Genomic DNA, 42,884 nt, shown 5'->3' on the forward strand with positions numbered 1-42,884 from the left:
CCGTCGAGCGCATGATGCGCGACGCCAAGATCACCCAGATCTACGAAGGCACCAACCAGGTCCAGCGCATCGTCATGGCCCGCAACCTCCCGTAACTCCCCCCACGGGAAGGCAACGGCCCCCGGCACGACGGTGCCGGGGGCCGTTCGCACGGGCCGAGGGGGCGAGGCTTCGAGCGTCCCTCACTTCGCCTTGTAGCAGGCCGATTCGACGGTGACCTCGATGAGGTCCGGAGCCTTTTCGCCCTGGCTCGCCTTCTGCAGGCGCACATCGATCGCGAATTCGCGCCCGTTCGATTCCGCGAGGATCTGCGGGCTCTTGGCGACGCTGGCGTCCACGCCGTCCTTGACGATCCGCCAGCCGTTCTTGGGGAGCTCGTCCCGCAGGTGGTCGAAGGCCTTCTGCATGTCGGCGAAGGGAACCCCGTAGACACTCCAGGGGTGCCGGGCCCGGTAGACGTTCTCCTCGGCCTCGTAGTCGGAGCACCGCGCGGTCATCGCTCCCGCTTCGGTGATCTTGCCCTTGATCGCCAGCATTTCGAGGACGCGGCTGGACGTCTTCTCCACGTCCTTCCGCACCGTGGCGCTGTCGCGCACCTCCACCGGCTCCTCGCCTCCACTCGAGCACGCCACCGCCAGCGTGCAGATCGCCACTACGGACACGAAAACCGAAAGTCGCCTACTCAAGTTCAACCCTGTCGTAACGGCCGGCTATGACGGCTCCCTGGTTGCGAATGCTGAGAGACCCTTCGTCCCAGAATCCGGAATGCCCGTCCGAGTCATTCTTCATGATGTTGCCGCCGAACGATTCGTCGGTCGGGATGGTCCAGTTGTCACCGAGGCCCATCAGGCGACCGCCCTGCCGGACGACCTGATCGTCCCAGGGGCCGCCCATCGCCCACACGTGGTCGGCCCCGACCCCCAGGTCCGCGGCGTGATCCGCCTGGACGCCCGGACTGCCCGCGAAGAGGAAGTCGTCGACCGCCGTCGGGTCCTTCCAGCTGCCGGACTGGGCCGAGACGCCGACCACCGTGCTGCCGTAGCTGTGGCCGATGACCGTCGTGTGGGCCCGTGAGCCGTCGGCGTTCTCCTGGGCCGCCCTGTTGCCCTGGAGGAAGTCGTACAGGCGGGGACCGCCCTCCTCCGCGTACTGGCCTCGCGTGGCCTCGGGCAGGATGCTGTCCGGGGCGTTGTAGTCGAGCCAGGTGATCGTGGAGACCTTCTGCCCCGGCGCGAACCTGCTGCCTTCGGCCCAGAGCCGCTCCCCACGGCCGAGGTCCCCGTGGTCGTCCCCGTCGCCGATGGACTCGATGCCCGCGTAGGTACCCGGGACGTACACGCTGACGTGGTCGGCCGTGTCCGGGTTCCCGTTGGCCATGATGATCTTCCCGTCCCCGATCCCCTTGAGGTCGAAGCCGAGCAGATACGCCTCCGGCAGCCCGCCGGTGCCGGTCCGGTCGAAGCGGGACTGGATCGCGTTGATGCCCTTCATGGACGTCTCGAGCTCGCGGTACCGGTCGCCGTACTTCCGGTCCCACTCCATCCACTCGTCGGTGTGCACCTTCGCCGGGTACATGCCGGCGGTGATCCACGTCCACTCGTTGGCCGGCGGCTTCGGAATGGAGTCCAGCTCCATCTGGGTCGCGGCCTGCTTCTCCGCGAACACCACCCGGTTCGCCTCGTCCCGGATGTCCGACGGGAGTCCGTTCAGCCCCCCGAGCCTGTCCGGCTGCATGGCGAGGTAGTCGGCGCGCTGCTCCGGGGTCAGGCTCTTCCACCACTCGGCGTTCTGGTCCGGCGTGCCGTCCTTGGGCGGCTTCGGCAGGGAGTCGAGGTAGCTCTTGCCCGCGTCCTTCACCCCGCTCATGTCCGACTGCGCGTCGGTCCAGTCCCGGTTGCTGACCTTCAGGTCGTCGTCGGCCTTCAGCGCCCGCAGCTTCGGGGCCCACTTGGCGTCCGCCTCGGTCGCTTCCTTCAGCACGTCGGCGATCCGGTTCGCGAACTCGATCGCCTTGCCGTAGTTCGGGTTCGGGTGGATGTTGATGGCCTGGCGCTCGATGGCGTTGGCCGTGGGGTCGGTCATCCCGGCGCTGCCGGTCACCGTTCCGCCCTCGGCGGTCTTGTCCGCGCCGGGCTTCGCGCCCGGCGGGAAGCTGACCGAACCGTTGGGGTTCACGGTGCAGCCGGCCGCCTGCGCGTCGGCGATCGCCGCGTCCAGCTTCCGCTTGGCGGCGCCGAGGTCGAAGGCGAAACCATTCAGCGCGGTGCTGACCAGACCGCACTCGGTCTGCGCGTAGTGGAAGTTCTTCGACAGCTCCTTGAGCTCGCCCAGGGCGGCATCCGCGGCCTTGCCCTCCAGCTCGCCGCGGATGCCCGCGGTGATCTTCGTGTCGATCGTGTCCTTGGCCGTCATGGCCGCGTCGCCGACGGCCCGGTAGGCGTCCGCGGCCTCCTCGTACTCGGCCTGCTTGAAGGCCCGCAAGGTCTCCAGATCCATCGCCGCGGTCACTTCTCCTTCGCCTGGCCGCCGACGGCCTCGGTGTCCGCGTACTTCTTCGCGTGCGCGTTGAGCTCTCCGAGCAGCGTCTCGTCGGGCTTCGCCAGGTCGTGGCCCGACGTCTTCAGGAGCCCGCCCAGTGCCTCACAGCGGCCGCTCACGTCGCCGACGTACTTCTTCCAGGAGTCGTACAACTCCTTCTGCGCCGCCGCGCTCTGGATGCCCTGACCGTCACCCAGTCCCGCCTGCCCGGAGTCGAGCTTCGTCAGCGCCGTGGTGACGCCCTCCTTCAGCCCCGAGACGCCCTCGCCGGCCTTCACCCAGGCCCGCTTGTCCGTCTTCAGGTCCTCCGAGTACCCGCCGCCTCCCGGGTCCGCCGGCAGCTGGTTCAGGCGCATCGACGACGACTGGCGCGCCGCCGTCTCCGCCTTCAGCTGCTCCCACTCGTCCCACGGCATTCGCGAACCTCCCCGTTCCCGCGTTCTCCCCGTGCCGTCGCCCGTGGCGACCGGCGCCATGATTCCCGGATTTGCTGGACGAAATCAAACGGTCGACGCCCGAACAGGGCGCCGACCGCGTGCCGTCGACGTCAGCGGTCCGAGGTGACCGTGACCTTCTCGTCGTTCCTGATCTGCTCGACCAGCTGCTTCACCTTCGGCATGTCCCACTTGAGGGAGCCCTGCGGCGCGCTGCCCGCGATCGGCATGTTCATCGACTTCCCGTCGCCGCCGCTGATGCCCTTCATCGCGAAGAACATCTTGCCGAGGTCGTAGAGCGACATGTCCTTGTCCACGATCAGCGTGTCCAGGCCCGCGCCGAGCGTCGGGTACAGCCGGAACGGGTTGAGGATCGTGCCCGGCGTCGCCGCCTGGTTGGCCAGCGCCGACAGGAACTTCTGCTGGTTCTTCGTACGGGCCAGGTCGGACTCGGCGAAGGCGTAGCGGGTACGGACGAAGGCGAGGGCCTGCTCGCCGTTGAGGGTCTGCGTGCCGGCCTGGAAGTCGGCGCCGGACTTCTTGTCCTTGAAGCCCTTCTCGATGTTCAGCTCGACACCGCCGAGCGCGTCCACGATGTTCGCGAAGCCGGCGAAGCCGATCTCCGCGTAGTGGTCGATGCGCAGGCCGGTGTTGAACTCGACGGTGCGGACGAGCAGTTCCGGGCCGTCCATCGCGTAGGCGGCGTTCAGCTTGGAGCCGCCGCGCGCCGCGTACTTCTTGCCGGACTCCGAGCCCACGAAGGACGGGATCGTCACCCAGGAGTCACGCGGCAGCGAGATCATCGTGTTCCCGCTGGAGCAGGCCGCGAGGATCATCATCGAGTCGGTCCGCTTGCCCTCGGCGGAGCCGGTGTGCAGCTTCTTCTTCTCCTCGGCCGTCATGCCCTCACGGCTGTCCGAGCCGACGATCAGATACGTGGTGCAGTCGCCCTCGGAGGGGCGCTCGATCACCTTGGCGAGGTCGACCTCGTTGCGCATCTTCGAGCTGGCCCAGGCGTACGTGCCGACGCTCCAGCCGACCACGGCCACGGCGAGCACGATCGAACCGATCTTGATCCGGCGCCGCCAGTCGGGCGCGCCGGCACCGCCGCCGGGCCGCGGCGGCGCGTACTGCGGCGGCACGGTGCCGTGGCCGCCGGGCCCGCCCGGGCCACGGCCGGGGCCCTGCGGGCCGCCGTAGACCCGGCCCGAGCTGTAACCGGAGTCGTACCCGGAGGCCTGCGCCTGCGTGAAGCTCGGGTTGTAGCCCTGGTCGTACTGCGGCTGCCGCTGCTGCTGCGGCTGCTGCGGGGGGACCTGCGGGCGCTGCACGTGGCGCATCCGGCGAGGCCCCTCGGGCTGGGCGTCGGGCCAGTCATTCATGCGGAACAGTCTGCCGGTCCGCCCCGCCGGCCCGACAGGGCGGGTGGGGAATCGGGTCGGCGCTGTTGCCAAGCTGATGCAAACCGGACGGCGCCGCGACCCGGTCCAAGGGCGGGCATAAGGTAGAGGGCATGACAGATCAGGGCGACATCCCGGGGAAGCCCACCTCCGCCTCCCGCACCACCCTCAGCCACATCATGACCAGCCACGACACCAACCTCCTCGGTACGGTGCACGGCGGCGTGATCATGAAGCTGGTGGACGACGCCGCGGGCGCGGTCGCGGGCCGGCACTCGGGCGGCCCGGCCGTCACCGCCTCCATGGACGAGATGGCCTTCCTGGAGCCGGTCAGGGTCGGCGACCTCGTCCATGTGAAGGCCCAGGTCAACTGGACCGGCCGGTCCTCCATGGAGGTCGGCGTCCGGGTCATGGCGGAGCGCTGGAACGAGTCCGCGCCCGCGACCCAGGTCGGCTCCGCGTACCTCGTCTTCGCGGCCGTCGACGCCGACGGCAAGCCCCGGCCCGTCCCGCCGGTCCTCCCGGAGACCGAGCGCGACAAGCGCCGCTACCAGGAGGCCCAGATCCGCCGCACCCACCGCCTGGCCCGCCGCCGCGCGATCAAGGAACTCCGCGAGCGCCGCGCGGCCGAGGGATACGAGGACTGAGCCCGCCGGGCCCGTGACGACGGACACACCCCACCTGGCCGCCCGGTCCCGCGACGACGGGCAGACCACCTGGCCATCCCGTTCCGGGACTGGGCACAACATCACCTGGTCGCCCTGGTCCGCGCCGACGGGCAGACCATCTGGCCGTCCCGGTCCGTGACTACGGGCAGACCATCTGGCCGTCCCGGTCCGTGACTACGGGCAGACCATCTGGTCGCCCCGGTCCATGACTACGGGCACACCACCTGGTCGCCCCTAACCGCCTCGAACTGGCCCGTCTGCCGTTCCCGCTCGCGGACCGGCGTCACGCCCTTGTAGTCCGCGCCGACCGTGACCCGCAGGGTCGCGCCCTGGCCCTTCACCGGGCGGAGCTCCGCGCCCGGCAGGGCGGCCGCCAGGGACCTGGCCGAGCGGTCCCAGCCCGGGTCGTACTCGACGAGGGTGCGCGGCTGCTCCCGGCCACCGTCGGCGGTCCTCGGCGCGCGCGTCGTGTCGAAGCCGGTGCCGCGCAGTGCCGCGTCGACCCGGCCGCCGAGCCCGTCCGTGCGGGTCCCGTTGTAGACCTGGACCCGGATCGTCCCGGGCGCGACGTCCACGTCGACCGGCAGCGGCCCCTTGGCCGCGGCCTGCCGGGCGGGCGCCAGCGGCCGGTCCTCGCGCAGCGACTGGAACAGCTTCTGCGCCTTCGCCGCGTCCCACTTCACCGTGGAGCCGATCCCCTTCACCGGGAAGCTCATGTCGCCGATCGGCACCGACACGAACTCCGACGACGCCGGCGAGAAGCCCTGCATCGCCTTGGCGAGGGCGAGCATCTGCTCCGTACCGAAGCCCTGGTCCGTCCGGACCGAGCTCAGCATCGTCGAGGCGACCTCGCGGAAGCGCACCGGGTTGAGCAGCACCCCGCCACTGGTGACCTGGTCGATCAGCGCCGCCAGGAACTTCTGCTGGCGCTGCATGCGCCCGATGTCGGCGGCCCCGTCGACATGGCGGGAGCGCACGTACTGCAGCGCCTGTCCGCCGTCCAGCTCGTGCGGCCCGGCGGGCAGGTCGAGCCCGGTGTAGGAGTCCTTCAGCGGCTTCGTGGTGCAGATCTGCACGCCGCCGACCGCGTCCACGGTCTTCATGAAGCTGGTGAAGTCGACCTCCAGGTAGTGGTCGATCTTCACCCCGGTCATCGACTCGACGGTCCGCACGGTGAGCCCCGGCCCGCCCTCCGCGTACGCCGCGTTCAGCTTCACCGGGTGCGCGTGGTGGTGCTTGCCGGTGGTGAGGTCGGTGTGCTCGGGCATCTCGGCGTACGAGTCGCGGGGCAGCGACACCACGCTCGCCCGCTCGCGGTCCTCGGAGATGTGCACGAGCATCACGGTGTCCGTGCAGTGGCAGGGAGCGCCGCCGAGCCGGTACTGCCTGCGCTCCTCCTCGTCGATCCGGTCGCGGCCGTCGGTGCCGACGACGAGGACGTTCATGCCGTGCCCTGCCTGCGGCCGGTTCTTCATGTCCTTGAAGGGGTCGATCCGGTTGATGCCGGTGTCCAGGCTCGTCACCACCGCGTGCCCGATGCCCCCTGCGGCGAGGACCACGACCGAGAGCGTGGTCGCCGCCCGCATGCCCCACCGCGGCCGTCTCGGCCGGCGCCGCCTGCGGGCCGGTGCCGGAGCGGGTACGCGGCGGGCGGCGGGCCGGGGCGGACGGGGCGTGCGGGAGGGTGCGGTCACCGGTGGACACCTCCGCTGGTACGACAGGGGGACCGTGAGCACCGTAGGCCCATACGATCAGCGCCACCCGGCATCGCCCCCGGCGGCGCGCGATCGTGTCCCCCGTTCGCGGTAACGTGGCACGCGATACTGCTGCCTCCCGGGGGACGACCCCCGGACCCCCGAGGAATCCATGCTGCCCCCCGTCTCCGTGATCATGCCGGTCCTCAACGAGGAGCGGCATCTGCGCAACTCGGTCCGTCACATCCTGGAGCAGGAGTACGACGGTGAGATGGAGGTGGTGATCGCGCTCGGCCCGTCCACGGACCGCACCGACGAGATCGCCGCCGAACTCGTCCGGGAGAACGCCGACAAGCGTGCCCGGGTTCACACCGTGCCGAATCCCACAGGCCGCACGCCGGCCGCCCTCAACGCGGCGATCAAGGCATCCCGTCACCCGATCGTGGTGCGCGTCGACGGCCACGGCATGCTCTCGCCGAACTACATCTCGACCGCCGTGCGTCTCCTGGAGGAGACCGGCGCGATGAACGTCGGCGGCATCATGCACGCCGAGGGCGAGAACGCCTGGGAGGACGCGGTCGCGGCCGCGATGACCTCGAAGATCGGCGTCGGCAACGCGTCCTTCCACACCGGTGGCGCGGCCGGCCCTGCCGAGACGGTGTACCTGGGCGTGTTCCGCCGCGAGGCGCTCGAGCAGCAGGGCGGCTACAACGAGGAGTTCATCCGCGCCCAGGACTGGGAGCTGAACTTCCGCATCCGCGAGGCCGGCGGTCTGATCTGGTTCTCGCCCGAGCTGCGCGTCCAGTACCGCCCGCGCCCCTCGGTGCGCGCGCTCGCCAAGCAGTACAAGGACTACGGCCGCTGGCGGCACGTGGTGGCCCGCTACCACGAGGGCTCCATCAACCTCCGCTACCTGGCCCCGCCGACCGCGGTCTGCGCGATCGCCGCCGGCATCGTGGTGGGCGCCGTGCTCACCCCGCTCGGCTTCCTGATCCCGGCCGGCTACCTGGCGGCCATCACCGCGGGCTCGGTCGTGGCCGGCAAGGGCCTGTCGCTGAAGGCGCGGCTGCAGATCCCGGTGGCCCTGGCGACCATGCACATGTCGTGGGGCTTCGGGTTCCTGACCAGCCCGCGCTCGCTGGCGAAGAAGGTCATCGCGAGCAGGCGTCCGGTGGTGAAGGCCGGCGACACGGCGGAGACGGCCGAGGCGGCCTAGGGCCTGTCCGGCGGACCTGGCTCGTGGCCTGGCCGGCCTGGCTTGAGGCCTGTCGGCCTGGCTTGTGGCCTAGCCCGGCCTGACTTGCGGCCTGTCGGCCTGGCTTGTGGCCTAGCCCGGCCTCGCTTGAGGCCTGTCGGCCTGGCCTGTCGGCCTGGCCTGTCGGCCTGGCCTGTCGGCCTGGCCTGTCGGCCTGGCCTGTCGGCCTGGCCTGTCGGCCTGGCCTGTCGGCCTAGCCCGGCCTGGCTTGAGGCCTGTCGGCCTGGCTTGTGGCCTAGCCCGGCATCGCTTGAGGCCTGTCGGCCTGGCCTGTCGGCCTGGCCGGCCTGGGACTGGCTGATCCGGCGCCGGATGTGGCGCCCGACACGGCGGTGGCCGGGTCCCTCTCGGAGGGCCCGGCCACCGCCGTGTCGTTTCGTCGGGTCGACGGAGGGTCAGCTCTTGCCGTCCCACTGGTAGATCGAGTAGACGTCCATGCAGTCCGCCTTGTCGGACGCGCCCTCCGGCAGGTCACCGGCCGCCACCTGCGGCTTCTTGTACGTGGTGCCCTCGCGCCAGTCGGCGCCGACGACCAGGGTGACGTCCGTGACCTTGGCGTCGGCGCGGACCGCCGAGGCCGGCAGGCCGAGGGCGGTGGCCACGGACTGCGCGTTGGCCTTGCCCTGGTCGCCGTCGCTCTTCGGGTAGAACACCACGGTGTCCTTGCGCGGCTGGGCGTCCCGGGAGGCGTCGGCCTGGTCGAAGCCCTTGTCGCGCAGCTGCTTGGAGACCGTGGTGGCCCGGCCCTCGGCGGGCGCCTGGCCGTCACCGGCGGTGCCGTTGATCACCGTGACGGCGAAGGAGTCCGGAGCCTCGGCGGCGACCGAGGGCTTCGCCGAGGACGACGCCTTCGGCTTGCCCTTCGCGTCGGCCGGGTCGCCGTTCTTGTCCATGGCCACGTCGTCGCGGAGCATCGCCCACATCTTGTCGGCGGACGAGGGGACCAGCTCCAGCCACGCCTTCGGGTTGCCCGGGTACTCCCTCGTCGGGACGGTGGCCGTGGTCAGACGGTCCAGCTTCACGTTCTTCAGCTGCATCGACAGGTCGAAGAGCTTCTTCACCGACTTGATCTCGTCTGAGACCACGAGGGCCGTCGTGGCGGTCTCCGCGAGCCCGGTGAGACGGGTGGTGTCGGTCCAGGCGTTCTGCTCCTGGAGCTTCTTCATCATGCCGTTCATGTACATGTGCTGGGCCTTGGCACGGTTCTGGTCGCTGCCGAACGCGTGCCGGGTGCGCAGCCACTGCAGCGCCTGCTCGCCCTTGACCTCGTGGGTCCCCTTGGGGAGCTTCAGGCCGGAGCCGCCCTTCTGCTGCGGCGTCGACTTGTCGTACACGCCGGTCTTCACGCAGACCGGGACGCCGCCGACCTCGTCGGCCATCGCCACCACGCCGGCGAAGTCGACCATCATCCAGTGGTCGATGTAGACCCCCGTGAGGGTCTCCCAGGTGGTGAGGGTGCAGCCGGGGCCGCCGCGGCTGAGGGTCTCGTTGATGGGCCGGGTGTTCGTCGCGGCGTACGTCTTGCCCTGGTCGTCCGTGCACTTGGGGATGGGGACGACGGTGTCGCGCGGGATCGAGACGATCGAGGCGTTCTTCCGGTCAGCGGAGACGTGCAGCAGCATCTGCACGTCGGCGAGCGGCGGACGGTTCCGGTCGTTCTTGCCGCCGCCCAGCGCCACGTTCTTGGCGTCCTTACGGTCGTCCGAGCCGATCAGGAGGATGTTCAGCGGGGTGTCGCCCAGCGCGTTCGGCGCGGCCTTCTTCACACCGCTGTCGCCGCCCGCGCGCGCACCGCCGCGGAGGTTGTCGTTGAGGTGCTGGTAGTACAGGTATCCGGCGCCCGCCGTGCCGAGTATCAGCAGCGACAGCGTCACGGCCACCCAGCGGAGTATCCGGCGTTTGCCGGACTTCTTCGCCCGGCGGCGCGGGCCGCCGCGCCGGTGTCCGGTGCCGCCCGAACCGCCCGTACCGTCGTCTCCGTCGCCGCCGGAGCCGCCGCCGGCCCGGCGGGAGCGCGGCACGCTGCCGCCCGGGCCCCTACCCGGGCCGCCGTCCGCGGACCCGGACGCGTGTCCGGGCCCGTCGTCGTAGAGACTCTCGTCCCAGCCCAACTCGCGGGCGCGCGAGGCGCGTTCTCGCGCCCCCTCCCCACGCACGCTGCTCTGTCCCACCCCAGGTCTCCTCAATCACTCAGGCGCGGCCCAGGGCCGGACGGGTCCGGCTCACTTGGCGCACACCTGCTTGTCTGCCGTCTGCGCACCCTCCGGCGCCTTTGCCGGACCGGTGAGGGGCACCCCCGCGCCCTTGAAGTCGGCGCCGAGCACGAGCGTCATGGGCTCACGCTCCCCGGCGTCCTGCGTGCCCGGCTTGAGAGCCGAGGCGGGCAGGCCCATCAGGTCCGCGAGCTTGCGGGCCTGGTCGGCCTGGTTCGGTGCGTACGTGAGCGTGGTCTTCGCCGCCTTCTCGGGGGCGTTGCTCTTGTTGGTCGACCGCGTCACGCCGTGCTCGTTCTGGAGCCAGACGATCGTATTCTGCGCCGCGCCCGTCTTGCCGCTGCCGTTGTAGACGTCGACGCGGACCTCGCGCGCGGTGGAGCGGGTGCCCTGGAGGAGCTTCGCCTGGGCCTGGGCCTGGGCGTTCTTGGCGTCCTGCTCCTTCTTCTTCACCTCGGTGAGCGAGATGTCGTTCAGCATCATGTCGAAGAGCTGCGGGGCCTTCTCCGGGTCGGGGACGACCGTGATCGGCCGCGGCTCGTCCGGGTTGTCGATGACCGGCAGCGTCAGGAACGTGATGTTCTTGGTGTCGATCTTGGACAGTTCCATGGCCAGGGACTTGAGCTTGGAGATGCTCCCTATGCCCGTGTCGACGGTGAGCGCGTTCGTCGCGGCGTCGGCGAGGTCGTACAGCTTGCTCGGCGACGTGAGCGTGTCGTCCGACTTCATCTGGCGGATCATCGAGCTGAGGAACTGCTGCTGGACCTTCATGCGGTCGAGGTCGCTCTTGTTGCCGAAGCTGGAGCGGGTGCGGACGAAGGCGAGCGCCTGCTCGCCCATGATCGTCGACTCGCCCTTGGGCAGCTTCAGATGCGACTTGGGGTCGTCGATCGGCTTCTCCACGCAGACCTTCACGCCGCCGACGGCCGTCGTCATCTCCTTGACGGCGTTGAAGTCGGCCATCATGAAGTGGTCGACGGTCAGGCCGGTGATCTCCTTGACCGTGCGCATGGTGCAGCCGGGGTCGCGGTCGGACTGGCCGAGGCTGATGTTGAAGCGCTCGTCCGTCTGGCCGGGGATCTTCTTGATGCTGCCGTCCGGGAGCTTGGTCTCGCACTCGGGGATGTCGATGACCAGGTCACGGGGGATGGACATCGCCGTGGCGTTCGTCCGGTCCTTCGAGACGTGGAAGAGGATCGTGGTGTCGGCATGGCCGGGACTGTTCTTGTCACCGTAGCCGGAGTTGCCCTCACCGGTCCGCTTGTCGGTGCCGATGAGCAGGATGTTGAAGGCCTCGTCCTTCTTGAAGCCTCCGGAGCCGCCGGCCACCTCGATGGTGTTGATGTTGTTGTCGAAGTGGTTGTACAGCGCGTACGCGCCGGCGGCGCCGCCCACGAGCACGACGGCCATGGTGCCGCCGGTCCACATCAGGACCTTCTTCTTGCGCGACTTCTCCGGGCGGCGCTTGCGGCGGCCGGCCGCGGAGGGCCGGTCACCGGGCTCGGCGGCACGGCGCCGGCGCTGCCCCGGGACCGGCGGAGCGGTCTCGGTCAGCCGGTCGTGCGTTCTCTGGCCGGGGGGTGTGGCGCCGCGGGTGGTACGGGGGCGCGGGTGGGACGGGGCGGCAGGCTGCGACTGCCCAGCGGAGCGGTCCAGTCGCAGTTCGTAGTTGCCCGTCTGCGGGTTGAGTACCCACTGGTCGGCGGGGTCGATCTCGTCCGCCCGTCCACGGCTGTGCGCGTCCACGGTTACTTGAGTCCTCCGTCGGTGCCACGCGAGGCGCCTCCCCCTCGGGCGCTCGGTCGTTCGATCCATCGAGTGCGCGACCACGCGGTCGGGTGCACCGGATCGCGTCACACTATCCGCCCAGTTCAGCGTGGGGCGACGTCCGTGACAAATTCCACGCCCCTTACACCCGGGCAATTTGCCCAAACCTCATCCAGCACCGCCCTTCCCTTGGTCCCGCCTTTACGAACTCGCCACACGCGCCGCACGTGCGCCCACGCGGCCGGGCCGGCCTCGGGGCGGCGCCGGCCGGCCGCCGACAGGAACTCTCCGCCGCGTCCGCCGGCCGCCGACAGGAACTCTCCGCCGCGTCCGCCGGTCAGCGGCAGGTGCCCTCGGCCGCGTTCCGCCCGGCGAAGGACGGTGCCGCCGACGCTCCCGGTCCGTCCGCCGTCTGCTCCGTGTTCCCGCTGTCGCCGGGGTGGACGGTGACCGGCTGGTCGGCGCGCAGCCGCGCGAAGAGCTGATCTGCGGCTGGTTGCACCAGTTCGTCCCGGTTCGCGTTGTACGAGTACGGCCGCCGCGGCACCGTCAGGAACTGCACCTTCTCGGTCGGGACCGCCCGCATCGACCGGGCCAGGTCGTACAGGTCCCGGAGGGACGCGAGGCCCGGATCGGTCGTGATCGACTTCGTCGCCGCGTCGAGCACCGGGTACAGCCGGGTCGGATTGAGCAGCACGCCGTCGCTCTGCACCTTGTTGACCAGGGCCCCGAGGAACTGCTGCTGCCGGTCCATCCGCTCGGTGTCGCTGCCGTTCCCGAGCGACTTCCGGGCCCGGACGAAACCGAGCGCCTGCTCGCCGTGCAGGATCTGCCGGCCGGCGGGCAGCTTCAGATGGGCGTCCTTGTCGTCGATCGGCTCCTTGAGGCAGATCTCCACGCCGTCGACGGCGTCGACCATCTTCTTGAAGCCGCGGAAGTCGATCACCATGTGGTGGTCGATGCGGATCTTGGTCAGCTTCTCCAGGGTGCGGATGGTGCAGGCGGTCCCGCCCAGCTCGAAGGCCCAGTTGAACTGGGCGAACTGCGGCGAGGTGCGCCCGCCGTCGCCCTCGCCGGCCTTGCCCGCCTTCCCGGCCTTGCCGGCCTTGCCGGCTTTTCCGGCCTTCCCTGCCTGTCCCGTCCTGGCGCAACTGGGAATCTGCACCATCAGATCGCGGGGGATGGACACCGCGGTGGCCCCCGCCCCGCCCGCGGAGATGTGCAGCAGGATCGTGGTGTCCGAACGCTGGGTGCCGCCGTCCTGCCCGTACTTGGCGTTCCCCGCGCCCGCGCGCGTGTCCGAGCCGATCAGCAGGATGTTCCGGGCCGCGTTCACGGCCGGCGAGGGCCGCTCCTTCTCGTACTTGAGGAGCTCGGCCGCGGCGGTCGTGTCCGTGGTGATGTTCCCGTCCAGCTTCCGGTACAGCCACCAGCCCACCCCCGCCGCCACCAGCACCACGACCGCCGCTCCCAACGCCGCCCAGCGCAGCCATTGCCGCCGCTTGCGAGCGCCCTTGGCGGGCGAGTCTGCGCTGTCCGTCACGTCTGATCCGTCCTCATGGCGTCGGCGGCACGCGGCACGCCGGCCACTGAGGTAGACGGCGGATCGCGGCCCACGGTTCTGCGGAAGGCATCGATACCCCCCGGCCGATCATGTACCGGACTCCCCGCCCACACCCGGGTACGCGGCGCGTCGATGGGCCGTACGGGTGGCGAGCCCGACGTTCGCGCACCTCCGTGTGCTCAGCCGGCCGCCGGCACCGTCACCGTCACCCGCTCGCTCTCCACCCGCTTCGTCAGCCCTTCCTCGCCGAGCTGCTCCAGGTGCCGGCACAGCACCACCGACCCGCCCGCCGCGAGCGGGGCGTACAGGCCCGCCGAGACGCCGGCCCAGGTGTCGTACGAGCGCCCGGACAGCACCCGCGACCCCGCCTCGAGACCCAGCTCCGCCGCGTCCGTGCGGGCGCGCTCGACGAGCTGGATGCCCGTCAGTTCCGTACCGTCGACGACGAGCGCGAGCGCACCGGGATCAACCGGGACGAACGGAGCGAACCGGTCACCCTGGCTCGGCACCTCCACCGCGTAGTCCGCGTAACCGGCCGGCGGCGCCGGGAAGCGGCGCCCCAACGGCGCGAGGGAGAGCGCGATCCGGTCTCCCGAGCAGGCGAGGCCCGCTTCGAGTCCCTCGGGCCCCGCCACCACGTAGTCCGCGTCGGCCGGATCGCCGCCGAGCTCCGCCGTCACACCGACGGAGGCACAGGCGAGCAGCCACACCGCGGTCTGCCAGTGCGCGGGCAGCAGCAGCGCGACCCGGTCGCCCGGGGACGCGGACAGCTCGCCCTGGAGCAGATTGGCGGTCTTGGCCACCCAATTGGCGAAAGTGGCCACCGACAATTCCACGCGTTCACCGGTGGCGTCGTCGTAGAAAGTGACCAAGGGGCGGGCGGGATCCGCGGCGAGCGCGGATCGCAGCAGGTCGGCAGGGGTGCGGTCGCTGGCGTTCACGCGGGCAAGCGTACGCGCGCCGCCCGGCCCGGTCCCCCGTACCGGTGACGGCGTCCACCGGTCGGCCCGACGGAGTGTCAGTTTCCGTGCCGGTTCCCGCCGCGCGGAACTGCGGCCCGCTACGGACGATCACTCCATGCGTGCCTACCTCGCCTCCTCGATCGCCGTCACGTGCGCGGCGGCACTCGCCCTGCCGCTCGCCCTCACGACCCCTGCCGGCGCGGCCGCAGCCCCGGCCGCCCCGGCCCTGAGCGCGGACCCAGCCCTCTCGGCCGACGCGTTCGCCGGGGCCGCCGGGGCCGCCGAGGCCGCCGCGCCGCAGGTCGACCTCGCGGGATCGACCCAGTCGCTCCCTCTCGAACCCCTCGAACCCCTTGAACCCGTCGAACCCCATGAGCCCCTCGACCACCTTGAGCCCCTCGAACCGCAGGCGCACGGCAGGACGGTCGGGCGCCCCGCCGAGGCGGCGGCGGGGCAGGGGCTCGCCCGACGGGACGTCAGACCGTTCTCGCTCGTCGGCGTGGTCTGGGACGACGCGCGCGCCCCGCTGCACGGCACCGTCCAGGTCCGCACCCGGGCCGCGGCGGACGGTGCGTGGTCCGCGTGGCAGGACGTGGAGACCCACAACGACGAGCACGGCGCCGACCCGGCCACGGCGGAAGCCCGTTCGGCCGCCCGGCGCGGGGCCACCGCGCCGCTGTGGGTCGGCGCCTCGGACGGCGTGGAGGTCCGCGTACGCCCGGAGGCGAAGGCGCGGAACGCGGCCCTCCCGGCGGGCCTGCGCCTGGAACTGGTCGACCCGGGCCCGGACCCGGCGGAGGACTCACCCGCGAACCCGGCCGCGGATCCGGCCTCCGCACCCGCCCCGCACACGAAGTCCGTCGTACGGACCCCGGCGTCCGCGTCCACGCCCGCGGACGCGCCGGCGCCCGCCTCCGCCCCCGCGTGGGCCGAGGCGCCGACCGCCGTCGCACCGTCCTCCGCCGAACAGGCCGCCGCCGCGAGCGTCGACGCCCGGCTCGCCCCGGTCGGTGCCGCCGAGATCCCCGCGCTGACCCGCGCCCAGACCAGGGCGGCGCTCCCGGCCGCGAAGCCGTACATCGGACCCCGCCCCAAGATCATCACCCGTAAGGGCTGGGGCGCCGACGAGAAGATGCGCGAGCGGGGCTTCGTCTACACGAAGACGGTCAAGGCGGCGTTCGTCCACCACAGCGCCACCGGCAACAAGTACACCTGCAAGCAGGCCCCGTCGGTGCTGCGCAGCATCTACCGCTACCACGTGAAGAGCCTGGGCTGGCGTGACTTCGGCTACAACTTCGCCGTCGACAAGTGCGGAAACATCTACGAGGGCCGCGCCGGCGGCGTCTCCAAGCCGGTGCTCGGCGCCCACACCCTCGGCTTCAACAGCAACAGCATGGGCATCGCCGTGCTCGGCACGTACGGCAGTTCGACGCCGCCGGCCGCCGTCGTGACGGCCGTCGCACGGCTGACCGCGTGGAAGCTGGGGCTGTACGGGGTGAATCCGAAGGGGAAGGTGACTCTCACCTCAGGAGGCGGAAACCTCTACAAAAAGGGCAGAAAGGTGAAGTTCAACGCCATCGCCGGCCATCGCGACGGCTTCGCCACCGAGTGCCCGGGCGGGCGCCTCTACGGAAAGCTCGGCACCGCCCGCTCGGCCTCGGCGAAGTACCAGGGAAGGCGCTGACGGGGGCACGGATGGGGTCGGGGACTCAACCATCTGCATAAACTGACCGGTCATATCGTACGGACGGCCGAACGAATGCCGCCCCCGGCGACGAGACCGGACCCGAACAGGAAGCAGAGACGACAGGTGACCGAAGCGATTCTCCTGGTCGGTGGCAAAGGCACCCGGCTGCGTCCCCTGACGGTCAACACGCCCAAGCCGATGGTCCCGGCGGCCGGCGTTCCCTTCCTGACGCACCAGCTGGCCCGGGCCCGGGCGGCGGGCGTGGACCACATCGTCCTCGCCACCTCGTACCTGGCGGAGGTCTTCGAACCGTACTTCGGTGACGGCTCGGCGCTCGGCCTGAGCATCGAGTACGTCACCGAGGAGGAGCCGCTCGGCACCGGCGGCGCCATCCGCAACGTCGCCTCCCGGCTCCACTCGGCGCCCGAGGACCCGGTCCTGATCTTCAACGGCGACATCCTCACCGGCCTCGACATCCGCGCCCTCGTCGCCACGCACCAGTCCTCCGGCGCGGACGTCTCCCTCCACCTCACCCGGGTGGAGGACCCGCGCGCCTTCGGCCTGGTCCCGACGGACCCCACCGGCCGGGTCACGGCCTTCCTGGAGAAGCCCCAGACTCCTGAGGAGATCGTCACCGACCAGATCAACGCGGGCGCGTACGTGTTCCGGCGCTCGGTCATCGACACCATCCCGGCGGGCCGGCCGGTCTCCGTCGAACGCGAGACCTTCCCCGAACTGCTCGCCTCCGGCGCGCACCTCCAGGGCATGGTCGACTCCACGTACTGGCTCGACCTCGGCACTCCGCAGGCCTTCGTACGAGGCTCCGCCGACCTCGTCCTCGGCCGCGCGCCGTCCCCGGCGGTCCCCGGCCGCTGCGGCGACCGGCTGATCCTCGACACGGCCACGGTGGCCCCGGACGCGAAGCTGACCGGCGGCACCGTGATCGGCCCCGGCGCGGTGATCGGCGCCGGCGCCCGCGTCACGGGCTCCACGGTCCTGGCGAACGCGGTCGTCGAACCCGGCGCCGTCATCACCGACTCCCTCATCGGCACGGGCGCCCGCATCGGCGCGCGCACGGTCCTGACGGGCGCGGTCATCGGCGACGGCGCGGAGGTGGGCCCCGACAACGAACTCCGCGACGGCGTCCGCGTCTGGTGCGACGCCAGACTCCCCGCAGCCGCCCTCCGCTTCTCGTCGGACCAGTAACCACGCGCAGGCGGCTGCCCCGCAACGCGGGCGGGCGAAGCTCCGGGCGACGCGCGCCCCGCGAGGCAGCCGGCCGAAGACCCGGGCGTCGCGGACCCGGGACGGTGGGCTTCGGGGGCTCCCGGCCGCTCCGGCACGGATAGGCTCATGCCATGGCCGGCCGCTTCGCCCCCCGCACCCCCACCACGCGCACCACGTACCGCGGCGGCCACGTACCCGTACCCGCGGCCAGGGCCCAGAGCCGTGACCTGCACCTGAAACAGGCCCAGGACCAGACCCCCGCCAAGGCCGAGGCCCCGGCCCAGGACCTCGATCTGGGCCTCACCCTCGGCCCCCTGCGCCGCGGCCCCGGCGATCCCACCTTCCGCACCACCGCCGACGGCTCCGTCTGGCGCGCCAGCCGGACGCCCGAAGGACCCGGGACGCTCCGCGTGCGGATCCACGGCGGCGCCGTCGCGGCCGAGGCGTGGGGTCCCGGCGCGACCTGGCTGCTCGACGGACTGCCGGCACTGCTCGGCGCGGACGACGACCCCGACGCCTTCGTCCCCCGCCACAAGCTCCTCGCCCTCGCCCACCGCGCCCGCCGCGGCCTGCGGCTCACCCGCACCGGCCTCGTCATGGAGTCGCTGATCCCCTCCGTCCTGGAACAGAAGGTCACCACCGACGAGGCCTACGGCTCCTGGCGACTGCTCGTCCGCAAGTACGGCGAGCCCGCCCCCGGCCCCGCCCCGGACGGCATGTACGTGATGCCCGATGCCCGTACGTGGGCGATGATCCCGTCCTGGGAGTGGCACCGCGCGAACGTCGACGGCAAGCGCTCGGCCACGATCGTCCGCGCCGCCCGCGTCGCCCGCCGCCTGGAGGAGGCCGCGCACATGGCTCCGGCGGATGCCCGCAAGCGCCTCGAACTGATCCCCGGCATCGGCCCCTGGACCTCCGCGGAGACCGTCCAGCGCAGCAACGGCGCCCCGGACGAGGTCACCACCGGCGACCTCCACCTTCCCGGCATCGTCGGCTGGGCGCTCGCCGGGGACCGCACGGCCGACGACGCGGCCATGCTCGAACTGCTCGCCCCCTACGAGGGCCAGCGCCACCGCGCCGCCCGCCTGATCCTCCTCAGCGGCCGCGTCCCGCCCCGCCGGGCACCGCGCCTGGCGCCCAACGACATCACCATGCTGTAGAACACACCGCCGGGAGCCCCGGACGGGCATCGAGTCACCGGCATCCGCCTCGCCAGAGCTCACCGCACCTCGATGAACGCCCCCGCCTGCCGCGCCGGCCGCTCCTTCGGGAGGGCCGCCGGGCGGCCCACCGCCACCGTGCCCATCGGGTCCCAGTCGGCCGGGAGGCCGAGCACGTCCCGTACGACGTCGCGGCAGAACATGGTCGAGGACACCCACGCCGAGCCGAGCCGCTCACCGGCCAGGGCGACCAGCAGGTTCTGCACGCCCGCGCCCGCCGCGACCACGAACATCTCGCGCTCGGCGGCGTCCCGGCGCGGGTCGCCGTAGTGGTGGGCGCCGTCCATGACGAGGCAGGGCACGATCAGGTACGGCGCGTTGCGCAGGACGTCGCCGCGGCGGATCCGCCGGGCGATCGACTCCTCCGTCCTGCCGTCCGCCCGCAGGTCCGCGATCCACGCGTCCCGCATCGCGTCGAGCAGCCGCACCCGCGAGGCCTCCGACTCGAGCAGGACGAAGCGCCAGGGGGTGGTGTGGTGCGGCGCGGGCGCCGTGACGGCGGCGGCGACCGCGCGCCGTACCGCGCCCGGGTCGACCGGGTCGTCGGTGAACTCCCGTACGGTGCGCCGCAGCGTCACCGCCTCCCGTACCGCTTCCGAGGTGCCGAGCCGGAACATGTCGTCGGCGGCGTTCCGCACGAGCGCCCGCGCGCCCGGTTCCTCGTCGCCGCCCACGACATGGCCGAGCCCGCGGACGACCGCGACGGGCCGGCCGGCGGCCTTGCCCTTCACCAGGTCGCCGGCGGCGGCGAGTTCGTCGGCGGTGGCGACCACGGTCACGTTCAGCTCGTTGCCGTGGGAGTCGGTCACGCCCCGCAGGTCGTCCAGGACCCGCACGCCGGCCGCGCCGATGGCCACGTCCGTGAGACCGCCGCGCCAGGGCCGCCCGAAGGTGTCGGTGACGATCACCCCGACCTCGACGCCCAGTGCCTCGCGCAGCCCCGCGCGGATCCGGCGGGCCGAGGCGTCCGGGTCCTCGGGCAGCAACAGCACGGTGCCGGCGGGGGTGTTGGAGGCGTCGACACCGGCGGCGGCCATCACGAGGCCCTGCCGGTTCTCGACGATACGGAGGGCACCGCGCCGCGCCACCACCCGTACCGTCTCGGCGTCGATCGCCTCCTCCCGGTCGTCGGCGGCGATCACGCGCCCCTCCGCCTTGCTCACGATCTTCGACGTGACGAGCAGGACGTCCCCGTCCACGAGACCCGGGGACACGGAGGCGATCAGCTTGGCGATGTCGTCCCCGGCGGTGACCTCGGGAATCCCGGCCGGCGCCCACACCTCGTAACGGGCGTCGCCGCCGTCACGCTCTCCGGCACCACCGTCACCCCGGAGCGACGCCTCGCCGCCGCCCGTCACGCGCCGGCTCCACCGGACGCGCCCGCGTCACCCGCGTCGCCCGATTCGTCGGCGTCCGCCGCCTCGCGGACCTCCGCCGCCAGCGCCAGCGCCTCGCGCGCCATCTCCGCCGTCGCGTCCAGGTCCGTCATCATCAGCGGCACCGCCCGGCAGCGGATGCCCGCCGACTCGACGTCCGCGACCGAGCCCGCGTCGACGGTGTCGACGAGCCAGCCGTCGACGAGCCCCGCGCCGTAGTGCCGGGCGACGGCCGCCGCCGTGGACTCCACGCCGACCGCCGCGAGCACCTTGTCGGCCATGCCGCGCACGGGCGCGTCGCCGACGATGGGGGAGAGGCCGACCACCGGGGCACCGGCGGAGGCGACGGCCTCGCGGATGCCGGGCACGGCCAGGATCGTGCCGACGGACACGACGGGGTTGGACGGCGGGAACAGGATGACGTCGGCCGAGGCGATCGCCTCGAGGACGCCCGGCGCGGGCTTCGCCTGCTCGGCGCCCACCGGCACGACGGCCTTCGCGTCCACGGAGGCGCGCAGCTTCACCCAGTACTCCTGGAAGTGCACGGCCCGCTGCTCGCCGTCCTCCTCGATCGCCACGTGCGTCTCGACCCGGTCGTCGGACATCGGGACGAGCCGGACGCCGGGCTGCCAGCGGGCGCACAGCGCCTCGGTGACGGCGCTGAGCGGGTAGCCGGCGGCGAGCATCTGGGTGCGGACGATATGGGTGGCGAAGTCGCGGTCGCCGAGGCCGAACCACTCGGGCCCGACCCCGTACGCCGCGAGTTCCTCCTTGACGGTGAAGGACTCGTCCTCGCGGCCCCAGCCCTGTTCCTCGTTGATGCCACCGCCGAGGGTGTACATCACGGTGTCGAGGTCGGGGCAGACCTTGAGGCCGAAGAGATGGATGTCGTCACCGGTGTTGCCGATGACCGTGATCTCCGCGTCGGGCGCGGCCTGCTTGAGGCCGCGAAGGAAGCGGGCACCACCGATGCCACCGGCCAGAACCACAATGCGCATGCGGACAGTCTGTCAGCCGCGGGATGATCCTTTGAGGGGTGGTGCCAAGGGGCGGGGAGCCTTCGTCAGGCGCGTACGCCCTCATGCGCTGCCGCGGCGGCCGCGGCGGAGGCCTCCGGAAGCGCGGCGCACTGCTCGCGCACCGACTCGTGCATCGGCATCTCCGTCAGGCCCGGGTAGTAGACGTGCAGGCTCACGGCCGGCTCCAGCGAGTCGTTGACGACCTCGTGGACGTAACCCGGCGCGAAGACGCGCTGCGCGCCCGCGTCCAGGGTTCGTACGCCTCGCTCCGTCCGCTCCGTCAGCTCGCCCTCCACGACGGTGAGCACGCCGGAGGACCGGCCGTGGTCGTGGCTTCCGCTGCCCTGTCCGGGCAGCCAGGAGAGCAGCCAGATCTCGTAGCCGGGGCCGGTGCGGAGCCGGTGGTACCAGCGGGTGGTGGCGTCGTATTCGACGTACGGGGCCCACAGGGCCCGGTCGGCGGCGAGTTCGCGGGCGAGCCCGGCGAACTCGGCCACGGTGACGGGGTGCTCGCGGGCGGGCTGGAGGAGGTGCGGGACCTCAAGGATGTCGCCGGCGATCTGAAGGTCGCTGTCCATGTTCATGGGGTGCGGTGGTTCCTCGGCAGAAGTGCGGGGTGTCGCGGTGCGGATGTCGCGGAACGGATGCGGATGCGCGGGATGCGCGGTCACACGGGGTGCGGCGGCGGGACGGCGGCCGCTCGGGAAGCCGGAGCGCTACGGAAGGACGCGCGCGTCAACAGCTGGGACAGCAACAGCAACAGCGGGCCTGGACAGCGCGGCGGAACCCACGGGCGTGGGTCGCGGAGGGCGCTGCGGTCGCTGGCATGCCACCAAAGTGGCGGGCGGGACACCCGACTGTCAACTCAATGACCGATTTGGCGGGAATGTTTCACCTCATCCGGTTACAGCGTGTGCAGAAAGGTTTGCGCAGCGCCGTTCGCGGACACATGGCGCAGCACCCGTCGCCGTAAGCGCGGGCGGGACCCCGTGATCGGACTGTGATCCGGATCGCTTCCGTGGCCGGATCGCAACAAGATCGAAGTCTCGGTCGTCCTTCCTGGTGAGGCACGACGGTGTGGCCAGGCCGGTGGCATGTGTCAGGTTTTTGGTGATTTGAACACTTTCCGCATAGGCTTGGTTCCGCAGAGTGAATACGGGGCCCAATAGCAGATCTCGGCTTGACTCGCACAGAGCACGAACTTGTAATTTCACTCGTGTCGTTCGGCCGATCGATCCGGGATCGATAGCGGCAACATCACGGGGACGCAAAGACAGACGAGGGGCGCACATGACCGAGTTGTTCGAGGAACTGCTGGTCGAGGACGCGGGCGAGGAACTCGGCTGGCAGGAGCGCGCACTGTGCGCCCAGACCGACCCCGAGTCCTTTTTCCCGGAGAAGGGCGGCTCGACGCGCGAGGCCAAGAAGGTCTGCCTCGCCTGCGAGGTCCGCTCCGAATGCCTCGAATACGCGCTGCAGAACGACGAGCGCTTCGGAATCTGGGGCGGTCTTTCCGAGCGGGAACGCCGCCGGCTCAAGAAGGCCGCCGTCTGAATCCGGCCACGCCTCTTCGAGGGCGGACACCGGGACGCATACCAGGACACATAACGAACGGTCCGCCACCTGTGGGTTGTCCACGGGCGGCGGACCGTTCGTCGTCCCGCCCCCCGCCACCCCGCGCCCCGCTACCGCCCCACGGCCGCCCGGCTGCCGCGCTCCCGCCGCCCGGTCACCGCCCCCATCGAGGCGCTGGAGCACCGCCCCTCCTCCTCTGCCGTTAGTGTGGGCCTCCGTCCGAGACGCACCCACGCCCCCCGCGGGCGACCCCCGGCCGGAGGGCCCGTAGCTCGATGTCCTCAACTCCTGAGTTTCCGCGACACGTCGTCACCGCCGTGCTCGTCGCCCACGACGGCGCCCGCTGGCTGCCGGACGCCCTCGCCGGGCTCCTCGCCCAGGAGCGCCCCGTACAGAACGCCGTCGCCGCCGACACCGGCAGCGCCGACGACTCCGCGCGACTGCTCGCCGAATCCCTCGGCGACGACCGCGTCCTCCACCTCGCGCGCCGCACCGGATTCGGCGCCGCCGTCGAGGAGGCCGCCCGCACCGCGCCCGTCCTCGGACCCGAGGAACTCCCGTACCTGAAGCGGCCCAGCGGCTGGGACCCGGTCACCCGCACGTGGCAGGACGAGAACTACGACCTGCCCGAACTCCCGTACGGCGAGCCGGTGCAGTGGCTCTGGCTGCTCCACGACGACTGCGCGCCCGAGCCCGGCGCGCTCACCGAACTCCTGCGCGTCGCCGACTCCGACGAGCACGCCGCCGTCATCGGCCCCAAGCTGCGCGGCTGGTACGACAAGAAGCAGCTCCTCGAAGCCGGCGTCTCCATCGCCCGCAGCGGCCGCCGCTGGACCGGCCTCGACCGCCGCGAACAGGACCAGGGGCAGCACGACCAGATCCGCTCCGTCCTCTCCGTCTCCAGCGCCGGCATGCTCGTCCGCCGTGACGTCTTCGAGGAACTCGGCGGCTTCGACCGCCGCCTGCCCCTCATGCGCGACGACGTCGACCTGTGCTGGCGTGCCCACGCCGCCGGACACCGCGTCCTCGTCGCGCCCGACGCCGTCCTCCGGCACGCCGAGGCCTCCGCCCGCGAGCGCCGCACCGTCGACTGCGCGGGCCGCACCGCCGCCAACCCGCACCGCGTCGACAAGGCCGGTGCCGTCTACACGCTGCTCGCCAACACGCGCGGCGCCGCCCTGCCGTACGTGTTCGTCCGGCTCGTCCTCGGCACCCTGCTCCGCACCCTCGCCTACCTCGTCGGCAAGGCCCCGGGCCAGGCCGTCGACGAGATCATGGGTCTGCTCGCGACCCTGCTGCGGCCCGAGAAGATCCTCGCCGCCCGCAAGCGGCGCAAGAACCCGGCCGTCCCCGCCGGCGAACTCCGCTCCCTCTTCCCGGCGCCCGGCGCCACCGTCCGCGCCGCCGCCGAACAGCTCGTCTCCCACTTCGGCGGCTCCGACGCCGACTCCGGCGGCTCACGGCACGGCGCCGTCGAGTCCGGTCCCGGCGGCGACGACGCCGACTACCTGGAGATCGAGCAGTTCGCCCGCCTGAAGAAGATCGCCCGCAAGCCCGGGCCCCTCCTCTTCGCCCTGCTCCTCGTCGTCTCCCTCGTCGCCTGCCGCAACCTCTTCGGCGGCGGCTCGCTGGCCGGCGGCGCCCTGCTGCCCGCCCCCGACACCGTCTCCGGACTCTGGTCGCGCTACGCCGACGGCTGGCACGCCATCGGCACCGGCGGCACCCAGACCGCCCCGCCCTACCTCGCCGTCCTCGCGGCGCTCTCCGCGCTCTTCCTCGGATCGACCTCCTTCGCGCTGACCCTGCTGCTCGTCTGCTCGGTCCCGCTGGCCGGCGTCACCGCCTACTTCGCCTCCCGCGGCATCGTCGAGTCCCGGCTCCTGCGCGCCTGGGCCGCCGTCGCCTACGCCTTCCTGCCCGCCGCCACCGGCGCGCTCGCCACGGGCCGGCTCGGCACCGCGGTCCTCGCGATCCTGCTGCCGCTGATCGCCCGCGCCGCCGTCGCCGCCCACGGCCTGAACCGGCCCCCCGGCGAGCGCGGCAGCTGGCGCGCCACCTGGGCGTACACCTTCCTCCTCACCTTCGCGACGGCGTTCACCCCGGTCGTCTGGCCGCTCGCCGTCGTCCTCGGCATCGGCGTGCTCGTCCTGCGCCGCGCCGACATCACCGCCTACGGACTGCGCTTCCTCGCCGCCGCCGGCACCCCGATCCTCGTCCTGGCCCCCTGGTCGCTGTCCCTCCTGACCAGCCCCTCCGCCTTCCTGCGCGAGGCCGGCCTCGACATCCGTACGGGCACGGCCTCGGCGCTCGACCTGCTCGGCGGCAGCCCCGGCGGTCCCGGCACCACCGGCGGACTGGTCCTCGTCGGGATCGTGCTCGCCGCGCTCGCCGCCCTGCTGCGCGAGGAGCGCGCCTTCGCCGTCCGCGCCGCCTGGGCCGCCGCCCTCGCCGGACTCCTCTTCGCCGTCCTCACCAACGGTGCCGGTGACGCCGAGACCGGCTGGGCCGGGCCCGCCACCCTCGTCTACGGCGCCGCGCTGCTCGCCGCCGGCACGATCGGCGCCGAAGGCGGCCGCACCCGGGTCGCCGCCCACGGCTTCGGCTGGCGCCAGCCCGTCGCCGCCCTCGTCGCGCTCGCCTGCGCCGCCGGCCCGCTGGTCGCCGCGGCCGGCTGGATGATCGGCGGCGCCGACGGCCCGCTCAGCCGTCGTGACCCCGTCCAGGTCCCCGCGTTCGTGGCGTACGAGAGCGGTCAGGGCGCCCAGCCCCGCACCCTCGTCCTCGGCGGCGACGCCGCCGGCGAGGTCTCCTACACCCTGGTCCGCGGCTCCGGCGCGCACCTCGGCGACGCCGAACTGGCCATGACCGGCGAGAGCGAACCGCTCCTGGACAAGACCGTCGCCCACCTGGTCGCCGGCTCCGGCGCCGACCAGACCGAAGCCCTCAGCGGCTTCGCGATCCGCTTCGTCCTCGTACGGGACGGGGCGCCGCGCCAGATGATCCGGGTCCTCGACGCCACTCCCGGCCTGAACCGCCAGAGCGAGCAGGACGGCGGCGCCCTGTGGGCCGTCGGCGACCGCACGGCCGGCCGGGCGACGATCGTCACCGCCGCGAAGGGCGACGGCGGCAAGGAGAGCACCACGCTGGACGCCGTCGCCGGCGGCCCCGTGGACGCCCGGTACGAGATCCCGGCGGGCGGCGCGGGCCGCGTCCTGCGCCTCGCCGACCGCGCCGACGAGGGCTGGACCGCCACCCTCGACGGCACGGAGCTGAAGCCGGTCACCGTCGACGGCTGGGCCCAGGGCTTCGAACTGCCCGCCGGCGGCGGCCGCCTCGACCTCACCCACGAGGAGCCGCTCACCCACACCGCGTGGATCTGGACCCAGGTCTTCCTCGCCGTCGTGCTGCTCGTCCTCGCCCTGCCCGGCCGCCGCCGCGACATCGACGACGACCTGCCCGACGAGGAGCTCGCCATCCCCGCGCAGGCCACCGCCGTCGAGGGCGACGGCCGCCGCGCCCGCCGCCTGCGCGCCGCCGCCGAAGCGGAGGCCGCCGCGGCTCCCGAGCCGGCCCCGGCGCCCACGCCGGGATACGCACCGGAGCCCGGTTACGCGCCCGAGCAGGGGTACGCATCCAAGCCGGGGTACGCACCGGAGCCCGCGACCGGTCCCGGATCCGGCCCCGCACCCGTATCCGTGCCCGAGCCTGCTCCGGCACCCGAGCAGCCGGCCTACGAGCCCCAGCAGGAGTGGGCCCAGCAGGGCTACTACCAGGACCAGTACGCGTACGACCCGTACGCGCAGCAGGGGTACGACTCGCAGCAGCCGTACGACCCGCAGCAGTACGGCTCCCCGCAGCAGTACGACCCGTACGCCCAGCCCCACGGCTACGAGCAGCAGCAGCCGTACGAGACGTACGACCCGTACGGCTACGGGCAGCAGCAGGAACCGCCGCACCAGCAGCACCAGCAGCGTCCCGACGGGAGCAGCAACCAGTGAAGCGCACGACCCTCTCCCTGATCGCCGTCGCCACCACCCTGGCCGCGGTGACCGGCATCGCCGCGCTGACCGCGCCCGACGGCGTCACGACGCACACCCTGGAGGCCCGCGCACCGCTGCCCGTGGAGCGCACCAGCCTGCTCTGCCCCGCGCCGAGCAGCTCGGAGGTCGCGGAGACCACGTACACCTCGTACACGCCCGCCGCCAAGGGCGCCACGGGCGAGCGCTCGCGGTCGGAGGCGGCGCAGTCGGCCAAGGCCGAGCTCAAGCCCGCCCCCGAGGCGCCGATTCCCGGCGACACCCCGCCGAAGAAGGGCAGGGAACCGAAGGCGCCCGCGACCGTCACGAAGCCCGGCGCCCCCGTCGGCGCCGAGGCGAACGGCGCCGACGCGCCCGCCCTTACCGGCTCCGCGAACGGCACCCTCGCCCCCGGCTGGACCGTCCAGCAGACCACCGTCGTCCCGGCCGGCGGCGCACGCGGCCTGCTCGGCGTCACCTGCACCGCCCCGGACACCGACTTCTGGTTCCCGGCCGCCTCCACCGCCAAGCAGCGCCAGGACTACGTCCACCTCACCAACCCGGACGACAGGAACGCCACCGCCGACATCGAGCTGTACGGCCCCGACGGCGCCCTCAAGCTGCAGGACACCAAGGGCATCGAGGTCCCCGGCCGCTCCACCGTGCGGGTGCTGCTCTCCCCGCTCACCACCGACCCCGCGCAGCAGGACCTCACCGTGCACGTGTCCACCCGTGGCGGACGCGTCGGCGCCGTCGTCGGCGCCGCCGACGACACGGCGGGCAGCGACTGGCTGCCGGCCGCCGCCGACCCGGCCGGCACCGCCGTGCTGCCCGGCATCCCCGCCGACGCCACCTCCGTCCGGCTCGTGGCGTACGCGCCTGGCGACGACGACGCCGACCTGAAGGTCCAGCTGGTCACCCCGACCGGCACGATCGTCCCGGCCAGCGCGTCCTCCCTGCACGTGAAGTCGGGCATGACCGCCGCCGTCGACCTGCCCGACCTCACCCGCGGCGAGCCCGGCTCGCTGCTCCTCACCCCGTCCGACCCGAAGAAGGCCACGCCGGTCGTCGCCGCGCTGCGCGTGGTCCGCGGCAAGGGCGACAAGCAGGAGGTCGCGTTCATCCCGGCCGCCGCCGCGATCGAGGGCCGTGCGACCGTCGCCGACAACCGGGCCAAGGGCTCCACCCTCGCCCTCACCGCACCGGGCGCCACCGCGCAGGTGCGCATCACCGCCTCGGCGGGCACGCAGGGCGGCACGCCCGTCACCAAGACCGTCACCGTGAAGGCGGGCACCACCACCTCGCTCGCCGCTCCCGTCCCCGACGGCCTGAAGGGCTCCTACGCACTCACCGTCGAACACCTCTCGGGCGGCCCGGTACACGCCTCGCGCACGCTGGAGCTGCCGGAGGGCGGCATCCCGATGTTCACGGTCCAGACGCTCACGGACGACCGGAGCACGGTGGAGGTCCCGAAGGCGAAGCAGGACCTGACGGTCCTGGGGGACTAGGGCGTTCTTCGGATCAGGGGCGGACCCGGGGCAAGATCCGAAAGAGACGGCCTAGGGCAGGACCAGCTCGGGAAACGGGCAGGAGCAGGCCGAAGCAGGACATGAAGAGGCCGAAGCAGGACAGCAGCAGGCCGAAGCAGGACAGGAGCAGGCAGGAGAGGTCGGGGGCAACGAGCCCCGGCAGGACGGACTCCCGTACGGGGCGTCAGTCCTGCCCGTAGCGCGGGTCGACGGACTCGGGGGAGAGGCCGAGGAGGTCGGCGACCTGCTCCACGACGACCTCGTGGACGAGGAGCGCGCGCTCGTCTCGGCTCTTGGAGCGGATCTCGACCGGACGCCGGTAGACGACGACCCGGGCCGGCTCGTTCTTCTCGGCCGGGATGGAGCCGCCCAGCGGCACCACCGACTCGCCCGAGACCGGCGGAGGGACCTCCATCACCATGAACTCGACGTCCGCCAGCTGCGGCCAGCGCCGCTCCAGCCGTTCCACCGAGTCCAGGACCAGATCGCGGAAGGTGTCCGCCCGGCTCGCGGACAGCGGAACCTGCGGTGGGGCGACCGGTCCCCGCATGCCACGGCCGTGCCGGTCGCGGCGACGCACGCGCGGCGCCGGGCTTTCCATGCTCTGGGTGCTGTCCGTCACTGACGCAGCGTAACTCTCCCCGGTGTTCCCGGACCGGTCCGGAACGGCCATGACGGTGGCGTACGGCCGCCGACGCTGTCGCAACACGACCGTTCCGGCCAAGCCAGGGCGCGATTTCCGGGACCCGCGGGATCGGCCGACTGGCCGTGATTGACCGGTTTTCCCCCTGACGCTGTCCGGATCGCGCACCGCCCGAACCCGCCTTCCGTACCGCTCCCGCAGGTCAGAACGGCCGATCGGATCCGGTCCGTGGCGGACGTCACACCGCGACACGGTGGAGTGACCTGGGGGAGAGTCGTCGCGGCCCGCTCAAGAGTGCGGTACCGTCCAACGTCGTGAGCCCTGTACGTCGCTGTTCGCGCACCGCGTGCGGCCGCCCTGCCGTCGCGACACTGACGTACGTCTATGCCGACTCGACCGCGGTCCTCGGCCCGCTCGCCACCTACGCCGAGCCCCACTGCTACGACCTGTGCGCCGAGCACAGCGAGCGCCTCACCGCCCCGCGCGGCTGGGAGGTCGTGCGGCTCTCCGACGGCACCGCTCCGACCCGCCCCAGCGGCGACGACCTCGAAGCCCTCGCCAACGCGGTACGGGAGGCGGCCCGCCCCCAGGAACGCGCGGCCGAGGCGGGCGGCGGCCCCGGGAAGCCCGGCGGCCCGGGCCGCGGCGGCGACCCGATGGAGGTCGGCCGAAGGGGCCACCTGAGGGTGCTGCGTTCCCCCGACAACTGAGCCCGAGAACTGATCAAGGTCCCCTCCCGGGTAGTTTGGGCGTTCCGTACGCGCGCCGCATCCGCGCGTCCGTGAGTGGTGTTGCCGAGACTTTCAGGAGGGTTGATCCGTGGCTGCTGATCTGTCGCAGATCGTGAAGGCGTACGACGTCCGCGGGGTGGTGCCGGATCAGTGGGACGAGAGCCTGGCCGAGCTGTTCGGCGCCGCGTTCGTCCGGGTCGTGGACGCCGACGCGATCGTCGTCGGGCACGACATGCGCCCCTCCTCGCCCGGCCTCGCCGCCGCCTTCGCGCGCGGTGCCGCCCGGCTGGGCGCCGACGTCACCATGATCGGCCTGTGCTCGACCGACCAGCTGTACTTCGCCTCCGGGCAGCTCGGCCTGCCCGGCGCGATGTTCACGGCCTCGCACAACCCGGCGCAGTACAACGGCATCAAGATGTGCCGCGCGGGCGCCGCGCCGGTCGGCCAGGACACGGGCCTGTCCGACATCCGCGAGCTCGTCGAGCGCTGGTCGGACGAGGGAGCCCCGGAGCCGGCGGCGACGGCCGGCACGGTCACGGAGCGCGAGACGCTGAAGGACTACGCCGCCCACCTCCTCTCCCTGGTCGACCTCACCGCCATCCGTCCCCTGAAGGTCGTGGTGGACGCGGGCAACGGCATGGGCGGCCACACCGTCCCGACGGTCTTCGACGGCCTGCCGCTGACCGTGGTGCCGATGTACTTCGAACTGGACGGCACCTTCCCGAACCACGAGGCCAACCCGCTCGACCCGAAGAACATCGTCGACCTCCAGGCCCGTGTGCGCGCCGAGGGCGCGGACCTCGGTCTGGCCTTCGACGGCGACGCCGACCGCTGCTTCGTCGTCGACGAGCGCGGCGAGCCGGTCTCCCCGTCGGCGATCACCGCGCTGGTCGCGGCGCGCGAGCTGGCGAAGAACCCGGGCGGGACGGTCATCCACAACCTGATCACGTCGTGGTCGGTCCCGGAGGTCGTCCGCGAGAACGGCGGCACGCCGGTCCGCACCCGCGTCGGCCACTCCTTCATCAAGGAGGAGATGGCCAGGACCGGCGCGATCTTCGGCGGCGAGCACTCCGCCCACTACTACTTCAAGGACTTCTGGAACGCGGACACCGGCATGCTCGCCGCGCTCCACGTCCTCGCGGCCCTCGGCGGCCAGGACGGCCCGCTGTCCGGCCTGGTCTCCGCCTACGACCGCTACGTGTCCTCCGGCGAGATCAACTCGACCGTCGCCGACCAGGCCGCCCGCCTGGCCGCCGTGAAGGCCGCGTTCGCGGACCGCGAGGGCGTCACCCTCGACGAGCTCGACGGCCTGACGATCACCTCGGCCGACTGGTGGTTCAACCTCCGCGCCTCCAACACCGAGCCCCTCCTCCGCCTGAACATCGAGGCCCGCGACGACGACCAGATGCAGACCCTCCGCGACGAGGTCCTGACCCTGGTCCGCGCGTAACGCCCACCCAGCCACCACGGCTGAGGCCCGCTCCGTCTCGGGGCGGGCCTCAGCCGTTTCCCCTCCACGCCCACGGCCCGCCTCGCCATCCGCACCACGCCTCACACCCCACTGGGCCCGCGCTCCGCACGGGCGGTGCCCCCGGCCGCTCCCTCCTGTGTGGGCGATGCCCTCGGCCGCTCCCTCCCGTGTGGGCGGTGCCCCCGGCCGCCTCCTCCCCGTGTGGGCATTCGTCCCGCTGGGGCGGGACGGGTGGGCACACGGGACGGCGCCCTCGGCGGGCGCGTTCCGCTCCTGCACCTGCCCGCCACCCCTGCGGCGGCGCCCTTCACACGGGCCCGCCCGGCGCGGTGCCCGCCCCCGCCCGACGGTCGGCGCCGTCAAACTGCCCCCGTGCGCGGGCCCCGCCCGACGGCCGGGGCCGTCACCACGCCGGACGCGCACCCAGCCTCCGCCTGGCGACCGGCGCCGTCACTGTCGCCAGGGTGCGGGGCCCCGCCCGACGGCCGGCGCCGTCAACAAGTCGCCCCCCGTTCCCCCACCCACCCCCTCCCCGTCGCCTCCCCGCCGCCCCCACCCCGCACCGTTGCCCCGGCGCCGCCCCGCCCCTCGTCGGGCGCGCCGCCCGCGGCCCGGCGGTAGGCTGACCTGGCCCGAGACCGTCGTACGTACGGGCACCGCCACGCAGCGGCCCGCACGTACCGCCCGCACCGTCCGAAGGGACCACTCATGCCGCTCGAAGCCGGCCTCCTGGAGATCCTGGCCTGCCCGGCCTGCCACGCCCCGCTGAACGACCGGACGGCGGAGGAGACCCCGGAGCTCGTCTGCACCTCCACGGACTGCGGGCTCGCGTACCCGGTCCGCGACGGCATCCCGGTCCTGCTGGTCGACGAGGCCCGCCGCCCCGAGTAGCCCGCGCCGAACGCCCGCCCCGCGCCCCGGGAAGCAGGCGCGGGACGCGGCGCGAGACGGACGCGGTGACGCGTACCCCTCGGCGTACCCCTCGGGGGGATGACCCCGCCGGCCCACCCGGCCGGCCCCGCTCCGACGACCCCGACGACCGGAGGCCCGCCACATGCTCGACGAGACCCTCCTCGACGCACCGGACGCCCTCGCCCTCGCCGACCGCCGCGGCCTGCTCCGCGGCGCCGCCGAGGCGGGCGCGCGGGTGAGGACCGCCGCCCGGCACGCCGCCGAGGCCGGCATCTCGGCACTGCGCCCCGAGGGCCGCCCGCGCGCCGTCCTCGTCGCCGGCCCCGGCGCCGCCGCCGTCGGTGTCGCCGACCTGGTGGGCGCCCTCGCGGGCGCCTCGGCGCCGGTGATCCGCCTCCAGCCCACGGGCGTCGCTCCCGCGGCCGGCGCGTTGCGCTGGGCGCTGCCCGGCTGGGCGGGTTCGGTGGACCTGCTGCTCGTCCCGACCACGGACGGCTCGGAGCCGGGCCTCGCGCTCCTCGCCGAGCAGGCGTACCGCCGCGGCATCACCGTCGTCGCCGTCGCCCCGAAGGACTCCCCGCTCTCCGAGACGCTGAGCGGTTCGCGCGGCCTGCTCGTACCGATGGCGCTGGCCCCGCACGAGACGGCCGAGGAGTACGCGGAGTCCCTCGCCGCGAGCCCCGGCGACCTGTGGGCGCTCTTCACGCCGCTGCTCGCGCTGCTCGACCGGGTGGGTCTGGTCGAGGCCCCGTCGGAGGCGCTGGAACAGGTGGCGGACCGCCTGGACCGTACGGCGGAGCGCTGCGGCCCGGCCATCGCCACGTACAGCAACCCGGCGAAGACGCTGGCCGCCGAGCTCGCCGACTCGCTGCCGCTCGTCTGGACCGAGGGCGAGGCCGCCGGCCCGGCCGGCCGCCGCTTCGCCGCGGTCCTCGCCGAGCTGGCGGGCCTGCCCGCGCTCGCGGCCGAGCTGCCGGAGGCGCTGCCCGCCCACGGCATGCTGCTGGCCGGGGACTACGCGGCCGGCGCCGATCCCGAGGACTTCTTCCGTGACCGCGTCGACGAGCAGCAGGCGCTGCGAGCCCGTGTCGTCCTCCTCCGCGACCGCCCGGCCGAGGGCAACGTACTGAGCGCCGCCCCGGCCGCCCGCGAACTCGCCCTCGGCCACGGCACGGCGATCAGCGAACTGGAGCCGGAGGAGGGCAGCCCACTGGAGAACCTGGCGGAACTCCTCGCCGTCACGGACTTCGCCGCCGTGTACCTCTCCCTAGCCTCGGCGGGCCGGGCACCCGAGTAGCGGCGGGGGAGCCCGCCGGAAGCCCGGAAGGCGCCGACCGGCCCCGCAAGGAACACCGGGAGCCGCGCGGAGCCCACCGGAAGCCCGCTCAGACCCGCCCGAAGCCCGCCCGGTCAGCCGACTACCCCAAGCCGCGACTACGGGAGGCCCTCGAAGCCTCCCGGGAAGCCCCAGAAGCCCCCCGGAAGGGCTTCGGAAGGGCCTCGGTGGGCCCCGAAGGGGCTCCGGAAAGGGCTTCGGCGGATCCCAGGTGGTCCCCGAAGACCCGGAGGACCCCAGGGACCCGGAGACCCGGAGACCCGGAGGACCCAGGGACCCGGTGGTCTCCGAGAACCCGAGGCACCCCGAGGGCAAGACGGACCCCGACGGCCCTGACGGCCCCGACGGCCCAGGCGGACCCCGAAGGCTCCCGGCGGATCCCGTCCGGGTCTCCGTCAGACCCGGCGGGTCCTGGTCGGAGACCGGCCCAACCCGACGACCGCCCCGCCCCGCAGCACCGCTCCCACCCACGACCGCCCCGCCTCGCACCGCCGCCACCCACGACCGCCCCGCCTCGCACCGCCGCCACCCACGACCGCCCAGCCCCGCACCACCGCCCCGCACCGCTCCCCCCCCCACACACGACCGCCCAGCCCCGCACCCCTCCCCACACAGCCGCCCCCGCACCCGCCCCACCCTTGACGCCCCCACGTCCATCACCGCATCACCGCACTGAAAAGAGCTGGAAGCCCCATGGACCGCCTCGTCAACACCGTCCGTCCGTACGCCTGGGGGTCGACGACGGCCATCCCGGAACTCCTCGGCGTCGCCCCCACCGGGCAGCCCCAGGCCGAACTGTGGATGGGCGCCCACCCAGGCGCCCCCTCCCGCACCGACCGCGGTCCTCTCAACGAGGTCATCGACGCCGATCCCGTACGCGAACTCGGCCCCGCCGCCGTCGAGAAGTTCGGGCCCCGGCTGCCCTTCCTCTTCAAGGTGCTCGCCGCCGGCGCCCCGCTCTCCCTCCAGGTGCACCCCGACCTCGCCCAGGCGCGCGAGGGCTTCGCCGCCGAGGAGGCCGCGGGCATCCCGCTCGACGCACCGCAGCGCAACTACAAGGACGCCAACCACAAGCCCGAACTCATCTGCGCGCTCACGCCGTTCCACGGCATGTGCGGCTTCCGCGAGCCCGTCGAGGCCGCCGACACCATGGCCGCGCTCGGCGTGGACTCCCTCAAGCCGTACGTCGACCTCCTCCACGCCCACCCCGAAGAGGCCGCGCTGCGCGAGGTCCTGACCGCGCTGCTGACCGCCGACCACGAAGCGATGGCCCACACCGTCACCGAGGCCGCGCACGCGGCCGCCCGCCTGGGCGGCGCCCACGCCCCGTACGCCCGGATCGCCCACCACTACCCCCACGACCCGGGTGTGCTGGCCGCGATGCTGCTCAACCCGGTCACGCTGCAGCCCGGCGAGGCCCTCTACCTCGGTGCCGGCGTCCCGCACGCCTACATCGACGGACTCGGTGTCGAGATCATGGCCAACTCCGACAACGTGCTGCGCTGCGGCCTCACCCCGAAGCACGTCGACGTCCCCGAACTCCTGCGCGTCGTCCGCTTCGAGCCGACCGACCCGGGCGTCCTGCGCCCCGAGGCCTCCCCGTCGGGCGAGGAGGTCTACGACACCCCCATCGACGAGTTCCGGCTGTCCCGTTTCGTACGGGCCGAGGGCGCCGCACCGACCGACCTCACCGCCCCGACGCCGCAGATCCTGCTCTCGGTCGCCGGCCGCCCCAAGGCCGGCGAAGTCACCCTCGCGCCGGGCGAGTCCGTCTTCGTACCGGCGGGCGAAAAGACCGAACTGTCCGGTGCGGGGACGGTCTTCCGCGCGACCGTCGTGGCCTGATGGAACAATGACCCGCCGTACAGCGGCGGACGGCGCTGCGAACCGACGAAGGGAACACACAGACCCATGAGCGCGTCAGGCGGAACCAAGGCGATCGTGGCGGCGCTCGCCGCCAATCTCGCGATCGCCGCAGCCAAGTTCGTGGCGTTCCTCTTCAGTGGTTCGTCCTCCATGCTCGCCGAAAGCGTCCACTCGCTCGCCGACTCCGGCAACCAGGGACTGCTGCTGCTCGGCGGCAAGCGCGCCCAGCGCGAGGCCACGCCGCAGCACCCCTTCGGCTACGGCCGCGAGCGCTACATCTACGCCTTCCTCGTCTCGATCGTGCTCTTCTCGGTCGGCGGCATGTTCGCCATCTACGAGGGCTACGAGAAGATCAAGCACCCGCACCCGATCGAGGCCTGGTACTGGCCGGTGGGCGTCCTCGTCTTCGCGATCATCGCGGAGAGCTTCTCCTTCCGCACCGCGATCAAGGAGTCGAACGAGATCCGCGGCAACCTGTCCTGGAAGGAGTTCGTGCGCCGGGCGAAGGCCCCCGAGCTGCCCGTCGTCCTCCTGGAGGACCTCGGCGCCCTCGTCGGCCTCGTCCTCGCCCTCGGCGGCGTCGGCCTGGCGCTGGCCACCGGCAACGGCGTCTGGGACGGCATCGGCACCGTCTGCATCGGTGTGCTGCTGGTCCTCATCGCGATCGTCCTCGCCGCCGAGACCAAGTCGCTGCTGCTCGGTGAGGCCGCCGGCGTCGACGAGGTGAAGAAGATCGAGGCGGCGATCGTCGACGGCGAGACCGTCACCCGCCTCATCCACATGCGCACGCTCCACCTCGGCCCGGAGGAGCTGCTGGTCGCGGCCAAGGTCGCGGTCCGGCACGACGACACCGCCGGCGACGTGGCACGTGCGATCGACGCGGCGGAGGAGCGCATCCGCGCCGCCGTCCCGATCGCCCGGGTGATCTACCTGGAGCCGGACATCTACAGCGAGCAGGCCGCGGCCAAGGGCGCCTGACCGCCGAACACGCACGAGGCCCCGGACCTGACCGCGCTCAGGCCGGGGCCTCCCGCATGTCCGGCCGTGCCCCGTCGACCTGGAAGCCCAGGGGCTTGACCTGGCACCGCCTGGGGACTGACCTGGCAGGCCTGGGCTGTCACGCCTGGGCTGTCACGCCTGGACTCTCACGCCTGGGTCGGGACGTACGGGGGAGGGACGGGCGGTCCGGTTCCGGTACGACGGGCCGACCGCCGCCCGGTCAGCCACCCGCCGAGGCCGAGGCCGAACCCGACGAGGAGCACCACCGCACCCCCGAAGAACCCGACGACGGCACCGACCGCGCCCAACGGGCTGTCGATCGCCCGCTCCCGAACGGCCGTGTCCGGGACCGTCCCGCCGTCGAGCTCCTGGTGGAAGCGCGAGTCGAAGGAGTCGCCCCGGTTGTCGCCGAGCAGGAACAGCCGCCCCTCCGGGACCTCGATCTGCTCGAAGGGGTAGCCCGCGACGGGGTCGCCGTCGAGGACGTACGGCTCCGAGAGCGGCCGCTCGTTGACGAACACCTGCCGTTCGTCGGCCCTGATCCGGTCACCGCCGACCCCGATCACGCGCTTCACGACGAGTTCGTCACCGGCGCCCCACTGCGGCACGGAGACGAGCACGACGTCGCCGCGCCGCACTTCCGACGGCTCGACGGTCTCGGCGAAGAGCGTGTCGCCCGGCTCGTAGGTGGGCCGCATCGACACCGAGGGCACGTTGTGGCCGGGAAAAGCGCTCCGCAGCACCAAGCCGCCGGCCATCAGCACCACTCCCAGCGCCAGCAGCACACCACCCGCGATCCGCAGTCCCCGCCCCGGTCTCATCCCTCAGCCCCTCCCAGCAGTCCGGCCCGCACCATATAGGCGCGGCCCGACAGCGGAAGCGGCCGGTGGGTCGGCGCCTCTCCCGGCGACGGCCCTACCGGATCTCGCCGAGCAACCCCAGGACGTCCGCCCGATCCGACGCATCGAGGAGCCGCTCGCGGGAGTCCGCGCCCATCTGGAGTGGTCACGAGCTGCTCCTCATGGCTGTTCCTCCTGCTGCCTGCACCGGGCCGCCGCGCTCCGGCCTCCCGAACATCGCGCCGGACGCACATCTGGCATCAAAAGTCCGTAAGGCCTTGAATGCGGAGGTCGCCGGACCTTTTGTCGAGCCCGTATCCGGCCGAATCCCGCCCGGGTTCCGCGACCGACGGACTGTGGGTCGCTGCGCCGATCGGTGTAGATTCGTGACCAGCCAGACGTCGCTGCTGATGGCGGTCGGGCGGTCAGTACATGGACCGGCCGAGGGAGAGAGGGCCTCCGACGACTGCACCGCGGACCCACGCGGGTGTACCCGGGCATTCGTATGCCCGCGTCGCCCACAGCTGCGGTGCCAGGTGCCCACTCGACCCCTCGAACCCGATTGACGAGGAGCAGCTCCAGTCATGACGACTGTCGCCAAGCAGGACTTCAAGGTCGCCGACCTCTCCCTGGCCGCGTTCGGCCGCAAGGAGATCACCCTCGCCGAGCACGAGATGCCCGGCCTGATGTCGATCCGCCGCGAGTACGCCGAGCAGCAGCCGCTGGCCGGCGCCCGGATCACCGGCTCGCTGCACATGACCGTGCAGACCGCCGTGCTGATCGAGACCCTGGTCGCCCTCGGTGCCGAGGTCCGCTGGGCCTCCTGCAACATCTTCTCCACCCAGGACCACGCCGCCGCGGCCATCGCCGTCGGCCCCAACGGCACCCCCGAGAACCCGCAGGGTGTCCCGGTCTTCGCCTGGAAGGGCGAGACCCTGGAGGAGTACTGGTGGTGCACGGAGCAGGCCCTGACCTGGCCGAACACGCCCACCGGCGGCCCGAACATGATCCTCGACGACGGTGGTGACGCCACCCTCCTCGTCCACAAGGGCGTCGAGTTCGAGAAGGCCGGCTCGGCCCCGGACCCGGCCACCGCGGACAGCGAGGAGTACGGCTACATCCTCCGCCTCCTCAACCGCACGCTCGCCGAGAGCCCGCAGAAGTGGACCCAGCTGGCGTCCGAGATCCGCGGCGTGACCGAGGAGACCACCACCGGCGTCCACCGCCTGTACGAGATGATGCAGGCCGGCACCCTGCTCTTCCCGGCGATCAACGTGAACGACGCCGTGACGAAGTCGAAGTTCGACAACAAGTACGGCTGCCGCCACTCGCTGATCGACGGCATCAACCGCGCCACCGACGTCCTCATCGGCGGCAAGACGGCCGTCGTCTGCGGCTACGGCGACGTCGGCAAGGGCTGCGCCGAGTCCCTGCGTGGCCAGGGCGCCCGCGTCATCGTCACCGAGATCGACCCGATCTGCGCTCTGCAGGCGGCGATGGACGGCTACCAGGTCACGACCCTCGACGAGGTCGTCGAGACCGCCGACATCTTCATCACCACGACCGGCAACAAGGACATCATCATGGCCTCCGACATGGCCAAGATGAAGCACCAGGCGATCGTGGGCAACATCGGCCACTTCGACAACGAGATCGACATGGCCGGCCTGGCGAAGATCCCGGGCATCGTCAAGGACGAGGTCAAGCCGCAGGTCCACACCTGGACGTTCGAGGACGGCAAGGTCCTGATCGTCCTGTCCGAGGGCCGCCTGCTCAACCTGGGCAACGCGACCGGTCACCCGTCCTTCGTGATGTCGAACTCGTTCGCGGACCAGACCCTGGCCCAGATCGAGCTCTTCACCAAGCCGGAGGAGTACCCGACCGACGTCTACGTGCTCCCGAAGCACCTGGACGAGAAGGTCGCCCGCCTCCACCTCGACGCCCTCGGCGTCAAGCTGACGACGCTCCGCCCGGAGCAGGCCGAGTACATCGGCGTCAAGGTCGAGGGCCCGTTCAAGCCGGACCACTACCGCTACTGATCCCAGGACGGCGGGTGACCGGCCGGCCCGGCACCCGCCCGTCACGGGTATCCGCAGCGGAACAGACAGGCCCCCGCACCCCCGTGCCGGGGGCCTGCCTCGTTCCGACCACCGCCCTGCCTACCGCTCCAGGACGCACCCCGAGGACCCATGCCCCGCGGCCGCTATTCGCTCTACGATCCGCACGATCACACCCCCCTCGGTGAAGAGCACTTCAACTGCGCGCCCGGCCCCTCCGGCTGGCGCTACGTCTCCCGGACGACGAACCCCTCGGGCGAGCCGACCGGCTCCGTCGACCTGGCCATCGACGACCTGGGCCGGCCCATCCGCCTCGAACTCCACGCCGCGCACTGGCAAGTCCGCGGCGCCGCCCTCGACGGCGTCACCTGGGTCCGTACCGACCCCACCGGGACCCATGCCAACGAAGGCAATGTGCGCGCCCACGCCTTCACCGGCACGTCCCCGGCATTCCTCGTCGCGATCTCCCGACTCCTGCGCCTCACCCCCGATTCCCCGGAGACCCGCGTCCGGCTCGTCGCCTTCACGGATCCCGTCCTCGCCCCCCTGACGGTCGACCAGTCCTGGGCCCTGGTGAAGAGTGAAGCGCACGCCACTGACAACGGCCCTCTGATCGTGGACGAGTACCAGGTCAGCGCCCTGGACACGGGCGAGCGGCACACCGTCCACCTCGCCGGCGACGTGGTCCTCTCGGCCCCCGGCATCGAACTCGAAGACCTCGAATCCCCACCGAACGTCTTCTGACCCCACACGCACCGCCCCGACCGGACCCGTCCGGGCCCGCCCCGCCCGGGCCCGCCCCGTCCGGGCTCGCCACGTTCCGGCCCGTCCGGGCCCGCCCTGTCCGGGCCCGCCCCCGTCCGGACCCGCCCCGCCGCGCCGCGACCCGTCTGGGCCCGCCCTGTCCGGGCCGGCCCTGTCCGGGCCCGCCCCGTTCCGGCCCGCCCGTTCCGGGCCCCCCGTCCGGGCTCGCCACGTTCCGGCCCGTCCGGGCCCGCCCCGTCCGGGCCGCCCCCGCTCCGTCCTGGCCCGCCCCGCCGCGCCGCGACGCGTCCGGGCTCGCCACGTTCCGGCCGTCCCGGGCCCGCCCCGACCCGGCCCGCATGCCGCCACCCCGCCTCACCCCGCGTGCCGACGTGCCCCCCGCCTGCCGCCGGCCAAGGCGCTCCGGCATCCTCCCCGGCCCGTCCCTCAGGCGGGCGGGGCGAACCCCGTAGCGGGCGGAGCGGCCGGAGCCGCCGGCGAGGAGGAGTCAGCAGCCGGGGACGTGGCAGCGGCCGAAGCCGCGTGGCCGGGAGCGGAAACATCAGCGGCGCCGGGTCCCGCTGCAGGAACCCCGCCATGAGCCGCGGGAAACTCCGGCATCAGCCCGGCCGCGCCAGCCGCCTCGGGCGCGCCGGACGCACTATGCGGCCCGGCTACCCCAGGCATCCCAGGCGCGCCGCGCGTACCGCCCACCCCGGCTATGCCAGGCGCCCCGGCCACCCCAGGACTGCCCGCCATTCCCGCCATTCCCGCCTTTCCCGCCGTTCCCACCGCGCCGACCGCGAACGCCCGCCGCGCGTCCCGCCCCTGCCGTTCGGCCACCACACCCGCCAGATACGCCGCGACCGGTACGCCCGGCGGCGGGGGCGCCCCGGTCCGTGCGACCAGCTCGTCGGCCAGCCGCTCCGCGAGCCGCTGCCCGATCGCCGGGTCCAGCTGTCGCATCCGCGTCAGGTACTGCCGTATCTCCAGCCACAGCCCGTCCGGCACGGCCGACAGATCCAGCCCCGCGAACCGACCGACGATCCACGGCGGCGGAGGCGGCACCACCATGCCCGCGCCCGAGGCCACCCGCTCGCGCACCACCAGCGTCCCGGCGAACACGTCGCCGATCCGCCGCCCGCGCTCCGACACCAGCGAGGCGATGCACGCGACGGCTCCGAACGTCATGAGGATCTCCACGACACCCATCGCGCCCCGCATCAGCGCGTGCCGGAAGCGGATCGGCCCTCCGTCCTCACGTACCACGCGCAGCCCGCAGGCCAGCTTTCCCAGTGACCGCCCGTGCGACAGCGTCTCCACGGCTATCGGCGCGCCGACCAGAACCAGCAGGAAGGACGCGATGGCCAGAGCTCGCGCCGCAGCCTCGTCGAGCGAGGCCGTCGCGACCGCCAGCCCCAGACTGATCAGCAGATACGCCGCCCACACGACGACGAGATCGAGCAACAACGCCAGCGCACGGCTCGGCAGCCGAGCCGGCTGCAGCCCCAGATAGACGGCATCCCCCGTCACCACCCCGCTCACGGCGCCCACCCTTCTCCCACCCGACCTTCGACCTGACGGACCCGGTCCGAACGTCAGTCTGCCAAGCTGGCCCGCAGTGCGCCGCAGTAGTACGGACCCGTACGCACCCAGTGCCTGGAGCAGCAGCCGACCATGGACCTCGACGTCTTCGTCACCGCCCACCGAGCAGAGTGGGACCGCCTCGACCATCTGCTGCGCCGCGGCCGCCGCCTCACCGGCGCCGAGGCCGACGAACTCGTCGCCCTCTACCAGCGCACCGCGACCCACCTCTCGCTCATCAGGTCGAGCGCGCCTGACCCGATGCTCACGGCCCGGCTCACCCAGCTGACCGCCCGCGCCCGCGCCACGGTGACGGGCACGCGCCGCGCCTCATGGCGTGACGCGACGGAGTTCCTGACCGCCGGGTTCCCGGCCGCGGTCTACCGCTCCCGCCACTGGTGGATCCCGACCGCGATCCTTTCCACGCTGCTCGCGGCCCTCATCGGCTGGTGGATCGGTGTCCACCCCGAGGTCCAGTCCGCAATCGGCGCCCCGGCCGACCTCCGCGAGATGACCCGCCCCGGCGGCCAGTACGAGACGTACTACTCGAGCCACCCGGCGGCCTCCTTCTCTGCAGCGGTGTGGACGAACAACGCTCAGGCCGCCGCCATGTGCCTGGTGCTCGGCGCCTTCCTCGGCATCCCGGTGCTGCTGATCCTCTTCGCCAACATGCTGAACGTCGGCGTCGGGATCGGCCTGATGGCTGCCGCGGGCCGCCTCGACGTCTTCCTCGGACTGATCCTTCCGCACGGCCTGCTCGAACTGACCGCCGTCTTCGTCGCCGCCGGCACCGGCCTCCGTCTCGGCTGGACGGTCATCGAACCGGGCCCCACGACCCGCCGTGCCGCTCTCGCCCAGCAGGGCCGGGCCGCGATCGGCATGGCCATCGGCCTCGCCCTGGTCCTGTTCGTCTCGGGCCTGATCGAAGGTTTCGTCACGCCGTCCGGCCTGCCGACCTGGGCCCGGATCACCATCGGCGTCGCCGCCGAACTGGCATTCCTCGCGTATGTCTACGTCCTCGGCGGCCGTGCGGCCCGCGCCGGCGACACCGGCGACGTGGCGGAACCCGACCGCACCGCCGAGCTGCCGACCGCAGCGTGACGGGCTCTGACCTGCCCTGATACCCGACGGATGCACGCCCGACCGGCGCCTGAGGGCCGCTGTCCCGCCGATGTGCAGAGCACCCCGCTGACCTGCTAGTCTCCTCTTCGCCCGCAAAACCCGTTGACACGGGTCGCGTGGGGAGGTAGATTCAAACGGTTGCCTGGGGAGCTGGACAAGCTCGAAGGCAAGGAGTTAGACTCTCTCTCGCTCCGGTCGAGAATGTGAAAGCGTTCGACGACGACGGAGCCACTCCGATTCCTTATCCGAATCACGAAGTCGCCGATTAGGCCGACGGAAATGAATCTGATAAAGTCGGAAACACGCCGGAAGGCCTCGGAGAAAGACGAAAGTCGAAAACCGGGACCGGAAAGCACCGAGGAAATCGGATCGGAAAGATCTGATAGAGTCGGAAACGCAAGAACGAAGGAAGCGCCCGGAGGAAAGCCCGCGAGGG

The 42,884-nt window shown here is 72.5% G+C and carries 33 protein-coding genes; 18 read left to right on the forward strand and 15 right to left on the reverse strand.

Going from position 1 to position 42,884, the window contains the following annotated elements:
• Positions 1-95, forward strand: a 95-nt coding sequence (locus tag ACFVGS_RS33930; RefSeq protein WP_132919430.1) for an acyl-CoA dehydrogenase family protein, incomplete at its 5' end; no start/stop codon positions are given.
• A gap of 87 nt (positions 96-182) precedes the next feature.
• Here ACFVGS_RS33930 and ACFVGS_RS33935 read toward each other — a convergent pair.
• The 4 genes from ACFVGS_RS33935 to ACFVGS_RS33950 all read right to left on the reverse strand — a co-directional run bounded on the left by ACFVGS_RS33935 (position 183) and on the right by ACFVGS_RS33950 (position 4,354).
• On the reverse strand, positions 183-596 hold the full coding sequence (locus ACFVGS_RS33935) for a hypothetical protein (protein WP_384423400.1): 414 nt from the start codon (positions 594-596) through the stop codon (positions 183-185).
• Positions 597-678: 82 nt separating this feature from the next.
• A complete protein-coding gene (locus ACFVGS_RS33940; RefSeq protein ID WP_385696007.1) occupies positions 679-2,496 on the reverse strand; it encodes an alpha/beta hydrolase in 1,818 nt (605 codons plus the stop codon).
• A gap of 8 nt (positions 2,497-2,504) precedes the next feature.
• Positions 2,505-2,954, reverse strand: coding sequence for a hypothetical protein (locus ACFVGS_RS33945; RefSeq protein ID WP_384423402.1), 450 nt, complete (start codon positions 2,952-2,954; stop codon positions 2,505-2,507).
• A 131-nt stretch (positions 2,955-3,085) separates the two neighbouring features.
• Positions 3,086-4,354: an LCP family protein gene (locus ACFVGS_RS33950; RefSeq protein ID WP_385695958.1), complete on the reverse strand. Its 1,269-nt coding sequence runs from the start codon at positions 4,352-4,354 to the stop codon at positions 3,086-3,088.
• 131 nt (positions 4,355-4,485) lie between these two features.
• On the opposite strand from ACFVGS_RS33950, the gene ACFVGS_RS33955 reads away from it, so the two are divergent.
• Complete coding sequence (locus tag ACFVGS_RS33955) at positions 4,486-5,019, forward strand: acyl-CoA thioesterase (protein WP_384423406.1); 534 nt, start codon at positions 4,486-4,488, stop codon at positions 5,017-5,019.
• Positions 5,020-5,249: 230 nt separating this feature from the next.
• On the opposite strand, the gene ACFVGS_RS33960 is transcribed toward ACFVGS_RS33955, so the two are convergent.
• Entirely contained in the window at positions 5,250-6,626 is a 1,377-nt protein-coding gene (locus ACFVGS_RS33960; RefSeq protein ID WP_384423408.1) for an LCP family protein, read from the reverse strand.
• Positions 6,627-6,906: 280 nt separating this feature from the next.
• Between ACFVGS_RS33960 and ACFVGS_RS33965 the strand changes: the two genes are divergently transcribed.
• Positions 6,907-7,950, forward strand: a complete 1,044-nt coding sequence (locus ACFVGS_RS33965) for a glycosyltransferase family 2 protein (protein ID WP_384423410.1) — start codon at positions 6,907-6,909, stop codon at positions 7,948-7,950.
• Positions 7,951-8,384: 434 nt separating this feature from the next.
• On the opposite strand, the gene ACFVGS_RS33970 is transcribed toward ACFVGS_RS33965, so the two are convergent.
• From ACFVGS_RS33970 to ACFVGS_RS33985, 4 genes are all read right to left on the reverse strand, one after another.
• Positions 8,385-10,160 (reverse strand): LCP family protein, encoded by a 1,776-nt coding sequence (locus ACFVGS_RS33970; protein WP_384422020.1) that lies wholly within the window; start codon positions 10,158-10,160, stop codon positions 8,385-8,387.
• Between the two features lie 51 nt (positions 10,161-10,211).
• A complete protein-coding gene (locus tag ACFVGS_RS33975) occupies positions 10,212-11,948 on the reverse strand; it encodes an LCP family protein (RefSeq protein WP_384422019.1) in 1,737 nt (578 codons plus the stop codon).
• A 358-nt stretch (positions 11,949-12,306) separates the two neighbouring features.
• A complete protein-coding gene (locus ACFVGS_RS33980) occupies positions 12,307-13,512 on the reverse strand; it encodes an LCP family protein (protein ID WP_384422017.1) in 1,206 nt (401 codons plus the stop codon).
• 200 nt (positions 13,513-13,712) lie between these two features.
• Complete coding sequence (locus ACFVGS_RS33985) at positions 13,713-14,474, reverse strand: TIGR03089 family protein (protein ID WP_385695963.1); 762 nt, start codon at positions 14,472-14,474, stop codon at positions 13,713-13,715.
• A 136-nt stretch (positions 14,475-14,610) separates the two neighbouring features.
• Between ACFVGS_RS33985 and ACFVGS_RS33990 the strand changes: the two genes are divergently transcribed.
• The 3 genes from ACFVGS_RS33990 to ACFVGS_RS34000 all read left to right on the forward strand — a co-directional run bounded on the left by ACFVGS_RS33990 (position 14,611) and on the right by ACFVGS_RS34000 (position 18,569).
• A complete protein-coding gene (locus tag ACFVGS_RS33990; RefSeq protein WP_385695967.1) occupies positions 14,611-16,179 on the forward strand; it encodes a peptidoglycan recognition protein in 1,569 nt (522 codons plus the stop codon).
• Between the two features lie 126 nt (positions 16,180-16,305).
• Positions 16,306-17,388: a sugar phosphate nucleotidyltransferase gene (locus ACFVGS_RS33995; protein ID WP_384422011.1), complete on the forward strand. Its 1,083-nt coding sequence runs from the start codon at positions 16,306-16,308 to the stop codon at positions 17,386-17,388.
• Positions 17,389-17,540: 152 nt separating this feature from the next.
• Entirely contained in the window at positions 17,541-18,569 is a 1,029-nt protein-coding gene (locus tag ACFVGS_RS34000; protein WP_385695970.1) for a DNA-3-methyladenine glycosylase family protein, read from the forward strand.
• Between the two features lie 59 nt (positions 18,570-18,628).
• On the opposite strand, the gene ACFVGS_RS34005 is transcribed toward ACFVGS_RS34000, so the two are convergent.
• The 3 genes from ACFVGS_RS34005 to ACFVGS_RS34015 form a co-directional block, all read right to left on the reverse strand.
• Positions 18,629-19,987: a coenzyme F420-0:L-glutamate ligase gene (locus tag ACFVGS_RS34005; RefSeq protein ID WP_385695973.1), complete on the reverse strand. Its 1,359-nt coding sequence runs from the start codon at positions 19,985-19,987 to the stop codon at positions 18,629-18,631.
• Entirely contained in the window at positions 19,984-21,003 is a 1,020-nt protein-coding gene (gene cofD / locus ACFVGS_RS34010; protein WP_385695976.1) for a 2-phospho-L-lactate transferase, read from the reverse strand. Before cofD ends, ACFVGS_RS34005 begins: the two co-directional genes overlap by 4 nt.
• 65 nt (positions 21,004-21,068) lie before the next feature.
• Positions 21,069-21,608: a cysteine dioxygenase gene (locus ACFVGS_RS34015; protein ID WP_384422004.1), complete on the reverse strand. Its 540-nt coding sequence runs from the start codon at positions 21,606-21,608 to the stop codon at positions 21,069-21,071.
• Positions 21,609-22,314: 706 nt separating this feature from the next.
• Between ACFVGS_RS34015 and ACFVGS_RS34020 the strand changes: the two genes are divergently transcribed.
• From ACFVGS_RS34020 to ACFVGS_RS34030, 3 genes are all read left to right on the forward strand, one after another.
• Positions 22,315-22,578, forward strand: a complete 264-nt coding sequence (locus ACFVGS_RS34020; RefSeq protein ID WP_128984260.1) for a WhiB family transcriptional regulator — start codon at positions 22,315-22,317, stop codon at positions 22,576-22,578.
• A 296-nt stretch (positions 22,579-22,874) separates the two neighbouring features.
• Positions 22,875-26,597 carry a glycosyltransferase gene (locus ACFVGS_RS34025; protein ID WP_385695980.1) on the forward strand — a complete coding sequence of 1,241 codons (3,723 nt, stop codon included), beginning with the start codon at positions 22,875-22,877 and terminating at the stop codon, positions 26,595-26,597.
• Positions 26,594-28,123 (forward strand): DUF5719 family protein, encoded by a 1,530-nt coding sequence (locus ACFVGS_RS34030; RefSeq protein ID WP_385695983.1) that lies wholly within the window; start codon positions 26,594-26,596, stop codon positions 28,121-28,123. Before ACFVGS_RS34025 ends, ACFVGS_RS34030 begins: the two co-directional genes overlap by 4 nt.
• Before the next feature lie 205 nt (positions 28,124-28,328).
• Here ACFVGS_RS34030 and ACFVGS_RS34035 read toward each other — a convergent pair whose 3' ends face one another.
• Entirely contained in the window at positions 28,329-28,745 is a 417-nt protein-coding gene (locus ACFVGS_RS34035) for a metallopeptidase family protein (protein ID WP_384422022.1), read from the reverse strand.
• Between the two features lie 356 nt (positions 28,746-29,101).
• Here ACFVGS_RS34035 and ACFVGS_RS34040 point away from each other — a divergent pair, with 356 nt between their 5' ends.
• The 6 genes from ACFVGS_RS34040 to ACFVGS_RS34065 all read left to right on the forward strand — a co-directional run bounded on the left by ACFVGS_RS34040 (position 29,102) and on the right by ACFVGS_RS34065 (position 36,081).
• Positions 29,102-29,497: a DUF3499 domain-containing protein gene (locus tag ACFVGS_RS34040; RefSeq protein WP_385695986.1), complete on the forward strand. Its 396-nt coding sequence runs from the start codon at positions 29,102-29,104 to the stop codon at positions 29,495-29,497.
• 109 nt (positions 29,498-29,606) lie between these two features.
• On the forward strand, positions 29,607-30,968 hold the full coding sequence (locus tag ACFVGS_RS34045) for a phosphomannomutase/phosphoglucomutase (RefSeq protein WP_385695990.1): 1,362 nt from the start codon (positions 29,607-29,609) through the stop codon (positions 30,966-30,968).
• Positions 30,969-31,697: 729 nt separating this feature from the next.
• On the forward strand, positions 31,698-31,880 hold the full coding sequence (locus ACFVGS_RS34050) for a Trm112 family protein (RefSeq protein ID WP_128985075.1): 183 nt from the start codon (positions 31,698-31,700) through the stop codon (positions 31,878-31,880).
• A 163-nt stretch (positions 31,881-32,043) separates the two neighbouring features.
• Positions 32,044-33,198, forward strand: coding sequence for an SIS domain-containing protein (locus ACFVGS_RS34055; protein WP_385695993.1), 1,155 nt, complete (start codon positions 32,044-32,046; stop codon positions 33,196-33,198).
• Between the two features lie 732 nt (positions 33,199-33,930).
• The gene (gene manA, locus ACFVGS_RS34060; protein WP_385695996.1) at positions 33,931-35,082 is read left to right on the forward strand and encodes a mannose-6-phosphate isomerase, class I; all 1,152 of its coding nucleotides are present in this window, start codon (positions 33,931-33,933) and stop codon (positions 35,080-35,082) included.
• A 66-nt stretch (positions 35,083-35,148) separates the two neighbouring features.
• Positions 35,149-36,081: a cation diffusion facilitator family transporter gene (locus ACFVGS_RS34065; protein WP_384421993.1), complete on the forward strand. Its 933-nt coding sequence runs from the start codon at positions 35,149-35,151 to the stop codon at positions 36,079-36,081.
• Positions 36,082-36,248: 167 nt separating this feature from the next.
• Here the strand turns inward: ACFVGS_RS34065 and lepB are convergent, their stop codons facing one another.
• On the reverse strand, positions 36,249-36,923 hold the full coding sequence (lepB, locus tag ACFVGS_RS34070; protein ID WP_385695999.1) for a signal peptidase I: 675 nt from the start codon (positions 36,921-36,923) through the stop codon (positions 36,249-36,251).
• A gap of 602 nt (positions 36,924-37,525) precedes the next feature.
• Between lepB and ahcY the strand changes: the two genes are divergently transcribed.
• Together ahcY and ACFVGS_RS34080 are read left to right on the forward strand one after the other, a co-directional pair.
• On the forward strand, positions 37,526-38,980 hold the full coding sequence (ahcY, locus tag ACFVGS_RS34075; RefSeq protein ID WP_384421989.1) for an adenosylhomocysteinase: 1,455 nt from the start codon (positions 37,526-37,528) through the stop codon (positions 38,978-38,980).
• 150 nt (positions 38,981-39,130) lie between these two features.
• Entirely contained in the window at positions 39,131-39,742 is a 612-nt protein-coding gene (locus ACFVGS_RS34080) for a hypothetical protein (RefSeq protein ID WP_384421987.1), read from the forward strand.
• A gap of 447 nt (positions 39,743-40,189) precedes the next feature.
• Here the strand turns inward: ACFVGS_RS34080 and ACFVGS_RS34085 are convergent, their stop codons facing one another.
• A complete protein-coding gene (locus ACFVGS_RS34085; RefSeq protein WP_385696002.1) occupies positions 40,190-41,287 on the reverse strand; it encodes an RDD family protein in 1,098 nt (365 codons plus the stop codon).
• A 132-nt stretch (positions 41,288-41,419) separates the two neighbouring features.
• On the opposite strand from ACFVGS_RS34085, the gene ACFVGS_RS34090 reads away from it, so the two are divergent.
• Positions 41,420-42,427 (forward strand): stage II sporulation protein M, encoded by a 1,008-nt coding sequence (locus tag ACFVGS_RS34090; RefSeq protein WP_385696005.1) that lies wholly within the window; start codon positions 41,420-41,422, stop codon positions 42,425-42,427.
• The last annotated feature ends 457 nt before the right edge of the window (positions 42,428-42,884 follow it).

Source organism: Streptomyces sp. NPDC127114 (genome assembly GCF_042677525.1).
Taxonomy (GTDB): domain Bacteria; phylum Actinomycetota; class Actinomycetes; order Streptomycetales; family Streptomycetaceae; genus Streptomyces.

Excerpts from the sequence above, each read along its gene's own strand:
- ACFVGS_RS33940 (WP_385696007.1), bottom strand. The coding sequence starts at position 2,496 with ATGGATCTGGAGACCTTGCGGGCCTTCAAGCAGGCCGAGTACGAGGAG.
- ACFVGS_RS33945 (WP_384423402.1), bottom strand. The coding sequence starts at position 2,954 with ATGCCGTGGGACGAGTGGGAGCAGCTGAAGGCGGAGACGGCGGCGCGC.
- ACFVGS_RS33950 (WP_385695958.1), bottom strand. The coding sequence starts at position 4,354 with ATGAATGACTGGCCCGACGCCCAGCCCGAGGGGCCTCGCCGGATGCGC.
- ACFVGS_RS33955 (WP_384423406.1), top strand. The coding sequence starts at position 4,486 with ATGACAGATCAGGGCGACATCCCGGGGAAGCCCACCTCCGCCTCCCGC.
- ACFVGS_RS33960 (WP_384423408.1), bottom strand. The coding sequence starts at position 6,626 with ATGCGGGCGGCGACCACGCTCTCGGTCGTGGTCCTCGCCGCAGGGGGC.
- ACFVGS_RS33965 (WP_384423410.1), top strand. The coding sequence starts at position 6,907 with ATGCTGCCCCCCGTCTCCGTGATCATGCCGGTCCTCAACGAGGAGCGG.
- ACFVGS_RS33990 (WP_385695967.1), top strand. The coding sequence starts at position 14,611 with ATGCGTGCCTACCTCGCCTCCTCGATCGCCGTCACGTGCGCGGCGGCA.
- ACFVGS_RS34000 (WP_385695970.1), top strand. The coding sequence starts at position 17,541 with ATGGCCGGCCGCTTCGCCCCCCGCACCCCCACCACGCGCACCACGTAC.
- cofD (WP_385695976.1), bottom strand. The coding sequence starts at position 21,003 with ATGCGCATTGTGGTTCTGGCCGGTGGCATCGGTGGTGCCCGCTTCCTT.
- ACFVGS_RS34015 (WP_384422004.1), bottom strand. The coding sequence starts at position 21,608 with ATGAACATGGACAGCGACCTTCAGATCGCCGGCGACATCCTTGAGGTC.
- ACFVGS_RS34020 (WP_128984260.1), top strand. The coding sequence starts at position 22,315 with ATGACCGAGTTGTTCGAGGAACTGCTGGTCGAGGACGCGGGCGAGGAA.
- ACFVGS_RS34025 (WP_385695980.1), top strand. The coding sequence starts at position 22,875 with ATGTCCTCAACTCCTGAGTTTCCGCGACACGTCGTCACCGCCGTGCTC.
- ACFVGS_RS34035 (WP_384422022.1), bottom strand. The coding sequence starts at position 28,745 with ATGGAAAGCCCGGCGCCGCGCGTGCGTCGCCGCGACCGGCACGGCCGT.
- ACFVGS_RS34050 (WP_128985075.1), top strand. The coding sequence starts at position 31,698 with ATGCCGCTCGAAGCCGGCCTCCTGGAGATCCTGGCCTGCCCGGCCTGC.
- ACFVGS_RS34055 (WP_385695993.1), top strand. The coding sequence starts at position 32,044 with ATGCTCGACGAGACCCTCCTCGACGCACCGGACGCCCTCGCCCTCGCC.
- manA (WP_385695996.1), top strand. The coding sequence starts at position 33,931 with ATGGACCGCCTCGTCAACACCGTCCGTCCGTACGCCTGGGGGTCGACG.
- ACFVGS_RS34065 (WP_384421993.1), top strand. The coding sequence starts at position 35,149 with ATGAGCGCGTCAGGCGGAACCAAGGCGATCGTGGCGGCGCTCGCCGCC.
- lepB (WP_385695999.1), bottom strand. The coding sequence starts at position 36,923 with ATGAGACCGGGGCGGGGACTGCGGATCGCGGGTGGTGTGCTGCTGGCG.
- ahcY (WP_384421989.1), top strand. The coding sequence starts at position 37,526 with ATGACGACTGTCGCCAAGCAGGACTTCAAGGTCGCCGACCTCTCCCTG.
- ACFVGS_RS34080 (WP_384421987.1), top strand. The coding sequence starts at position 39,131 with ATGCCCCGCGGCCGCTATTCGCTCTACGATCCGCACGATCACACCCCC.
- ACFVGS_RS34090 (WP_385696005.1), top strand. The coding sequence starts at position 41,420 with ATGGACCTCGACGTCTTCGTCACCGCCCACCGAGCAGAGTGGGACCGC.